The organism is Amycolatopsis sp. NPDC051371, assembly GCF_040682155.1.
Taxonomy (GTDB): domain Bacteria; phylum Actinomycetota; class Actinomycetes; order Mycobacteriales; family Pseudonocardiaceae; genus Amycolatopsis.
The window spans coordinates 1-55,048 of sequence record NZ_JBFBAG010000045.1; the positions used below are offsets into that span (position 1 = coordinate 1).

General features: G+C 72.0%; 55 protein-coding genes and 1 pseudogene (1 of these 56 cut by a window edge). 28 read left to right on the plus strand and 28 right to left on the minus strand.

The annotated features are described in order from the left end of the window. Nucleotides 1–319 (minus strand): annotated as a pseudogene (locus tag AB0M59_RS40600) (carbohydrate-binding protein); the annotation flags it as partial. Between the two features lie 173 nt (nt 320–492). Here AB0M59_RS40600 and AB0M59_RS40605 point away from each other — a divergent pair. The 4 genes from AB0M59_RS40605 (at nt 493) to AB0M59_RS40620 (ending at nt 4,183) form a co-directional block, all read left to right on the plus strand. Next, on the plus strand, nt 493–1,215 hold the full coding sequence (locus AB0M59_RS40605) for an SDR family oxidoreductase (protein ID WP_364626474.1): 723 nt from the start codon (nt 493–495) through the stop codon (nt 1,213–1,215). Between the two features lie 97 nt (nt 1,216–1,312). After that, nucleotides 1,313–2,518, plus strand: a complete 1,206-nt coding sequence (locus AB0M59_RS40610) for a cytochrome P450 (RefSeq protein WP_364626477.1) — start codon at nt 1,313–1,315, stop codon at nt 2,516–2,518. A gap of 10 nt (nt 2,519–2,528) precedes the next feature. After that, the gene (locus AB0M59_RS40615; protein WP_364626480.1) at nt 2,529–3,371 is read left to right on the plus strand and encodes a hypothetical protein; all 843 of its coding nucleotides are present in this window, start codon (nt 2,529–2,531) and stop codon (nt 3,369–3,371) included. Between the two features lie 65 nt (nt 3,372–3,436). After that, nucleotides 3,437–4,183 carry an SDR family oxidoreductase gene (locus AB0M59_RS40620; protein WP_364626482.1) on the plus strand — a complete coding sequence of 249 codons (747 nt, stop codon included), beginning with the start codon at nt 3,437–3,439 and terminating at the stop codon, nt 4,181–4,183. A gap of 186 nt (nt 4,184–4,369) precedes the next feature. On the opposite strand, the gene AB0M59_RS40625 is transcribed toward AB0M59_RS40620, so the two are convergent. Then, nucleotides 4,370–4,777 (minus strand): VOC family protein, encoded by a 408-nt coding sequence (locus AB0M59_RS40625; RefSeq protein ID WP_364626485.1) that lies wholly within the window; start codon nt 4,775–4,777, stop codon nt 4,370–4,372. A 60-nt stretch (nt 4,778–4,837) separates the two neighbouring features. Then, complete coding sequence (locus tag AB0M59_RS40630; RefSeq protein WP_364626488.1) at nt 4,838–5,398, minus strand: TetR family transcriptional regulator; 561 nt, start codon at nt 5,396–5,398, stop codon at nt 4,838–4,840. Nucleotides 5,399–5,509: 111 nt separating this feature from the next. Between AB0M59_RS40630 and AB0M59_RS40635 the strand changes: the two genes are divergently transcribed. Continuing rightward, a complete protein-coding gene (locus tag AB0M59_RS40635; protein ID WP_364626490.1) occupies nt 5,510–6,346 on the plus strand; it encodes an oxidoreductase in 837 nt (278 codons plus the stop codon). 652 nt (nt 6,347–6,998) lie between these two features. Here AB0M59_RS40635 and AB0M59_RS40640 read toward each other — a convergent pair. After that, on the minus strand, nt 6,999–7,565 hold the full coding sequence (locus tag AB0M59_RS40640; RefSeq protein WP_364626492.1) for a CGNR zinc finger domain-containing protein: 567 nt from the start codon (nt 7,563–7,565) through the stop codon (nt 6,999–7,001). Nucleotides 7,566–7,667: 102 nt separating this feature from the next. Here AB0M59_RS40640 and AB0M59_RS40645 point away from each other — a divergent pair, with 102 nt between their 5' ends. Continuing rightward, nucleotides 7,668–8,519, plus strand: coding sequence for an alpha/beta fold hydrolase (locus AB0M59_RS40645; RefSeq protein WP_364626495.1), 852 nt, complete (start codon nt 7,668–7,670; stop codon nt 8,517–8,519). A gap of 251 nt (nt 8,520–8,770) precedes the next feature. Continuing rightward, nucleotides 8,771–10,837: a PQQ-dependent sugar dehydrogenase gene (locus AB0M59_RS40650; protein ID WP_364626498.1), complete on the plus strand. Its 2,067-nt coding sequence runs from the start codon at nt 8,771–8,773 to the stop codon at nt 10,835–10,837. Here AB0M59_RS40650 and AB0M59_RS40655 read toward each other — a convergent pair. From AB0M59_RS40655 to AB0M59_RS40675, 5 genes are all read right to left on the minus strand, one after another. After that, nucleotides 10,834–11,235, minus strand: coding sequence for a hypothetical protein (locus AB0M59_RS40655; RefSeq protein WP_364626501.1), 402 nt, complete (start codon nt 11,233–11,235; stop codon nt 10,834–10,836). The two genes, AB0M59_RS40650 and AB0M59_RS40655, sit on opposite strands and share 4 nt — an antisense overlap. Continuing rightward, on the minus strand, nt 11,235–12,053 hold the full coding sequence (locus AB0M59_RS40660; RefSeq protein ID WP_364626504.1) for a heavy metal-binding domain-containing protein: 819 nt from the start codon (nt 12,051–12,053) through the stop codon (nt 11,235–11,237). The genes AB0M59_RS40655 and AB0M59_RS40660 overlap by 1 nt, the downstream gene beginning before the upstream one ends. A 9-nt stretch (nt 12,054–12,062) precedes the next feature. Next, nucleotides 12,063–12,860, minus strand: coding sequence for a heavy metal-binding domain-containing protein (locus tag AB0M59_RS40665; RefSeq protein WP_364626506.1), 798 nt, complete (start codon nt 12,858–12,860; stop codon nt 12,063–12,065). A gap of 139 nt (nt 12,861–12,999) precedes the next feature. After that, a complete protein-coding gene (locus tag AB0M59_RS40670; RefSeq protein WP_364626508.1) occupies nt 13,000–13,722 on the minus strand; it encodes a heavy metal-binding domain-containing protein in 723 nt (240 codons plus the stop codon). After that, complete coding sequence (locus AB0M59_RS40675; protein WP_364626711.1) at nt 13,722–14,750, minus strand: carbohydrate kinase family protein; 1,029 nt, start codon at nt 14,748–14,750, stop codon at nt 13,722–13,724. Before AB0M59_RS40675 ends, AB0M59_RS40670 begins: the two co-directional genes overlap by 1 nt. Nucleotides 14,751–14,863: 113 nt before the next feature. On the opposite strand from AB0M59_RS40675, the gene AB0M59_RS40680 reads away from it, so the two are divergent. Next, nucleotides 14,864–15,607 (plus strand): DeoR/GlpR family DNA-binding transcription regulator, encoded by a 744-nt coding sequence (locus tag AB0M59_RS40680; RefSeq protein ID WP_364626511.1) that lies wholly within the window; start codon nt 14,864–14,866, stop codon nt 15,605–15,607. Further along, a complete protein-coding gene (locus tag AB0M59_RS40685; RefSeq protein WP_364626514.1) occupies nt 15,604–16,884 on the plus strand; it encodes a 6-phospho-beta-glucosidase in 1,281 nt (426 codons plus the stop codon). The genes AB0M59_RS40680 and AB0M59_RS40685 overlap by 4 nt, the downstream gene beginning before the upstream one ends. On the opposite strand, the gene AB0M59_RS40690 is transcribed toward AB0M59_RS40685, so the two are convergent. Continuing rightward, complete coding sequence (locus tag AB0M59_RS40690) at nt 16,881–17,606, minus strand: nucleotidyltransferase domain-containing protein (RefSeq protein WP_364626517.1); 726 nt, start codon at nt 17,604–17,606, stop codon at nt 16,881–16,883. The two genes, AB0M59_RS40685 and AB0M59_RS40690, sit on opposite strands and share 4 nt — an antisense overlap. Before the next feature lie 10 nt (nt 17,607–17,616). Continuing rightward, nucleotides 17,617–18,327: an SDR family NAD(P)-dependent oxidoreductase gene (locus AB0M59_RS40695; protein WP_364626520.1), complete on the minus strand. Its 711-nt coding sequence runs from the start codon at nt 18,325–18,327 to the stop codon at nt 17,617–17,619. A gap of 205 nt (nt 18,328–18,532) precedes the next feature. On the opposite strand from AB0M59_RS40695, the gene kstD reads away from it, so the two are divergent. Continuing rightward, nucleotides 18,533–20,266, plus strand: coding sequence for a 3-oxosteroid 1-dehydrogenase (kstD, locus tag AB0M59_RS40700; protein ID WP_364626522.1), 1,734 nt, complete (start codon nt 18,533–18,535; stop codon nt 20,264–20,266). Here the strand turns inward: kstD and AB0M59_RS40705 are convergent. From AB0M59_RS40705 to AB0M59_RS40725, 5 genes are all read right to left on the minus strand, one after another. Next, nucleotides 20,263–21,291, minus strand: a complete 1,029-nt coding sequence (locus tag AB0M59_RS40705; RefSeq protein WP_364626525.1) for an LLM class flavin-dependent oxidoreductase — start codon at nt 21,289–21,291, stop codon at nt 20,263–20,265. The two genes, kstD and AB0M59_RS40705, sit on opposite strands and share 4 nt — an antisense overlap. A 39-nt stretch (nt 21,292–21,330) precedes the next feature. After that, a complete protein-coding gene (locus AB0M59_RS40710; protein ID WP_364626527.1) occupies nt 21,331–22,500 on the minus strand; it encodes a Glu/Leu/Phe/Val dehydrogenase dimerization domain-containing protein in 1,170 nt (389 codons plus the stop codon). Next, on the minus strand, nt 22,497–23,111 hold the full coding sequence (locus tag AB0M59_RS40715) for a TetR/AcrR family transcriptional regulator (protein WP_364626530.1): 615 nt from the start codon (nt 23,109–23,111) through the stop codon (nt 22,497–22,499). The genes AB0M59_RS40710 and AB0M59_RS40715 overlap by 4 nt, the downstream gene beginning before the upstream one ends. Nucleotides 23,112–23,161: 50 nt before the next feature. After that, complete coding sequence (locus AB0M59_RS40720; protein WP_364626533.1) at nt 23,162–24,001, minus strand: hypothetical protein; 840 nt, start codon at nt 23,999–24,001, stop codon at nt 23,162–23,164. A 469-nt stretch (nt 24,002–24,470) separates the two neighbouring features. Continuing rightward, nucleotides 24,471–26,168: a TIGR03086 family metal-binding protein gene (locus AB0M59_RS40725; protein ID WP_364626535.1), complete on the minus strand. Its 1,698-nt coding sequence runs from the start codon at nt 26,166–26,168 to the stop codon at nt 24,471–24,473. Between the two features lie 83 nt (nt 26,169–26,251). Between AB0M59_RS40725 and AB0M59_RS40730 the strand changes: the two genes are divergently transcribed. After that, nucleotides 26,252–26,881, plus strand: coding sequence for a helix-turn-helix domain-containing protein (locus tag AB0M59_RS40730; RefSeq protein WP_364626538.1), 630 nt, complete (start codon nt 26,252–26,254; stop codon nt 26,879–26,881). Nucleotides 26,882–27,056: 175 nt separating this feature from the next. Then, nucleotides 27,057–27,884: a DUF11 domain-containing protein gene (locus AB0M59_RS40735; RefSeq protein WP_364626541.1), complete on the plus strand. Its 828-nt coding sequence runs from the start codon at nt 27,057–27,059 to the stop codon at nt 27,882–27,884. A 63-nt stretch (nt 27,885–27,947) separates the two neighbouring features. Here the strand turns inward: AB0M59_RS40735 and AB0M59_RS40740 are convergent, their stop codons facing one another. After that, a complete protein-coding gene (locus tag AB0M59_RS40740) occupies nt 27,948–28,688 on the minus strand; it encodes a trypsin-like serine protease (protein WP_364626543.1) in 741 nt (246 codons plus the stop codon). Between the two features lie 95 nt (nt 28,689–28,783). Between AB0M59_RS40740 and AB0M59_RS40745 the strand changes: the two genes are divergently transcribed. Then, the gene (locus AB0M59_RS40745; protein ID WP_364626546.1) at nt 28,784–29,563 is read left to right on the plus strand and encodes an alpha/beta hydrolase; all 780 of its coding nucleotides are present in this window, start codon (nt 28,784–28,786) and stop codon (nt 29,561–29,563) included. On the opposite strand, the gene AB0M59_RS40750 is transcribed toward AB0M59_RS40745, so the two are convergent. Further along, a complete protein-coding gene (locus AB0M59_RS40750; RefSeq protein WP_364626549.1) occupies nt 29,560–30,216 on the minus strand; it encodes a rhomboid family intramembrane serine protease in 657 nt (218 codons plus the stop codon). The genes AB0M59_RS40745 and AB0M59_RS40750 overlap by 4 nt on opposite strands. Before the next feature lie 93 nt (nt 30,217–30,309). Between AB0M59_RS40750 and folP the strand changes: the two genes are divergently transcribed. Genes folP through AB0M59_RS40770 form a run of 4 tightly spaced genes read left to right on the plus strand, consistent with a single transcriptional unit; the run spans nt 30,310 to nt 34,113 of the window. Next, nucleotides 30,310–31,197, plus strand: a complete 888-nt coding sequence (folP, locus tag AB0M59_RS40755; RefSeq protein WP_364626551.1) for a dihydropteroate synthase — start codon at nt 30,310–30,312, stop codon at nt 31,195–31,197. Nucleotides 31,198–31,238: 41 nt separating this feature from the next. Then, nucleotides 31,239–32,366: a hypothetical protein gene (locus AB0M59_RS40760; RefSeq protein WP_364626554.1), complete on the plus strand. Its 1,128-nt coding sequence runs from the start codon at nt 31,239–31,241 to the stop codon at nt 32,364–32,366. After that, complete coding sequence (locus AB0M59_RS40765; protein WP_364626557.1) at nt 32,363–33,274, plus strand: ABC transporter ATP-binding protein; 912 nt, start codon at nt 32,363–32,365, stop codon at nt 33,272–33,274. The genes AB0M59_RS40760 and AB0M59_RS40765 overlap by 4 nt, the downstream gene beginning before the upstream one ends. After that, nucleotides 33,271–34,113, plus strand: coding sequence for an ABC transporter permease (locus AB0M59_RS40770; RefSeq protein WP_364626560.1), 843 nt, complete (start codon nt 33,271–33,273; stop codon nt 34,111–34,113). The genes AB0M59_RS40765 and AB0M59_RS40770 overlap by 4 nt, the downstream gene beginning before the upstream one ends. Here the strand turns inward: AB0M59_RS40770 and AB0M59_RS40775 are convergent. Then, nucleotides 34,103–34,909 (minus strand): lipase, encoded by an 807-nt coding sequence (locus AB0M59_RS40775; RefSeq protein WP_364626562.1) that lies wholly within the window; start codon nt 34,907–34,909, stop codon nt 34,103–34,105. The genes AB0M59_RS40770 and AB0M59_RS40775 overlap by 11 nt on opposite strands. A 249-nt stretch (nt 34,910–35,158) precedes the next feature. On the opposite strand from AB0M59_RS40775, the gene AB0M59_RS40780 reads away from it, so the two are divergent. After that, nucleotides 35,159–35,341, plus strand: a complete 183-nt coding sequence (locus tag AB0M59_RS40780) for a hypothetical protein (protein ID WP_364626564.1) — start codon at nt 35,159–35,161, stop codon at nt 35,339–35,341. On the opposite strand, the gene AB0M59_RS40785 is transcribed toward AB0M59_RS40780, so the two are convergent. From AB0M59_RS40785 to AB0M59_RS40795, 3 genes are all read right to left on the minus strand, one after another. Further along, nucleotides 35,338–36,531, minus strand: a complete 1,194-nt coding sequence (locus tag AB0M59_RS40785; RefSeq protein ID WP_364626567.1) for a glycoside hydrolase family 64 protein — start codon at nt 36,529–36,531, stop codon at nt 35,338–35,340. The genes AB0M59_RS40780 and AB0M59_RS40785 overlap by 4 nt on opposite strands. Before the next feature lie 110 nt (nt 36,532–36,641). Continuing rightward, nucleotides 36,642–37,586, minus strand: coding sequence for an MBL fold metallo-hydrolase (locus tag AB0M59_RS40790; RefSeq protein WP_364626569.1), 945 nt, complete (start codon nt 37,584–37,586; stop codon nt 36,642–36,644). 61 nt (nt 37,587–37,647) lie between these two features. After that, nucleotides 37,648–38,907 (minus strand): ricin-type beta-trefoil lectin domain protein, encoded by a 1,260-nt coding sequence (locus AB0M59_RS40795; protein ID WP_364626571.1) that lies wholly within the window; start codon nt 38,905–38,907, stop codon nt 37,648–37,650. A gap of 567 nt (nt 38,908–39,474) precedes the next feature. Here AB0M59_RS40795 and AB0M59_RS40800 point away from each other — a divergent pair. From AB0M59_RS40800 to AB0M59_RS40815, 4 genes are all read left to right on the plus strand, one after another. Beyond that, the gene (locus AB0M59_RS40800) at nt 39,475–39,951 is read left to right on the plus strand and encodes a PTS sugar transporter subunit IIB (RefSeq protein ID WP_364626574.1); all 477 of its coding nucleotides are present in this window, start codon (nt 39,475–39,477) and stop codon (nt 39,949–39,951) included. Nucleotides 39,952–39,969: 18 nt separating this feature from the next. Beyond that, the gene (locus AB0M59_RS40805; protein WP_364626577.1) at nt 39,970–41,586 is read left to right on the plus strand and encodes a PTS system mannose/fructose/sorbose family transporter subunit IID; all 1,617 of its coding nucleotides are present in this window, start codon (nt 39,970–39,972) and stop codon (nt 41,584–41,586) included. A 112-nt stretch (nt 41,587–41,698) separates the two neighbouring features. Next, entirely contained in the window at nt 41,699–42,088 is a 390-nt protein-coding gene (locus AB0M59_RS40810) for a PTS mannose transporter subunit IIAB (RefSeq protein ID WP_364626579.1), read from the plus strand. Further along, the gene (locus AB0M59_RS40815; protein ID WP_364626582.1) at nt 42,085–43,392 is read left to right on the plus strand and encodes a hypothetical protein; all 1,308 of its coding nucleotides are present in this window, start codon (nt 42,085–42,087) and stop codon (nt 43,390–43,392) included. The genes AB0M59_RS40810 and AB0M59_RS40815 overlap by 4 nt, the downstream gene beginning before the upstream one ends. Here AB0M59_RS40815 and AB0M59_RS40820 read toward each other — a convergent pair. The 3 genes from AB0M59_RS40820 to AB0M59_RS40830 form a co-directional block, all read right to left on the minus strand. Then, entirely contained in the window at nt 43,355–44,104 is a 750-nt protein-coding gene (locus tag AB0M59_RS40820; protein ID WP_364626585.1) for a hypothetical protein, read from the minus strand. The two genes, AB0M59_RS40815 and AB0M59_RS40820, sit on opposite strands and share 38 nt — an antisense overlap. Before the next feature lie 59 nt (nt 44,105–44,163). Further along, nucleotides 44,164–44,931, minus strand: a complete 768-nt coding sequence (locus tag AB0M59_RS40825) for a GntR family transcriptional regulator (RefSeq protein WP_364626588.1) — start codon at nt 44,929–44,931, stop codon at nt 44,164–44,166. Nucleotides 44,932–45,042: 111 nt separating this feature from the next. Further along, nucleotides 45,043–48,126, minus strand: coding sequence for a BTAD domain-containing putative transcriptional regulator (locus tag AB0M59_RS40830; RefSeq protein ID WP_364626591.1), 3,084 nt, complete (start codon nt 48,124–48,126; stop codon nt 45,043–45,045). 85 nt (nt 48,127–48,211) lie between these two features. Between AB0M59_RS40830 and AB0M59_RS40835 the strand changes: the two genes are divergently transcribed. Continuing rightward, nucleotides 48,212–48,826 carry a thioesterase domain-containing protein gene (locus tag AB0M59_RS40835; RefSeq protein ID WP_364626593.1) on the plus strand — a complete coding sequence of 205 codons (615 nt, stop codon included), beginning with the start codon at nt 48,212–48,214 and terminating at the stop codon, nt 48,824–48,826. Here the strand turns inward: AB0M59_RS40835 and AB0M59_RS40840 are convergent. Continuing rightward, nucleotides 48,775–48,948 carry a hypothetical protein gene (locus AB0M59_RS40840; protein WP_364626596.1) on the minus strand — a complete coding sequence of 58 codons (174 nt, stop codon included), beginning with the start codon at nt 48,946–48,948 and terminating at the stop codon, nt 48,775–48,777. The genes AB0M59_RS40835 and AB0M59_RS40840 overlap by 52 nt on opposite strands. Nucleotides 48,949–49,085: 137 nt before the next feature. Between AB0M59_RS40840 and AB0M59_RS40845 the strand changes: the two genes are divergently transcribed. Beyond that, nucleotides 49,086–50,066: a methyltransferase gene (locus tag AB0M59_RS40845; RefSeq protein ID WP_364626599.1), complete on the plus strand. Its 981-nt coding sequence runs from the start codon at nt 49,086–49,088 to the stop codon at nt 50,064–50,066. A gap of 210 nt (nt 50,067–50,276) precedes the next feature. Next, complete coding sequence (locus AB0M59_RS40850; RefSeq protein WP_364626602.1) at nt 50,277–51,329, plus strand: MFS transporter; 1,053 nt, start codon at nt 50,277–50,279, stop codon at nt 51,327–51,329. 367 nt (nt 51,330–51,696) lie between these two features. Here AB0M59_RS40850 and AB0M59_RS40855 read toward each other — a convergent pair whose 3' ends face one another. Further along, the gene (locus tag AB0M59_RS40855; protein WP_364626605.1) at nt 51,697–52,416 is read right to left on the minus strand and encodes a TetR/AcrR family transcriptional regulator; all 720 of its coding nucleotides are present in this window, start codon (nt 52,414–52,416) and stop codon (nt 51,697–51,699) included. A 118-nt stretch (nt 52,417–52,534) separates the two neighbouring features. Here AB0M59_RS40855 and AB0M59_RS40860 point away from each other — a divergent pair, with 118 nt between their 5' ends. The 3 genes from AB0M59_RS40860 (at nt 52,535) to AB0M59_RS40870 (ending at nt 54,639) form a co-directional block, all read left to right on the plus strand. Next, a complete protein-coding gene (locus tag AB0M59_RS40860; RefSeq protein ID WP_364626608.1) occupies nt 52,535–53,911 on the plus strand; it encodes a serine hydrolase domain-containing protein in 1,377 nt (458 codons plus the stop codon). Between the two features lie 123 nt (nt 53,912–54,034). Continuing rightward, nucleotides 54,035–54,364, plus strand: a complete 330-nt coding sequence (locus AB0M59_RS40865) for a hypothetical protein (RefSeq protein WP_364626610.1) — start codon at nt 54,035–54,037, stop codon at nt 54,362–54,364. Between the two features lie 11 nt (nt 54,365–54,375). Continuing rightward, nucleotides 54,376–54,639 (plus strand): hypothetical protein, encoded by a 264-nt coding sequence (locus tag AB0M59_RS40870; protein WP_364626613.1) that lies wholly within the window; start codon nt 54,376–54,378, stop codon nt 54,637–54,639. A gap of 4 nt (nt 54,640–54,643) precedes the next feature. On the opposite strand, the gene AB0M59_RS40875 is transcribed toward AB0M59_RS40870, so the two are convergent. Next, a protein-coding gene (locus AB0M59_RS40875; RefSeq protein WP_364626615.1) for a kelch repeat-containing protein crosses the window boundary here: on the minus strand, nt 54,644–55,048 show its final stretch. 507 nt of this gene lie beyond the right edge of the window; 405 of the gene's 912 nt are visible here — the last part of the coding sequence; its start codon lies off the right edge, out of view; it ends in the stop codon at nt 54,644–54,646.

Here is a 55,048-nt window from a genome sequence, read left to right on the forward strand (position 1 = left end):
AGTCGTCGGAACACTCGTCGCAGCCGTCCTCCATGACGAAGTACTTCTTCACCCGCGGCACCCAGACCTTGGTGCCGGGCTTCAGCTCGTCGCTGCTGGTGGCGAAGGTGATCGGGTCGGCGTAGGTGCCCTTGCCGCTCGCGGTGTCGTGGATCTGCGGGTAGGAGATGTCGCCGCCGGGCGGGGTGTTGTCCCACCAGCCGTAGAAGGTGAGGAAGGTCGGCTGCGTGGTGGCCGCGCTCGCCGTGCTCGCGCCGAGGAGCGCCGAGGTCAGAGCGAGGAACAGGGTCACGACGAGCACGAGAGCGCGCCGGGTCATGCTGCCTCCGGAAGGGGGTGGGGCGGACGATGACGTGCGGCGTGCGTTCAGGTTCGCCGGACGGCGGCTCGCCGTCAAGACCTGTTCGTAAAGTTTCCTAACGAATCGGGTTTCGTGTCCCGGTCGGCGGGAAATCCGCCCGGGCCGGTGGTTCCGTCGGCGAAGATGGCGACATGAGCGAACAGCGGGAAGTCGTGGTCACCGGGGGCGGCACGGGCATCGGGCTGGCGATCGCCGCCCGGTTCGCGGCGGCGGGCGAGCGGGTCACCGTCACCGGGCGCCGCAAGGACGTGCTGGAGGCGGCCGCGGAGAAGATCGGCGCGCGGGCGGTGGCGTTCGACGCGAGCGACCCGGCGGCGGTGCAGGCCGCGCTGGCGGAGCTGCCTCCACGGGTCGACGTGCTGGTCAACAACGCAGGGGGCAACACCGACCGCGTCCGGGAAGCACCGGTCGGCCTGGCCGGTTTGGCGGACGCGTGGCGCGCGAACTTCGACGCGAACGTCATTTCCGCCGTGCTGGTCACAACTGCGTTGAAGCCGCGCTTCGCGGACAACGTGCGGGTTGTGACTCTCGGCTCTGTAGCGGCGAAGCAGGGCTCCGGCTCGTACGGCGCGGCGAAGGCGGCGATCGAGGCGTGGAACACCGACCTCGCGCGGCACCTCGGCGCCGCCGGCTCGGCCAACGTCGTCGCGCCGGGCGTCATCCTCGACACGGAGTTCTTCCACGGCACGCTCACCGAAGAATGGCTCAGCTCGCGGATCTCCGTGGCGCTCAACAAACGGGCGGGCGCACCGGAAGAGGTCGCGGAGACCGTGCAGTTCTTGGCTTCGCCGGGAGCCGGGCACGTCACGGGACAGGTCGTGCACGTGAACGGCGGCGCTTACGGCGCCCGCTAGGCCATTCCGGTCGGAAGTGGGTCGAACGTCCCACGACGGCGCCGGTTCTCTCCATGGTGGAAGTGACCTGACCACCGGAAGAGAGGTGTGATCCGCCGTGACGGCAGCATCCGAAACCCCGGCCCTCCCCACGGCACGACCGGCCGGATGCCCGTTCGACCCGCCCGGGAACTACGCCACGCTGCGGGAAACCGCGCCGACGTCGCAGGTGCGCTGCCCGGCGGGCATGGACGCCTGGCTGGTGACGCGCTACCGCGACGTCCGCGCGGTGCTCGCCGACCGCACGATGAGCTCGCGCGGCGCGTCTTCGGTGCACGTCAACCCGAACGCCGACCTCGACGAGGAGGTCAGCCCCGGGTCCATCATCCAGCTCGACGGCGCCGACCATTCGCGCATCCGGAAGATGGTGATCGCGGAGTTCACCGTGCGGCGCGTGGAGGCGATGCGCGGCTACGTCCAGGAATTGGTGGAGAGCCACCTCGACGCGATGCTCGCCCGGCCCGGGGAAGCCGATCTGGTGCGGGACTTCGCGTTGCCGATCCCGTCGCTGGTGATCTGCGAGCTGCTCGGCGTCCCGTACGCCGACCGCGGGCGGTTCCAGTCACAGAGTTCCACGATGGTCAGCACGGACGCCACCCGCGAAGAGGGACAGCAGGCCTACCACGAACTTTCCGACTACCTGGCGGCGTTGTTCGCCGACAAGCAGCGGAATCCGCGGGACGACCTGTTCAGCAGGCTGATTTCCCGCGGTGTCGCCGCCGGTGACCCGCTGACGATGGAAGAGCTGGTCGTGCTCGGGCTGAGCCTCCTGGTGGCCGGCCACGAGACGACGGCCAACATGATCGCGCTCAGCACGCTGGTGCTGCTGGAACACCCGGCCCAGCGCGACGTCGTGCTCGCCGCGCCGGAGCGCGCGGTCGAGGAGCTGCTGCGGTACCTGTCGGTCGTCCAGTTCGGCGTGCTGCGGTACGCGACCGCGGACGTGCAGGTCGGGGCCCGGTCGGTGAAGGCGGGGGAGTGGCTGGTGGCGGCCCTGAACTCGGCCAACCGCGACGAAGAGCTGTTCCCCGGCGGCGACAAGCTCGACTTCCACCGCGAGTCGCCGCGCACGCACGTCGCGTTCGGTTTCGGCGCGCACCAGTGCGTCGGCCAGCAGCTGGCCCGCGTCGAGCTGCAGGAGGCGTTGACGCGGCTGTTCCGCCGGGTGCCGGACCTGCGACTGGCGGTGCCGCGGGAGTCGTTGGCGTACAAGCACAACACGCTGGTGTACGGCGTGCGGGAGCTGCCGGTCGCCTGGGGGTGAGAATGGCGGCATGAGCACATCACCGGCCCGGCGGTTGTGGGCGGCCGTGGAGCCATTGCACGCCGTCGTCTATTTCGCGCCGGAGACGGCGTCCGCGGCGAAGGAGGCCGGCCTGCGGGGGTACTGGATGGGGTACTTCGCGGGCCGCCTCGCGCCGCTGGGCCCGATCGGCCCGGCGGCGGCGACGTCGATGTTGTTCGGCTTCGCCCCGGCGATGGTGGCGCGCGCTCTGCCGGACGCGTGGTCGTTCGCCTCGCCCCTCGAGGTGCTCCGCGCTCGGCTTTCGGCTGTCGAAGCCGCTCTTTCGCGCGTCTTGGACTCCGCCGACCACTCCGAACTGACGTCGTTGCTGGAACGGGCCGCTTCCGCGTGCCGCTTCGACGGGCGCCCGCTGGCGGCGGCGTGGTCCGCGGTGCCGCGGCCTCCGGGGGTGCTCGGCCGCCTGTGGCTGGCGGCGACGGTGCTGCGCGAGCACCGCGGCGACGGTCACGTCCTGGCGGCGGTCCACGCGGGGCTGACGGGCCTGGAGACGACGTTGACCCACATCGGCGACGGCGTGATCGCTCGCGAGGACGTCCAACCCCACCGTGGCTGGTCCGACGCGGAGTGGACTCGTGCTGTCGAGGGTTTGCGGACTCGCGGTCTGCTGGATACCGCCGGCTTGACCTCTTCCGGAGCGGCGATGCGACGCCGGATCGAAGAGGACACGGACCGTCTGGCGGCGGAGCCGGTGGAAGCGCTGGGCTCGGCGGGTGTGGCACGGCTGCTGGAGCTGGCGGTCCCGTTGAGCCGGGCCGTGGTCGACGCGGGAGTGGTCCCGGTCCCGAACCCGATGGGTGTGTCCCGCCCCTGAACCCGGTCGATTCCGGACGGTCCCGTTCGACGCACGGGTGGAAGCACCCGGAATCGGAGGGACTCATGACGTTGCTGACCGGCAAGAACGCGATCGTCTACGGCGGCGGAGGCCGCATCGGCGCGGCCGTGGCCACGGCTTTCGCGGAAGAAGGCGCCCGTGTCTTCCTCGCGGGCCGCACCCGCGCCCGGCTGGACGCGGTCGCCAAGCACATCCGTGGCTCGGTCGAGGTGGCCGAGGTCGACGCCCTCGACGAGCACGCGGTCGACGACCACGCCGCCGCGGTCGCCGCCGAGGGCAGCCTGGACATCTCGTTCAACCTCATCGCCCACGGCGACGTCCAGGGCACGCCGCTGATCGACATGACCTTGGCGGACTACGAGCGCCCGGTCCTGACGGCGGTCCGCACCCAGTTCCTGACCGCCCGCGCGGCGGCCCGCCACATGGTGAAGCAACGGTCCGGCGTGATTTTGTTCTTCGGCGGCGCGGGCGAACCGGTGCGCGAGTTCGCGGTGGGCGGGCTGCAGGTGGCGTTCCACGCGCTCGAGGCGATGCGCCGCCAGCTGGCCGCCGAGCTGGGGCCGCACGGCGTCCGGACGGTGACGCTCCGCACGGGCGGCATCCCCGAGACCCTCCCGGCCGGCTTCCAGGGTCGTGAGGAGCTGGAGGAGAACATCGCGGGCAAGACGATGCTCGGCCGAGCGGCGACCCTCGCGGACGTCGGCGCGGTGGCGGCGTTCGTGGCCTCGGACCGAGCCAGGTCGATGACGGCCTCGACGGTCAACGTCAGCTGCGGAGCATTGGTGGACTAGCGAGGGCTGTGGCGGTGAGCCGGGGAGTGCGTTCGTCGCGCCCCGGCTCGCCCCGCCTCACTGCGCCCTGCTTGCCGCCTTGCCCGGGCTCCATGCGTGGGTTCACCACGCGCAGCCGTGCCGCGCCCAGCCGACCGCGGCCGTCACCCACCTGCGCAACCGCCGTCTGTCAGCGGCTGCGCCGGCTCATCGGCGGGATGAGATCTGCTGCACCGCCCAGCTGTTGCCGTCCGGATCGGCGAAGCGCACGAACCCCACGTTGTCCAGGTCCGCTTCGCCGTCCCAGTCGCCCATGCCGTGGACCTGGATCTCGCTGACCTCGACGCCGCGCTCGGTGAGCATCGTGTGGGCCTTCGGCAGGTCGTTGACCACCAGCTGCAGCCCCTTGAGCGACCCCGGTGGCATGTCCGGCACCGCGCCGCGGCCGAACACCACCGAGCAGCCCGATCCCGGCGGGGTCAGCTGCACGATCCGGACGCCTTCGGCGGGCGTCACGTCGTGGTCGAGCGTGAACCCCAGCCGGTCGGCGTAGAAGGCCTTCGCGCGGTCCACATCGGACACCGGTACCACGATCACTTCGAGCGTCCACTCCATCGGGCGTCCTTCCGTCGGCTGAGCACACGCTACCCGCCCGGGGTGTGCGCGTAGCGCTCGTCAATCCTCCGCGATCAGCCGCCGCACCGCGTCCACCACAAGTCCCCGCCGTTGCTCGCGGGGGAGGGTGGTGCGCACGCCGAGTTCCGAATTGGTCGTCGCCCACGCCGTCGAGATCGACTGGATCAGCACCAGCAGCTCCAGGGGTGTGTAGTGCTTGGACAGGCTCCCTTCGTCCTGCGCTCGCTGCAGGTAGTTCAGCCGGACTTCGTTGGCCAGCACGATTTCGGTGACCCACTTGCCGTCGGGTCGCTCCAGCCGGTGCCAGATCGCCAGCCGCAGCGTCTCCGGCTGCTCTTCGTACCGGTCGAAGAGCTTGCCGGCGTAGCCCGGCAGGTCGTCGGCGTCGACCGGGACGTCGAGGACGAACCTGCCGACCGACTCGCCGAAGACCGTGTCGAACAGGCTGTCCTTGTTGCCGAAGTACTTGTAGAGCATCGCCTTGTTGCAGCCGGCGGCATCCGCGATCCGGTCCACGCGGGCGCCTGCGATGCCCCGTTCCGCGAACTCCTCCGTGGCGGCGGCGAGCAGTCGCCGCCTGGTCTCCTCCGCGTCTCTCATGTCGGCCACATTAGCAACTAACTGGTTGGTTGACAAACTCGCCGCGCAGGTGTTTCCTAGAGGTAACCAACCGGTTGGTTAGCCGGTTCGGATGAGCGAGGAGAGAGCATCATGAGCAGGACTTGGCTGATCACCGGCAGTTCGCGCGGGTTCGGGCGGGAGCTGGCCCGGGTCGCGCTCGAGGACGGCGACCGGGTGGTCGCCACCGCGCGCCGGCCGGAGCAGCTGAAGGATTTGGTGGCCGAGCACGGTGACAACGTCCGGGCTTTCGCGCTGGACGTGACAGACCCCGCGGCCGCGCGGGAGGCGGTGGCCTTCGCCGTGCGCGAGTTCGGCGGGCTCGACGTCGTGGCCAACAACGCCGGTTACGCGAACAGTTCGCCGATCGAGGACATGTTGGAGGACGACTTCCGGGCGCAGGTGGAGGCCAACTTCTTCGGCGTCGTCAACGTCACGCGCGCGGCCCTGCCGGTGTTCCGTGAGCGGGGTTCGGGGCACTTCCTGCAGTTTTCGTCGGTTGGCGGCCGGGTCGGCGGGTCGCCGGGGCTGGGTGCCTACCAGGCGGCGAAGTTCGCGGTGGAGGGATTCTCCGAGGTGCTCAACGCGGAGGTGAAGCCGTTCGGCGTGAAGGTGACGATCGTCGAGCCGGGCGCGTTCCGCACGGACTGGCAGGGAGCCTCGATGGAGCGCGCACCGGTCCGCCCGGAGTACGACGCCTCGGTGGGCGAGATGCACCGCCTCCGCGACGCGACCGACGGCAAACAGGCGGGCGACCCGGCCCGAGGAGCCCGCATCCTCGCCGACGTGGTCCGGCTCGACGCGCCCCCGCTGCGCCTGCTGCTCGGCGCGGACGCGGTCGAAGCGGTGCAACGGTCGGACCGTGCGCGTGGAGCCGAGGTAGCGGAATGGGCCGAGGTGAGCCGATCGGCGGTGTTCACCGCGGAGTGAGGCGGCGAGGTGTTGGTGAGGGGCGAACGAGGGGGGAGGCGGCGGCAGGTTTGGAGCGAGCGGGGCGTGAGCTGCGGCCGTAGTGGCTGCTTCCAGCGGCAGTAGGTGCCGGGTGGACGGGACGCGGCAGTGCCAGTAGTAGCTGCGGTGGGGTTACCAGCAGCGGTAGGTGCCGGGTGGACGGGGCGCGGCAGCGCCAGCGGTAGCTGCGGTGCGGTTACCGGCAGCGGTAGGTGCCGGGTGGACGGGGCGCGGCAGCGCCAGCGGTAGCTGTGGTGGGGTTACCGGCGGTGTGGGTCGGCCGGAGGCGGCGGCGCCAGTAGTGGCTGCGGTGGGGGGTGCCGACAGCGGTCGGTGCCGGGCGCGGCAGCGCCAGTGTCGCGCGTGGCAAGTTTGTTGACGTTCGGGCCGCTGGAGCCAGGCGTTCGCCGAACCCGAGCCCGAGCCAGCTCGGTAGCCCGGACCAAAGGTCTTGAATGAGTCATTCAAGACCTCCGAAGACCTGAATGACTCATTCAAGACGTCCGTACTCGCCGCCGCGCTGTCAACGACCTCGGCCGCAGGACGCAAGCGGCGCGCAGCGAGCCACCGGCTACAGCTCCCGCATCGAGCGAACGCGACCAAACCCAGGCCCATACCGGCCGACCCGACCTCAGGCCCGCCCCCGAGGCGACTCCCGTTGCTCGACCACCAACCGCTGGTGCCGGGCCGCGCGGACACGGTCGCCGCAGGTTGTCGAGCACCAGCGGCGGCGGGCGTGCTCGCGGAAGAAGAACCGCACGCACCCGTGGGCCTCGCACGGGCGCACCAGGGGACCGAGGTCGCCGGCGACCACCTCGATCGCGTCGCGGGCCAGTGCGGCCAGGGCCTCCGAAAGGCTGCCCGGGCTGGTGCTGTGCCACTCGCGGTGTGGTCCGGACGGCCAGGTGAGCTGGGGTGCGGCGGCGTCGGCGCGGGCGGCCGCGTTCACCGTCTCCACCGCGGCCGCGGCCGGTGCGCGGTCCTCCGCCAGCGCGGCCAGCAGTTCGCGGACGGCCGCGCGGAGGTCCGTGACGCGGCTCAGGTCGTCCGCGGCCAGTGAGGCGGCCGGGAGACGCAACCACTCGGCCGCGGCGCGTGGCTCGGCCAGGTCGTCGACCTCGCCGCCGGCGCCGAGCCGGCGCGTGTTGACCAGCGCCAGCGCGGGGGAGCGCTCCTCGCCGGGTGCCGCAGTGACCACGTTCGCCTCCCTAAGTTCGTCCGTCATTGTCCCGGGCCGTTGACAGTCTACGTCATCTCATGGATAAATAGAAAAGTATCCATGAGACGTGAGGAGAAACCCATGGTCGCCGTGTATCACCGCTTCGCCACCGTTGCCGGGCGCCGGCTGTTCTACCGGGAGGCCGGCCCCGCCGACGCGCCCACGATCGTGCTGCTCCACGGGTTCCCGACGAGCTCGCACATGTACCGGCACCTCATCCCGGCGCTGGCCGACCGCTACCACGTCGTCGCGCCCGACTACCTGGGCGCGGGCGCGTCCGACGCGCCGACCGTGGACGAGTTCACCTACACCTTCGACGCCCTCGCCGAGCTCACCCTCGGCCTGCTCGACGAGATCGGCCTGGACCGCTTCGCGCTCTACATCCAGGACTTCGGCGCCCCGGTCGGCCTGCGCATCGCGGCCGGGAACCCGGAGCGGGTCACCGCGATCGTCACGCAGAACGGCAACGCCTACGTCGACGGCCTGGGTGCCGGGCTGCCGCAGCGGCTCGCCGCCGGCACGCTGACCGAAGAGGACCTGCACGGCATGGTCGGCCTCGAAGCCACCAAGGCGCAGTACCTCGACGGCGTGCCCGACCCGGCGCTCGTCAGCCCGGACGTCTGGATCCACGACCAGGCCCTGCTCGACCGCCCCGGTGGCGCCGAAATCCAGATGGCGCTGCTCGCCGACTACCACCACAACATCGGCCTGTACCCGAAGTTCCACGAGTACTTCCGGACCACCCAGGTCCCGCTGCTGGCCGTCTGGGGAGGCAACGACGGGATCTTCATCGCCGACGGCGCCCGCGCCTACGCCCGCGACCTGCCCGACGCCGAGATCCACCTGCTCGACGCCGGTCATTTCGCCCTCGAGACGCACCTGGACGCCATCGCCGGGTACATCCGCGGGTTCCTCGGGCGGGTGGTGGGCTGAAATCGTTGTCCCGAACGGTCTCCGCTGAGCGGGAGAGTGGCGTTGACCGGCCGGACGGTCCCTCGTAGGGTTCCCCGAGATCGCCCTGACCCCAGGTCGGTCCCGGTCCCCGAGAACCCCGCCGTCGTCGTCAGGCATCCGCCTCTGCCTGCGCCGACGGGTCGTTCGCCGACGGGCCCGGGCGCGCGTGAGCAGACCGGGGCCACCGTGGAGGCGGGTTCGCCTCCGCGTCGACTGCGCAGGAGGACGGGATGACCAGACGGATCCGGGTGGGGGCGATCGTGATCGCGCTCGTCGCCGGGACACTGACCGCGGCGGGGCCGGTGCAGGCCGCGGATGCCTTGCTCTCCCAAGGAAAACCGGTGACGGCGTCGTCGGCGGGCGGGTGCTGTCCGGCGCCGGCCGCCGTCGACGGCGACTCGGCCACCCGCTGGGCCAGCGCGGCCGGCGTCGATCCGCAGTGGATCTACGTCGACCTCGGGGCGGCGGCACACGTCAGCCGCGTGCGGCTGCAGTGGGACGCCTCGTGCGCCACGGCTTACGAGATCGACACCTCCGCCGACCACGTCACGTGGACGCGGATCTATGCCACCACCACGGGAAAGGGCGGCGTCGAAGACCTGACCTCCCTCGACGGCACCGGCCGCTACGTGCGGATGTACGGCACCAAACGCTGCCGCACCGACGCGTCGAAGGGCTACTCGCTGCAGGAGTTCGGCGTCTACGGCTCGACCGGCGACGTCGTCCCGCCGTCGCCGCCCGGCACGCCCACGCTCGTCGGCGTCACCCCCATCAGCGCGACCATCGCGTGGACCGCGGCCACGGACGACGAGGGCGTCACGGGCTACGACGTCTACCGCGACGGTCAACTCTGCGCCAGCACCACCGGCGCCCTGACCGCGACCTGCGGAAATCTCGGCCCCGACGGCAACTACGGCTTCTACGTCAACGCGCGCGACGCGGCCGGGAACGTCTCACAGGCCAGCGGAACGCTCGCCGTGAAGACGCCGCCGTCCGACGACCACACGCCGCCGTCGGTACCCGGCAACGTGCACACCACCGCGGTCGGCGGCACGTCGATCGGCCTGGCGTGGACCGCGTCGACCGACGAGGTCGGCGTCACCGGCTACCGGATCTTCGACGGCGGCACGCAGATCGGCACGTCCGACACGGCGAGCACCACCCTCGGCGGCCTGACCCCGGACACCGCCTACCACCTGCAGGTGCGCGCGATCGACGGGAACGGCAACCTGAGCGACCCGAGCACGCCGGTCCTGGACGTCACCACCACCGGCGGGTCGACCTGCACGCCGTCGCAGGGCGTCTGCGGTGCCACGCAGGTCGGGACCGACGACGACGTCGTGTGGGGCCTGGTCACCCTGCCGGACGGCACGATCCTCTACAACCAGCGCGACGCGCACTCGATCGTCCACCTGAACCCCAAGACCGGGGCGAAGAAGACGATCGGCACCGTCCCGAACGTCCAGAGCACCGACGGGGAAGGCGGCCTGACCGGGCTGGAGATCAACCCGGCTTCGTTCGGCGCCGACCACTGGCTCTACATCATGCACACGTCGCCGAGCGACAACCGGATCGTGCGGATCAAGTACGACCCGGCCGCCGACTCGCTGACCACGAGCACCGCGCAGATCCTGCTGACCGGCATCGCGCGCAACAAGTTCCACAACGGCGGCCGGCTGCGGTTCGGCCCGGACGGCCGGTACCTGTTCGCCGGCACGGGGGACGCGCAGAACGGCGACAACGCGTCGAACACCAGCAGCCCCAACGGAAAGGTGCTGCGGATCAACCCGGACGGCTCGATCCCGGCCGACAACCCGTTCCACAACGCGGTGTGGAGCTACGGGCACCGCAACGTCCAGGGCCTGGCGTTCGACTCACAGGGCCGGTTGTGGGAGCAGGAGTTCGGCAACAGCGTCATGGACGAGACGAACCTGATCGTCAAGGGCGGCAACTACGGCTGGCCGTCGTGCGAGGGAACGTCGGGCACCTGCGGCACCGCCGGGTTCATCGCGCCGAAGAAGACGTACCCGGTGGCGCAGGGTTCGTGCAGTGGCATCACGATCATCCGCGACGCGCTGTACGTGGCGTGCCAGCGGGGCACGCGGCTGTACCGCGCGGTGATCAGCGGCAGCTCGCTGACGAACTTCCAGACGTTCTTCAACGGGACCTACGGCAGGCTCCGCACGGTCGAGCCGGCCCCGGACGGCCGGATGTGGCTGGCGACCAGCGTGGACGGTGACAAGGACAGCACGCCGCACAACAGCCACAACAAGATCCTGCGGGTGACGGTCGGTTAGCCGCCGAGGAGACGCGAGAGCGCATCCCGCGCTCTCGCGTCCTTCGACGCCAACGCCGTCAGCTCCTGCGCCAGCGCCGCGAGCCAGTCGTCGACCGCGGCTTCCTTGCGGCTGATCACCACGCCGCGGACCACCTGGTGGATCTCCGCCGCGACGCCGCCGTGCTTGCCCGTGCTCAGCACCAGAACCCGGTCCGGTGTCCGGACCCGCACCGCGACCGCCTGGCCGTCGCGGCCCGCGACGCGGTCGGCGAACGTGCGTCGCCGGTCGACCTCGACCATGCCCGCCGGCAACGCGCTGCCCAGCGTGTCGGACAGGACCCGGTGGTAGGACTCGACGTCCGCGCGGTCCGTGCGCAGCGCCGCCACCAGCAGGTGGAAGTCCAGTTCGCTGCCCATCAGTCCGTCAGGGGCAGCACGAGCTGCGGCTTGGCGATGTGGTGGTCGGCGCGCAACGGCTTCACCGCCGTGCCGATCGCGAAGAACTCCGTCGTGTGACCGCCCCAGCGGTGCGGCAGCGACAGCAGCTGCACCCCGACGATGCCCTCCGCCTCCAGCTGCTCGGCTTCCGCCTGCATCCGGGACATCGCGAGCTCGCGCGCGTCGTACAACGCTTCCGTGTACTGCGGGATCTCGACGTTCTGGCCGATGTTGCCCATCATCTGCCGGAACCGCTGGTGCGCGATGTGGTAGACGCACGTGCCCATCACCATGCCCAGCGGCGCGTAGCCCGCCTGCACCAGCGTCCAGAAGTCCTGTCCGGACAGGTCCGACGTGAACGGCTTTCCGGTGTTGTTGCGCCATTCGCCGGGTTCGTCGGCCTTCACCGCGGTGCCGACGGCGATGAACTCGGCGAGGTCGTTGCCGAACTCCTTGAACTCGATTTCGAGCCGGACCGCGACGATGCCGTCCGCGCCGAGGACGTCCGCCTCCGCCTCCATCCGGGACATCGCCAGCTCGCGGGCGTGGTACATCGCCTGCGAAAGCCGGTCCATCTCCTGGTTCTGGCTCCAGCGGCCCATCTGGAAGCCGACGTGGTAGATGCTCGAGCCGAGCACCAGCCCCAGCGGGCGGAACCCGGCTTCGCGCACGAGGAGGAACTCGTTGACGCTCAGGTCCGAGGTGAACAGGCTGGTCTTCTGACCGGGTTTCATCTCGGCGAGCCGGCGCATCGCATCCTCGGGGATGCGCTGCTCGGCGGGGTCCGCGGTGGTCACGAAGCCTCCTCAGGAACGGTTCAACGGCAGGATCTTGAGCGCGCTGGTCGGGGCGGCGCGGCCTTCGTGGAAGCGGGCGATCGCGGTGCCCGTGACGCTGGCGATGCCGACGACCGCGAGTTCCTGCACCGGCCACGTCCGCAGCCGCAGGTCGGAGACGATGCCGCCGTCCGCGCCGCAGTCGCGGATCGCGCGGGCGAACTCCGCCCGGGCCGCGGCCCGGACCTCGTTGACGACCTTCGTCGGCGCGTCGACTTCGGTGTTCCCCGCCCAGCTGTTGGTCTGGTAGCGCATGTTGTAGTCGAACTCACCGCGCGCGGCGACGCCGACCGCGACGCGCACCGGCACCCAGCCGGCCTGCATCAGCTTGCCGACGTCCTGGCCCGGCAGGTCGGTGGTGAACAGCCGCCGCGGCCGCTGCGTGGTTTCGGCGCGGACGGCAGTGCCGAGCGCGACGAGCTCCTGCGCCACGCCGTCGAGGGAGGTGATCGTGAACCGGATGCCGAGCACGCCGTCGGCGCCGAGCGCGTTCGCTTCCTGGGTGAGCCGGTCGAGCGCGGTCGCATAACCCTGGCGCAGCATGTCCGCCATCTGCCGGACCTGGTCGGCGGCCCACTGGCTCAGGGAGGTCCAGCCGACCTGCTGCACGACGCAGCCCATGACCTCGCCGACGGGCGTGAAGCCGACGGCTTCGGCACCCACCGCGCCGGGCACGCTGAGCAGTGAGGTCTTGAGCCCGGACGCGGCGAAGCGGTCGACGCGCGCCTGCGCGACGGGCGGCAGACCACGACCGTCCCACTCGGGCACTGGCTGACCTCCTTCGACCGGGCTTCGCTCCCATCGTGGCACGGATTCGCGCGGCCAGGCGGCGGGCGCGGGGTGATCAACGGGGTATGTCCGGAAGGTCCGGTCGCGGAAGGCGCACCGGCCGAAAGCGCACGGGGGCCTAGCGACCCGCGCCCGGCCGTTCGTCGTCCAGCGCCAGCATCGGGAGCGACACGGTCGGCGCGGGACCCGCACCGAACCGGGCCACCGCCGTGCCGAACACGCTCGCCACCGCCGCCGCTCCCGTGTGGCCCAGGGCCCACGCCCGCAACGTCGTCGACGACACCAACCCGCCGTCCGCTCCCGATTCGCGCACCGCCGCCAGGAACTCCGCCCGAGCCGCCGCCCTGACCGTCGTCACCAGCGACGTCGGCACCGCCGCCTCGGCGCCCGGCCGGTCCGTCATCGCGATGTCGTACGCCGTTCCGCCGTCGATGCCGATCGCCAGCGTCACCGGGACCCAGCCCGCCAGCATCAGCTTCGCCACGTCCGGACCGGACAACCCGGTCGTGAACGGCCGCGGCGGACGGACCCCGCGAAGAGCGCGCACCGCCGTGCCCAGCACGACGAACTCGTGGACCGCCGCGCTCACGCGGGTCACCGTGCAGCCGATCGCCAAGACGCCGTCCGCGCCGAGCGAAACGGCCTCCGCGCGCAGGCGGTCCAGCGCCGTCGCGTAGCCGCGGCGCATGCTCGAGGTCACGTCGTCGTACCGCGAGACGACGCAGCCCATGACCTCGCCGATCGGCCGCAGTCCCACCGCTTCGGCGCCGACCGCGCCCGGTACCGACAGCAGCGACGTCCGCAGTCCCGACGCCGTGTAGCGGCCGGCGCGCGGGTGCACTAGCGCCAGCTGTCGTCGCCGAAGCCGAGCGTCACCGGGCCCCGGCGGGACGTGTCGGCGATCGTTTCGGCGGGCAGGACGTCGTCGAGGAACGCGTAGTCCGGGCGCCGGTTCCGCGCGTGCCACTCCGCGATCTCGTGCCAGCCCGGTGCGGCCAGCGCGCCGCCGAAGTGCTGGACCGACAGCCCGGCCGTGAGGCCCGCGAACCGCAGACGGTCGGCCAGCGGCCAGCCGGTCAAGGTCGCGGCGACGAACCCCGCGCCGAAGACGTCGCCCGCGCCGGTCGCGTCGAGGACGTTCACCGGCAGCGCCGGGATGTCCGCGGTCTCGCCGGTGGTGCCGTCGACCGCGAGGACGCCCGCCGCGCCGCGGGTGATGACCGCGACCGGCACGAGGTCGGCGAGCGCCGCCAGCGCCGTTTCCGGGGTGTCCGTGCGGGTGTAGCGCATCGCTTCGACGTCGTTGGGCAAGAACGCGTGGCAGCACGCCAGTTGCTCGAGCAGCGCGGCCGACCACGCTTCCGACGGGTCCCAGCCGACGTCGGCGAAGACGAGGCTGCCGGCCTGGTGCGCGGTGTGGACCCAGTCGGCCGTGTCGAGGCCGATGTGCGCGACGGTCGCGCGGCTCGGCGGCGGGGACCCGGCCAGCTCGGCGACCGGGACGGGCGGCGGGTGGCCGTGCGTGACCATCGCCCGGTCGCCGGCGTAGGCGAGCGAGACGGTGACGGGGGAGTGCCACTCCGGGAAGCTCCGCGACCGCGACAGGTCGATGTGCTCCTGTCGCGAAAGCACGTCCCAGCAGTAGCGCCCGTAGACGTCGGTGCCGAACGCCGCCGCCAGCGATGTCCGCAGGCCGAGGCGGCTCAGCGCCACCGCGAAGTTCGCGATGCCGCCCGGCCCCGAGCCCATGCCACCCGTCCACACCTCCGTGCCCGGCTCCGGCGGGCCTTCGAGCCCGGTGAAGACCAGGTCGAAGAACAGCAGGCCGGACAGGAAGACATCGGTGTCGGGTGCGGGCTCGGCCGGCACGGGCGCCTCCACGAATCGAGGGTGCGCACGAGCGTGCTTGAGGTGCGCGGAATGCGCAAGGGCCGCGCAAACTCGATCGTCTGGTGAGCGAGTTTGACTGCTATCGTCCCGGCATGCTGCCCCAGCGTCGCCACGAGCTGATCCTGCGGGCTCTCCGCTCGGAGGGCCCCGCGCCGGTCGGTGTGCTGGCCGAACGGCTCGGCGTCAGTCAAGCGACCATGCGCCGCGACCTGGTGCAACTCGATCGCGAGGGGCGGTTGACCCGCGTCTACGGCGGCGCGATGGCAGCTGACGGCGAGCCGTTCGCGCACGTGGCCGCGGAGCGCGCAGGCGAGAAGGACGCCGTCGCCCGGCGCGCGGCCGGCCTGGTCGCCGACGGCGACACCGTCCTCATCGACATCGGCACCACCGCGCACCGGCTGGCGCGGCACCTGCGCGACCGCGCGCTGACCGTGATCACCAGCAGCCTCGCGGTCTACGACGAGCTGAAGGACGCCGACGACGTCCAGCTCGTCCTCCTCGGCGGCGTGGTCCGGCGCAGCTATCACTCGATGGTGGGATTCCTGACCGAGGACGCGTTGCGCCAAGTCCACGCCGACACCGTCTTCCTCGGCACCAGCGGCGTCCGCGGCGACGGCCACGTCATGGACTCGACGGTCGTCGAAGTGCCCGTCAAGCGCGCGATGGTCGCCGCCGGCGATCGCGTGGTGCTGCTCGCCGACGCCGGCAAGTTCCCCGGCTCCGGGCTGGCCCGGGTCTGCGGGCCGGACGCGCTCGACGTCGTCGTCACGAGTCCCGGAGCCGACGAGCCGACGTGCGCGGCCTTGCGCGAGGCGGGCGTCGAGGTGCTGCGATGAGGCTGGCGATCCTCGGCGGCGGCGGGTTTCGCGTGCCGCTCGTCCACGGCGCTCTGCTGACCGGCGGCGGGGTCACCGAGCTGGTCCTGCACGACGTCGAGCCCGGGCGGCTCGCGGCGATCGAGCGGGTGCTCGCCGAGCAGGCCGCCGGGGTCCCGGACGCGCCGCGGGTGCGGACCACCACCGATCTCGCCGACGCACTGTCCGATGTGGACTTCGTGTTCTCCGCCATCCGCGTCGGCGGGCTGCGCGGCCGGCGGCTCGACGAGCAGATCGCGCACGCGGAAGGCGTGCTGGGCCAGGAAACCGTCGGCGCCGGTGGCATCGCCTACGGGCTGCGGACGGTGCCGGTCGCTGTCGATCTCGCGCGAAAGATCGCCGAACTGGCGCCGCGGGCGTGGGTCATCAACTTCACCAACCCCGCCGGGATGGTCACCGAGGCGATGGCCGCGCACCTCGGCGAGCGGGTGATCGGCATCTGCGACTCGCCGGTGGGGCTGTGCCGCCGCGTCGCGCGGGCCCTCGGGATCGACCCGGCGACGGCGTGGTTCGACTACGCCGGCCTCAACCACCTGGGCTGGCTCCGCGCGGTCCGCGTCGGTGGCGAGGATGTCCTGCCGCGGCTGCTCGCCGACGTCGACGCGCTGGAGTCGTTCGAGGAGGGCGCGCTCTTCGGCGCGGACTGGCTGCGTGCCCTCGGCGCGCTGCCGAATGAATACCTGCACTATTACTACTTCGCGCGTGAGGCCATGAGTCCCCAGTCGCGCGGCGCCCAGTTGCTGGAGCAGCAACGCGGTTTCTACGCGGAGCCTTCGCTGGCGTCGTGGGAGCGCACGCGCCTGGAGCGCGAAGCGACGTACATGGCCGAGACGCGCGAAGGAGAGCGTGACGATCTCGAAGGCGGCGGCTACGAGAAGGTCGCCTTGGCGTTGATGCGAGCCATCGCGTACGGCGAGCGCACGACGCTGATCCTCAACACCCGCAACGGATCCGCGCTCCCGGGCGTGCCGGCCGACGCGGTCGTCGAGGTGCCGTGCGTCGTCGACGCGAACGGCGCCCGGCCGCTCGCCACCGGGCCGCTCGCCGACCACGCGCTGGGGTTGGTGACGGCGGTCAAGGCCGTCGAGCGGGCGACGATCGAGGCGGCGACGACGGGTTCGCGCGAGGCCGCGGTGCGGGCGTTCGCGCTGCACCCGCTGGTCGACTCGGTCTCCGTGGCGCGGCGGCTGCTCGACGCCTACGCCGCCGCGCACCCGGAACTCGCTTACCTGGCTTAGGAAAGTTCGCGCAGCAGCGGGGCGAGGCGGCTGGCCAGGCCGGCGTCTACCAGCTCGATTTCGCCGATGAGAAGTTCCGTGACGGCGTGGAACGGCTCTTCGAGGTCGTCGAGCCCGCCGACGAGAGTCGCTTCGAAAGGCGCGGTGACGTCGGCGGGCAGCTGGTCCAGGCCGCGGCCTTCGACCGCCGGAACGTCGTGGCGCAGGCAGGCCAGACCCAGGGCGTACTCCCGGACGCGGCCGATCATGTACTCGGCCTGCCAGCCGCGGCCGCGTTCGATGCTCGACCGCGCGTGCAGGGCGTGCAGCCAGGCCAGGTCGATCAGCCGTCGCGCGTCCGGCGGTGCCGACTGCGGGCGGTCCCGCGGCGTCCCGAACAGCAGCCGGAACTTCGGCGTGGTCGCGCCGAAGTCCGCTTCCGGCCAGAACGCCAGGTCGACCTGCAAGGTGTTCGCCAGCAGGAAAACGCGGAACACGGTCCGCTCGACCACGACGTCCATGTGGTGGGCCGCGGCGTGCTCGCGGTACATCCGCGCGGTGAAGTCCGCGAGCACCGGCCCGGGGTCGCCGGCGATCGCGAAGGCGAGGTCGATGTCCGACCACGCGTCTTCGGCGTCGAGCGCGGCCGAGCCGGTGAGCGCGGCGCCGGTGACGCGCTCGTCCGACCGGGCCGCCTCGACCAGGGCTTCGCGGAGCTGGTTCCGATCCACCGGGGTGAACATGATCCCCAGGCTAGACCGCCGCCATGGCGTTGAACTCCGCTTCCGCCTCTTCGCGCCCGGCGTACAGCGACCACGCCTTGTCGGCGATGTCGTCCGGGTCGAGGGTGCCCGCCGCGAAACCGTGGTCCTGCTTGGTGAACTCGCGGTGGATGTCGCCGCGCTCGATGAGGCCGCCGATCGTCAGCGCTCCCGCGTAGACACCGGTTTCGCGCAGGGCCGCGTTGAGCGTCAGGACGTACATGCGCAACGCCGCCGACGCCGGTGCCAGGCTGCCGAGCATCGGCATCGGGTACTTGCCGCTCAGGCCGCCGGCGAAGAGCAGCGAACCCGAGCCGCGCTCCAGCATGCCCGGCAGCACCGCCTCGACGAGCCGGACCGCCGGGGAGACGATCGCGTCGAACGCCGCGCGCACGGTGTCCGCGCCGGCCGACGTGAGCGGCGTGATGCCCGGACCCGAAGCGTCCGCCGGGCCGAAGTACACCGTGTCGATCTCGCCGGCTTCGGCCGTGATGCGCGCTAGAACCGCTTCCAGCCGGGCGGGGTGGGTCACGTCGGCCGCGTAGGTGTGCGTGGGGGTCCCGCTCAGGGTCTCCCGGTAGCTCGCGTGCCGGGTGTCGGTGCGCGAGACCAGCGCCGTCGTGAAGCCTTCGCGGCCGAATCGGCGGGCGATCGACAACCCGAGACCGGGGCCGACTCCCAGGACGGCGATGACTTTCGGCAAAGGATCCTCCTCGAGGTAAGTTGAGACTGTTCTCAAGTTATCCAGAAGATGAGGGTGCGGTCAACTTAATCCCGATGTGCGGCGAATGTCGTCATGGGTTGGGACCACTGGCCTACCAGGCTGCTCCAAGCGTGTAGAACATGTTTCAGTTTCTGATGTGGACCGACACCATGACCTTCGCCGTTCCGCGAGCGAGGAGTGCGCCATGGATGCCGACCTGACCCGCCGCCAGATCCTGCGCGGCACCGCGGCGGGCGTGGGCCTCGCCGTGACGTCCGGGCTCGCGACGGCACCGGCCGCCGGCGCCGCGCCCCTCGTGGGGGAGTACGACGTCGTCGTGGTCGGCTCCGGCGCGGCCGGGATGACGGCGGCGCTGACGGCGGCGAAGCGGGGGCTGAGTGTCGTCGTCCTCGAGAAGGCGCCCACGTTCGGCGGCTCCGCGGCGCGGTCCGGCGCGGGCATCTGGATCCCGAACAACCCAGTGCTGCTCGCCGCCGGCGTGCCGGACACGCCGGCGAAGGCCGCGCAGTACCTCGCGGCCGTCGTCGGGCCCGACGTCCCGGCCGCGCGGCAGCAGGCGTTCCTGCGCAACGGCCCCGAGATGATCGCGTTCGTCCTGGCGAACAGCCCGCTGCGGTTCCGGTGGATGGAGGGCTACAGCGACTACTACCCGGAGCTGCCCGGCGGGCTGCCGAACGGCCGCTCGATCGAGCCGGACCAGTTCGACGGCAACCTGCTCGGCGCCGAGCTCGCGAACCTGAACCCGGCGTACCTCGCGACGCCGCCCGGGCTGGTCGTCTTCAGCGCCGACTACAAGTGGCTGAACCTGGCCGCGGTCAACCCGAAGGGCGCGGCCGTCGCCGCCACCTGCCTCGCCCGCGGCACGGCCGCCGCGCTGGCCGGGCAGAAGCCGCTCACCATGGGACAGTCGCTCGCCGCCGGCCTGCGGGCGGGCCTCCTCGGAGCGAACGTCCCGGTGCTGCTGAACACGCCGTTGCTCGACCTGAACGTCGAAAACGGTGCGGTCACCGGAGTTCTCGTGCCGGGCGGGCTGGTGCGCGCCCGGCGTGGCGTGATCGTCGGCTCCGGCGGGTTCGAGCACAACGCCGCGATGCGCGCGCAGTACCAGCGCCAGCCGATCGGTACCGAGTGGACGGTCGGCGCCAAGGAGAACACCGGCGACGGCCACCGCGCCGGGCAGCGCGCGGGCGCCGCTCTCGACCTGATGGAGGACGCGTGGTGGGGCCCGGCCATCCCGATCCCCGGTGATCCGTACTTCTGCCTGGCCGAGCGGACGCTGCCCGGCGGGCTGATCGTCAACCAGGCCGGGAAGCGGTTCGTCAACGAGGCCGCGCCCTACAGCGATGTCGTGCACACGATGTACGACAAGAACCCGACCGCGCCGGACATCCCCGCGTGGCTCGTCGTCGACCAGAACTACCGCAACAAGTACCTGTTCCGCGACACCCTGCCGCTGCTGCCGCTGCCGGACTCCTGGTACGCCGCGGGCGCGGTCTTCAAGGCGTCGAGCATCCAGGCCCTCGGCTCGGCGATCGGCGTCCCGTCCGCCGCGTTGAAGTCCACAGTGGACCGGTTCAACGGCTTCGCGTGGTCCGGAGTGGACGGTGACTTCCGGCGTGGCGCCAGCGCCTACGACCACTACTACACGGACCCGTTCGTGCTGCCCAACTCCTGTCTCGCGCCGCTGTGGGCACCGCCGTTCTACGCGTTCAAGATCGTGCCCGGTGACCTCGGCACGAAAGGCGGCATGCGCACGGACGCCCGGGCGCGCGTGCTCCGCGCGGACGGCTCGGTGATCCCGGGGCTGTACGCCGCCGGCAACGCGAGCGCGGCGGTGATGGGGCACAGCTACGCCGGCGCCGGCTCGACCATCGGCCCGGCGATGACGTTCGGGTTCATCGCCGGCAACGACGTCTAGAACTCCTTCTGCACCAACGGAAGGACTTCGGTGCCGAGCAGCTCGATCGCGCGCATGACGTTCTTGTGCGGCACGCCGGACCAGTCCATCTGCAGCGCGTAGCGGTCGGCGCCGGTGAGCTTCCCGACGGTGATCAGCCGTTCGGCGATCTCCTGCGGGCTGCCGACGAACAGAGCTTGCGCGTTGTGGGTGTACTGGTCGTACTCGGTGCGGGTCGGGACCGCCCAGCCGCGGGCTTTCGCGCCGTACTTCATCGTCTCGAGCCAGTACGGGTAGAACGTCTCCTTGGCTTCTTGGGAGGTATCGGCGATGAAGCCGATGGCGCTCATGGTGACGTGAAGGTCTTCCTTCCGGTGCTCGCCCGCCTCGCCGGCTTGGCGGTAGAGGTCGACGAGCGGGGCGAAGCGTTCCGGGCGGCCGCCGATCACGGCGTACACGACGGGCAGGCCCAGCAGCCCGGCCCGGATCGACGACTCGGGGTTGCCACCGGTGCCGATCGAGATGCGCAGGCGGTCGCCGTAGGGGCGGGGCAGGATCCGCGCGTTGTCGAGGGGCGGGCGGAACTTGCCGGACCAGGTCAGCGGGTCTTCGCGGTCGATGCGGAGGAGCAGGGCGAGCTTTTCTTCGAAGAGTTCGTCGTAGTCGCCGAGGTCGTTGCCGAACAGCGGGAAGGACTCGGTGAACGACCCGCGCCCGGCGAGCAGCTCGGCGCGGCCGTGGCTGAGCTGGTCGAGGGTGGTGAACTGCTGGTAGACGCGGACCGGGTCTTCGGTGCTCAGGACGGTCACGGCGGAGCTCAGGGTGATCTGGCTGGTGACGCTCGCCGCCGCGGCCAGGACCGTGCCCGGGTTGGAGATGGCGTACTGGTCGAGGTGGTGCTCGCCGAGGCCGTAGAAGCCGAGGCCCAGCTCGTCGGCGAGCTTGATGCGCTCGAGGGTGTTGGCCAGCGTCTGCGCGACGGACGGCTGGTCGCCGGTGCTCGGGTCCGGTGCGCGGTCGCCGAAGCTGTAGATGCCGAGTTTCATAGAGCGTTCAACTACCTTGACGTCGGATTCGTTCCCGCGTCAGCCGAAGCGGGTTTGGATGGCCTCGAGGTTCTTCTCCGACAGCTGAAGGGCGGCGGTGCGGAGACTGAGCCCGTCGAGGGTGGCTCGCTCGAACATGCCCGTCACCAGGTCGCGCATGCGCGTCCGCACCTTGCCGAAGGCCTCTTCGGCGTCTGCGCCGACGTCGCCGAAGAGCGTCCACCACCACCAGGAGTTGGTCGCCGAGTTCGCCACGAAGTCCGGCAGTACCCGGATGCCCCGGGCGGCGAGCAGCTCCTCGGCGTCGGCCGTCACCGGCATGTTCGCGGCCTCGACGATGAGCTTCGCGCCGATCTTGGCCTGGTTGTCGCTGTCGACGCAGTACGAGATCGCGGCCGGCACCAGAACCTCTGCCGGCACCTCGAGCCAGGCTTCGGGCGGAAGGAGCTCGTCGCCCGGTTTGAGGTTGTCGCGGTCGATGCCGCCGAAGCGGTCGCGGTGACGCAGGAGGTTCTCGACGTCGAGACCGTCCGGGTTGGTGACGACTCCGCGCACGTCCGAGACGCCGACCACCTGGAGGCCGGCTTCGGCGAGGAACCGCGCGGTCGCGCCGCCCATCGAGCCGAACCCCTGGACGACCGCGCGGTTCGGGCCGCCGAGCCCGAGTATTTCGAGCCCGGTGAGCGTGGCCTGGGCGACGCCGAGGCCGCCGACCAGCTCGTCGAGCCCGAGGCCGCCGACCTCGATGCGGAAGGCGTCCGCGAGCCGTTCGGTCGCCGCGTCGCGGTCTTCGAGCAGTGGGTAGACCGCTTGGACCGAGCTGAGCAGGCCGATCTCCGCGATGATGCCGTCGATGACGTCCTGGCGCAGGCCGAGGTCCTCGCCCATGGTCCAGTAGCGCTCGATCAGCGGGCGCATGGCGTGCAGGTAGCGGGCGACGACGTCGCGGGCGCGCTCGTCGTACGGGTCGAAGTCGATGCCGCCCTTGGCGCCGCCGAGCGGGATGTACCGGTCGTCGGGGTCGTAGTTGAGGCCCTCTTTGAGCGTCATGCCGCGCGCCAGGCCGCGGACCTCGAAGAGCGTGCAGCCGCGGCGCATCCGCAAGCCGCCGCTGGCCACGCCGCGGACCAGCCGGTCGATCACCAGGTAGCCCCGGCACCCGGTGACCGGGTCGGTCCACGCCACTTCGAGCAACGCCGGCTCGGTCATCGCCCCTCCGCGGCCGGCGCCGGTTCGGTCACGCCGAGCTCGTGGGCCAGCGCCTGGCCGACCCACCGGGCGCAGTCGTCGGCGGTGACGGTGCCCTCGCGCGCGACGAACTGCACGGCGAGCCCGTCGAGCAGGGCGGTCAGCCGCCACGCCGCACCGTGCGGGTCGGAGCACCGGAACTCGCGGGCGGCGACGCCCTCGGTGATGAGCGAGATGACGGCGTCCCGCCACCGCAGGTCGAGGCGCTGGAGGACGTCCCGCAGTTCGGCGTCGCGCATCGCGGCGGCGCCGGCTTCGATCCACAGGGGCCAGCCGGCGGCGGGCTCGGTCGGCCCGTAGAGAGCCAGCACGGCGCGGAGCCGGGCGCCGGCCGGGCCGCCGCGGGTCAGCTCCCCGCGCAGGACGGCGAGGTTGCGCTCGGCCGCCTGGCGGAAGGCCTCGATGATGAGGGCTTCGAGGGTGCCGAAGTGGTAGAAGATCAAGGCGGTGCTGACGTCGAGGGCCTTCGCGACATCGGCGGCCCGCACACCGGCGATGCCGCGGACCCGGACCTGATCGAGCGCGGCGAGCACGATCTCCTCCCGCCGGACTGCCACCGCCTTGCGCGTCATGCGGTCACCGTACCCAGCGGGTTGCTCCCGGGGGAGGACCCGAACGTCGGTCAGCAGCGCAGCTCGGTGACGAGCCCTCGTAGCCACGGCCCGGCGATCGCGGGCTCGGCGGAGATCGTCCGGACGAGCCTGTCGCGTACCTCCGTGGAGCGGCCGGCGTCGACGAGCGCGAAGGCTTCGGCCAGCGCACGGCGCGTCGCCTTGCCGTGGTCGGGGCTCCGGACGGTCTCGTCGGTCCAGCGCTGCCGCGGGAACGACGGGGTCAGCTTCGGCTGGTCGTTCCCGAAGTAGAACCAGACGTCTCGCGCGAGCGAGACGTTGCGCACCGCGGCGGCGGGCAGTTCGCGCGTCCAGGCGACGTCCTCCTGCCAGCGCCAGGCGTCCGGGCGGATCGGCTGGCGGAGGGTGACGCCGAGGAACCGCAGCTTGCGCCGGATGACGTGCCACGCTTCGCGATCTTCGTCGATCCAATCGCGCAGCTGGACGTACAGCTCGGTGAAGGTGTCGCCTTCGAAGACGAGGTCGACGAAGACGGTCGGCCGCGTCCCGCGGGCGAGCGCGTGCGGCGTGATCCCGGTGGCGGCGAGGTTTTCGCGCAGCAGCCGCACGTCCCGCCGGCCGAATCCGTCTCGTGGCTTGAGGGAGAGGGGCAGCTGGTGCACGCGCTCCTGCCACGACGTCTGTTCGAGGGCGCCGCCGAGGAGGTCGTGCATGCTGTCCAGCGAGCGGCCGACGAAGTGGAGTTCGCCGTCGCCGCAGCGGGCGAGAACCTTGGCGGTGCAGGTAGCGAGGTCGTCGAGGAACCAGAGGTGCGGCTTTTTGGCGTGGTCGAGGAGCGTCCCGACCTGGTCGGGACGCACCAGGTCCCACCGGAACGGTCGGTTCGTCATGCGGTCAGGGTAGGTCCGGGAATCGTTGGGCCGCAACGGGTTTTCGCGGGCCTCGCGGAGTCCGGTGTGGTCGATGGGGCGGGGATCGGCTTGGGCTGGGGGAGTGATGGAGCGACCGCGGCGGGATTGCGTGGTCGGGTGTGCGGTGGTTCGAGTCGCGTGGTGGAGCGGCGCCGGCGATAGGCCGGGAGTCATGACGGTGGGGAGGAATCGGCTGAGGTGGCAACGGGTCGATCGCCGTTGAGTAGCCCACGAACTGCGTGTGGCCGCGGGGAAGATTGGTGGCGCGGTGCCTCCTGAAAAGAGTTGAGGTGCGTCGGACGGGCCTGTGGCTCCGTGATCCGATCGGCGATCGGTCGCTCGAATCGCGGGGTCGGGTGCGGCCTGCGCGGGCTGGAGCGGAGTCTGGAAACGACTGGGCCGAGGAACCGCCGCTGCGGTTTCTCGGCCCAGCACGATAAACAACCCCTCAAGCCGTCCACTTCGGATCGCGGCCCAGGTAGCGCAGCAGCTCCGAGGCCGCGTCGTCGTCGGCGGGGCCGGCCAGGGCCGGTGCGTACGCGAATCCGCGCAGTGGCTCCGCCAGTTCCTTCGCCACCGGGAGCAGCGCCGCCGCCATCTCCTGCGTCAGCGGGGATTCCTGGCCCGTCGCGATCGCGATGTCCCACGCGTGCACCGCCGCGTCCAACGCGGCCGCTCCTACCGCCACCGCGGCAGGGAGGGCACCCTGCGGCAGGGGCGTCGGCACGGCTGAAGCGTCCGGGGACACCGTGGCGAACGCCGCTGCTGCCGCGGCCAGCTTGGGCTCCAGGAACCCCGGCACGTCCTCCAGTGAGCCCGACGGGGCGAACGGGTTGAAGTCCGGGCCCGGCTCGCCCGTGATGGACGCCGCGTAGCCCTGCTGGTCGCCGCCCGCGTGCTGGAGCACCTGCGTCACGTTCCATTCCGAGCACGGCGTCGGGGCGGACCAGTCCGTCACTCCCGCCACCGCCGAGCGCAGCGCCTCGTGAGCCGAAGCCAGCAGCGGCCAGGGCGAAGACAGGCCCGCGAAGAACGTGCGGATGTCCGCGACCAGGGTCTCCGGGGCCTCGTGCGCCGAGTAGTGACCGGCCGCGTCGCGGGGGCCGCCGCTGCCCGAGCGCGCGTCGTAAGCGTTCCAGCTGACGATGTTCGCGTGGTCGCGCTCGGCGAAGCGGCGGATCGACTGGAAGTCGCCCGCGAACATCGCCAGCCCAGTGGGGACTGTGGTCGGTGCCGAAGGGTGCGAAGGCGTGTGCGCGTCCTCGTAGTAGAAGCGGATCGACGAGCCGCCCGTGCCGGTCAGCCAGTACAGCGCCACGTTCGCGATGACGAAGTCCGCGTCGAGGTGCTCGCCGAACAGCTGGGCGTTCCACGCCAGCAGCGCCAGCGGGGAGTCGGCCAGCGCGAAGGCGAGGGTGTGCGGCTGCTGGCTGTGCAGCGTGTTGAAGGAGAACATGTTCTCGTAGAACCACTGCAGGTGCGCGAGCCCGGCCTGGTCGGCCTCGCTCAGGTCCGCCATCTCCGCCGGATCGCCGGACGGGAACGAGAACAGCTGCGTGACGTGCACGCCGACGACCTTTTCCGGCGCGAGCCGCCCGATCTCCGGCGAGATCATCGACCCCGCGTCGTTGCCCGCCGCGCCGTACGACTCGTAGCCCAGCCGGCTCATCAGCTCCGCCCACGCCGCCGCCGTGCGGTGCGTGCCCCAGCCCGCCGACCGCGTCGGGCCCGAGAACCCGAAGCCCGGCAGCGACGGGATCACCAGGTGGAAAGCCGGCGCCTCGGCCGGCTCCGGCTCGGTCAGCGGGCCGATGACGTCGAGGTACTCGACGATCGAGCCCGGCCAGCCGTGCGTCAGCACCAGCGGCGTCGCGTCCGCGCGGGACGACCGGACGTGCAGGAAGTGGATCCGCTCGCCGTCGATCTCCGTGACGAACTGCGGGTACGCGTTGAGCCGCGCCTCGAACGCCCGCCAGTCGAACTTCTCCAGCCAGTGCTCGGTCAGCGCGCGGACCCGCTCGTTCGTGACGCCGTACTCGGCGGGCAGGTCGTCCGGCCAGAGCGCCCGGCGCAGACGGGCCTGCAGGTCCTCCAGCGCGGACTGGGCGATCTCGGCGCGGAACGGGCGAAGGGCGGGGACCGTCATGACTACTCCTCGGACTGGAACGGAATGCTTCGTTCCGAACTGTACCAGAGCGGAATGATCCGTTCCAGTGTTAATCTCGGGGCATGCCCGAGACAGCCCTGCCCGGCCGCGGCGGCCAGGCCGCTCGCAACAACCTCGTCATCCTCGATGCCGCCCGCCACGTCTTCCTCGCGGACCCGAAGGCGCCGATCTCCCAGGTCGCCGAGCGCGCCGGCGTCGGCATCAGTGCCCTCTACCGGCGCTACGCCAGCAAGGAGCTGCTGCTCTGCCGGCTCTGCCACGACGGCCTCCGCACCTACATCGCCGAGGCCGAGGCCGCCGACGAGGAGCCGGACGGCTGGACGGCGCTCACCGGCTTCCTCGGCCGGGTGGTCGACGCCGACGTCCACTCGTTGACCGTCCACCTCGCGGGCACGTTCACCCCGACCGAGGAGATGGGTGCCGACGCGCGCCGGGCGAACGAGCTGTCGGCGGGGCTCTTCGCGCGGGCGCGCGGCACCGGACGGCTCCGCGAAGACGCCGTCACCGAGGACCTCGGCATGATCCTCGAGTGCTGTTCGGCGATCCGCGTGGACGACCCGGATCGCACGGCCGAGCTCCGCCGTCGGTACCTGGCGATGCTCATCAAGGGGCTCGAAGCGGGAAATGGGCCGGCTCTGCCCGGTCCGCCGCCGCGCCCGGGTGAGATGAACGGCCGCTGGCGTCCGTCCTGACGGCCGTGCCGCGGCGCGTCCGGATGGCGGTAACGAATTCCGGGAGTGCGACGACTGATCAGCGTCGGGTGTCCACGAATACCACGCAGTATCTGTCAGAGCGGCATTCCCCGGACCGAACAGCGAGACCACGACTATGCAAAGAAGCTGGCGACGGACCACGATCCTGTCCTCGGTGGCCGCACTGGCCACGGCTTTCATCGCGATGGCACCCGCCGCACAGGCGGAGCTGCCCAGTAGTTCTGTCGAAGTCAGCACCACCACGGTGCTCCCGGGACAGACGTTCACCATCTCGGAAACCGTTCACAACGACCGCGATTTCACGGTTACTTTCGCCAAGGCGGCCATTTACGGCACGCCCACGCCGATCACCGACATCGCCGACATCGTTTCCTGCACCAACACGACGGAGGTCGGCTGCTTCCAGCTCGGCAGCAGCTACCGCGCCGCGTTCGGCGACCTAGAGGCGGGCGGCACGAAGACCACGGTGTGGACCTTGCGCGTCAAGGACACCGCGGCGCCCGGCCAGTTCACGCTGCAGCACCAGTTCGTCGGCGACAACTACGCCTTCGACACGTACGACGGCCCGGTGATCACGATCGGCAACCCGAACACCGTCGCCGACGTCAAGGTCGCGCTCGCCGCGTCCGGCCACGGCGGGTTGAACGCACGCATCGACTACACGCTGACCGTGACGAACACCGGCCCGTCGGCCGCGACGGGGATCCGTGTCGTGGCAACCTATGCGTCCGGCTTGTCGTTCGGCAGCGCCACCGGCTGCACCCGCGTGGGCAGCACCCGGGCGTTGAACTGTGACGTCGCTTCGCTGGCGTCCGGTGCTTCGGCGACGGCGAAGTTCTCGGTCAACGGCGGCCTGCTGGCGCTCGGCTCGTACACCACCACGGCGGTGCGCACGGCCAGCTCGCCGGCGGACCCCAATGGTGCCAACAACAGCGCGTCGAAGACGTGCTCGGCGCTCACCGGGCTCGTCGTGACCTGCTGAGGGTTCGCGAGGGGTGAACCGGGCTCGTGTCCTCCGCCAGGGACGCGGGCCCGGTTCGCGTTTTCAGCCGGCGACCGAGGCGTACAGCTTCGCGATGTCGTCGTCGAAGTACGCGCTGTAGGAGACGTCCGGGGTGTCGCCGCCGAGCTCGTAGCCGCCGATGACCCCGATCACCGCGCCGCCGGTGACCCACGGGCCGCCGCTGGTGCCGTCCGGGAAACCGGGGCACGCGACACGCTGTTGGTAGGTGTCGGACCGCGTCGTGGTTCCGGTGCACACAACCGGGGAATCGGTGGTGGCGGGGTAACCCGTCAGGGTGATCGTGTGGTCGAACCCGCGGTCGGTGCCGAGCACATTCGCGCCGGTCAGGCTTTCCAGGGAAGCGGTGTTCCCCGGTTGCTGAACGGTCAGGAACGCGAAATCCAGATCCGGGTCGGCGGATGACGTCCAGCCGTCCGCGACGGCGACTCCGGTGACCGTCCACATTCCCACGGGGGCGACGCCGTCGTGATAGCCGGGGGCGAAGGACATTCCGGTTCGGACACAGTGCGCGGCGGTCAGCACCAGGTCCCCGGCGGCGGAATGCACGACGCTCGCCGTGCAGAAATGGCTCCCGTTCGCGAACAACGCGCCGACCGGGGAAATGGTTTTCGCCGAAACCGAAGAAGTGGGCGGAGAAGTGACCGGGGCGCCCGCGGCGTAGGCGTCGTCGGCGGTCGTGTCCGTGCCGGCGACCAGGCCGGCGCCGAGCACCAGCACGGCCGCCGCGGCCGCGAGCGCGGACCTCAGGAACTTGATCGCCACCGTCCCAGATCACCACACCGGAGCCGGATCGGCAGTGCCACGGACCGGATGCACAGCGACTTCACAGCGGCTGCGACGTCGCTGAAGTCGAGGCCATGTCGAGTTCGGTCAGGTCGCCCGACGGCACGGTAGTCGGGTTCGAGACGCTGGGCGACGGCCCGCCGATGGTCCTCGTCCACGACACCGGCGCGGACCACACGCGCTGGACGGCGGTGCGTGAGCGGCTGGCCGAACGCTTCCGCCTGCACCTCGTCGACCGTCGCGGCCGGGGCTTGAGCCGCGACGAGGCCACCGAGTACGACATCCGGCGCGAGGGCGAGGACATCGCCGCCGTGGCGGAGGCCGCCGGAGGCGGCGTCTACCTGCTCGCGCACTCCTACGGCGCCTTGTGCGCCCTGGAAGCCGTCCGGAAGACCGACGCCGTCACGCGGCTCGTGGCCTACGAGCCGCCCCGGCCGAAACCGGGCGGACACGTCGTCGGGCCGGAGGCGCGCAAACGTATGCGAGCAGCGGAAAAGCCCGAGGAAATCCTGGAGATCTTCCTGCGCGAGGCGCTCCGGCTGCCCCCGGCGGACGTCGAGGCGATGCGGCGGACGCCCGTCTGGCCCGCCCGGGTGGCCGCCGCCCACACCATCCCGCGGGAGCTGGAGGTCGTCCAGCGGATGGTGTTCGACGAACGCCTGGGCGAGATCGCGATCCCGGTCCGGTTGTTCGCCGGCACGGAGAGCCCGGAGTACCTGCGGCTCGCCGCCGACGCCGTGGCCGAGCGCATTCCGGGCGCCGATGTCGTGCCGATGCGCGGCCAGGCCCACCAGGCGATGGACTTCGACCCGGACCAGTTCGTGGGAGCGGTGTTCGACTTCAGCGGGGCCTAGGTGAGGTTCTTGGGCAGCAGGGTGGTCGTCGCGTCGGGGGCGGCGACCGCCTTGGGGCGCTTGTCGCGGAACAGCCAGCCGCCGACGATGCCGCCGACGAACCCGAACATGTGACCCTGCCAGCTGACGCCCTCTTCGGTCGGCAGCAGGGACGCGAACTGGTAGGCGAAGCACAGCGCCATCACCAGCCCGAGCACGATGTCGATCAGGTGCCGGTCGAACAGCCCGCGCACGATGATGTAGCCGAAGTAGCCGAAGACCAGGCCGCTGGCGCCGACCGTCACCGAGTGCGACGCCGAGATGAACCAGACGCCGAGCCCGCTGGCGACGATGATCAGCACGCTCACGCCGAGCCACTTCTTCACCCCGCGGTAGGCGGCGAGGAAGCCGAACACGAACAGCGGCCCCGAGTTGCCCTCGATGTGGCCCCAGCTGCCGTGCAGGAACGGTGCCGTGAAGATCTCCGGCAGCGACGCGGGATCACGCGCTTCGATGCCGAACTCCTGGCTCAGGTCGTAGCCGGTGGGGGCGTTCACGAGCTGGACCACCCACAGCAGGGCCAGCAGCCCGACCATCACCCACAGGGCCTTCTTGGCCTCGGCGATCATCATCTCGGCGTCGCTGCGCGCCCCGCCCTCGCTGGTCGTGCTCATGCTCTCCCCCTGCTCGGTTGCGCCGAGGATAACCGGACGACGGGGGCGGACGCGGCGTTCCGGACCGAGCCGTGACCTGGCAGAGTCGAGGCCATGACGTCACCCCGGCCGGAGACGGTCTTCCGCGGCCGTCGCATGCCCGCCGACCGCGCGCTGGTCATGGCCATCGTCAACCGCACGCCCGACTCCTTCTACGACAAGGGCGCGACGTTCGCCGGGAACGCGGCGCGGGACGCCGTCGACCGCGCGGTCGACGCGGGCGCTGACATCGTGGACATCGGCGGGGTCAAGGCGGGCGAGGGGCCCGAAGTCGGCGTCGACGAGGAGATCGCCCGGGTCGTGCCGTTCGTCGCCGAGGTGCGGGAGCGCCACCCCGGGCTGGTGATCAGCGTCGACACCTGGCGCCACGAGGTCGGGCGCCGGGTCTGCGAAGCGGGCGCCGACCTGCTCAACGACACCTGGGCCGGCGCCGACCCGAAGCTGGTCGAGGTCGCCGCCGAGTTCGGCACGGGCTACGTCTGCTCCCACGTCGGGGGCATGCCGCTGCGCACCGACCCGTACCCGGCGCCGACCCCGGACCGGCCGTTCTGGCCGCGCTACGACGACGTCGTCGCGGACGTGGTCGACGAGCTGACCGCGGCGGCCGAGCGGACGGTCGCCGCCGGAGTGCCGCGCGGCGGCGTGCTCGTGGACCCGACGTTCGACTTCGGCAAGAGCACCCGGCACGGGCTTTCGCTGCTCCGGCACTTCGACCGCCTGGTGGCGACGGGCTGGCCGGTGCTCGTCGCGCTGTCGAACAAGGACCTGATCGGCGAGACCCTGGACGTCGAAGCCCACGACCGCCTCGCGGGCACCCTGGCCGCGACGGCGATCGCGGCGCACGCCGGTGCGGCGGTCTTCCGGGCGCACAACGTCCGGGAGACGCGGGAGGCCGTGGAGGCGGTCGCGGGCGTCGCACCCTTCGTCACCTCACACGAGTAGCGCCCCCCGGCGGCGTACAAAGGACGAAGAGGTGATGCCGGATGACGCCCTCGGTGGTGCGGCCCGCGAAGCGGCGCCGGTGGGCGGTCGTCGCCGCCGTGGCCGCGGTGCTCGTGTCCGTGCCGTCGGTCGTCGCCGCGCTCGCCCCGGCGGGGGAGCGGGCCGACCCCGGCCGGCTGCGTGAGCTCGTGCTGGGATCCGCCGGGCGGCCGTACCAGGGGTACGCCGAAAGCGCCGGCTCGCTCGCGTTGCCGGAGCTGCCGAACCTCGCCCCCGTCACCGCGCTCTTCTCGATGCGGACGCCGATGCGCGCGTGGTACGCCGGGCCCGACCGCTACCGCGTCGACATCCTCGGCACCGCCGGCGAGCACGACGTCTACCGGCTGCCCGACGGCGAATACACCTGGGACTACGGCGACAACACGCTCACCGAGCTGATCGGCGAACCGGCCGTCCGGCTCCCGCGGGCCGGGGACCTGCTGCCGCCCGAGCTCGCGCGGCGGATCCTCCAGGCGGCGAAGGGCGACCCGGTGAGCGCGCTGCCGGGCCGCAACGTCGCCGGCGTCGCCGCGTCCGGGCTGCGGCTCGTGCCCGCCGATCCGGCCACGACGATCGGGCGCGTCGACGTCTGGGCGGACCCGGTGACCGGCGTGGCCGTGCGCGTCGAGGTCACCGCCCGCGGGCAGCAGGCCCCGATCCTGGTCACCGAGTTCCAGCAGCTCGAGCAGACGACGCCGGTCGTCGAAGCGCCGCGGCCGGTGCCCGGGTCGGGGTTCACCGTGGCGAGTGCCCCGGACGTCTCGAACGCGCTCGGCGCGCTGGGCCAGGTGCCGCTGCCGTCGACGCTCGCCGGGCGTCCGGTGGCGTCGTCGAAGTTCGGTGGCGTGGAAGGCGCCGCGCTCTACGGCACCGGGCTGGCGGCCTTCGCGGTCATCGCCGTGCCGCGCGCCGTCGGGAACGCGGCGAGCGACGCCGCCGGGAAGGCCGGTGCCGTGCAGACCAAGCTGGCGGCGGGCACCGTGGTGCAGCTGTCGATCACGCCGTTGTCGCTCGCGATCGTCCGCGCCTCCTCGTTCCGCCGGTCCTACCTACTGGCCGGCACGGTGACGCCGGACGTGCTGAAGACCGTCGCGGAAGAGCTGTCCACGCTGCGCCGGGGCGGCCGATGATCGTCACGCGCGCGCTGACCAAGCGGTACGGCAGCACCCTGGCCGTCGACGCCGTCGACCTGCGGGTTCGTGAGGGCGACCGGTACGGCTTCCTCGGCCCGAACGGTTCGGGCAAGACCACCCTGGTCCGGATGCTGCTCGGCCTGGTCTACGCCACCAGCGGGGAGATCGAGGTGCTCGGCGAGCCCGTCCCGAAGCGCGTCGCCGACGTGCTGCCGCAGGTCGGCGCGCTCGTCGAGGGCCCGGCCGCGTACCCGCACCTCTCCGGGCGCCGCAACCTCTCGCTGCTCGACGCCGCCGGGCGCGGCGGCGGGCGGCGCACGCGGCGGCGCCGGATCGACGACGCGCTGGAGCAGGTCGGGATCGGCGCGGTGGACCAGCGGCCGGTGAAGGCGTACTCGCTCGGCATGCGGCAACGCCTCGGGCTCGCCGGCGCGCTACTGCGCAAGCCCCGGCTGCTGATCCTCGACGAGCCGACCAACGGCCTCGACCCGCAGGGCATCAAGGAGATCCGGGAGCTGCTCGTCGAGCTGAACGCGGGCGGCACCACGGTGTTCCTGTCCAGCCACCTGCTGGCCGAGGTCGAACAGCTCTGCACGCGCGTCGGCGTCGTCGACCGGGGCCGGCTCGTGCTGGAAGACGACTTGGCGACGCTGCGGGCGGCCACCGGCCGGATTCTCGTCGGCACGCCGGACGCCGCCGCCGCGGTCGCGGTCCTCGACGGGCAGCTCGAATCCCGCGACGGCGACCGCCTGGTCATCCGGCACGCCGACCCGGCGGCGCTGAACGCGATGCTCGTCGAAGCGGGGGTGCGCGTGACGTCGATCCACGCCGAGCAGCGGACCCTCGAACAGGTCGTCCTCGACGTGACGGGTCCCGGGTCGGACCGGTTCGGAGTCGCCGGATGATCGGCGTCGAGCTGCGGAAGCTCGCGCTGCGGCCGCGGGTGTGGGTCAGCGTGCTGCTGCTCTGCCTGCTGCCCGCGATCGTCGGCGTCTTCCTGGCGACGGCCGACTTCGCGCCGCCGCCGGGGCAGGGCGGGGCGTTCCTCTCGGCGGTGGTGAGTGACGGCGCGCTGTTCCCGGCGGCCGCGCTCGCGCTCGTGCTGCCGCTGTTCCTGCCGATCGCGGTCGCCGTCACCGCGGGCGACTCGATCGCGGGCGAGGCGTCCACCGGCACCCTGCGGTACCTGCTGGTGCGCCCGGTCGGCCGGACGCGGCTCCTCGGCGCCAAGATGCTCGCGCTCGCGGTGTACGTGACCGCGGCGATCGTGATCGTCGTGCTGACGTCGCTCGTGCTCGGCGTGATCCTGTTCGGCACCGGCGGGACGCCGGGGGTCGCCGGGCCGGGCGGGCAGCCGACCGGCGTGACGTCGTTGTCGGGGCAGTCGCTCAGCTCGTCCGGGCTGGGCCTGCGGCTGCTGGGCGCGGTGTCCTACATCGTCGTGTCGATGCTGGGGTTCGCCGCGATCACGGTGTTCCTGTCGACGGTGAGCGACTCGGCGCTGGGGGCCGCGCTGGGCGGGCTGGCCGTGCTGATCACCAGCTCGGTGCTGGAGACCCTGGACGCGGCCGCGTCCGTGAAGCCGTACCTGCCGACGCACTACTGGCTGTCCTGGATCGACTTCTTCCGGGATCCCGTGCTGTGGCGCAACATCGATCACGGACTGCTGCTGCAGGCGGGCTACATCGTCGTGTTCTTCGGGGCCGCGTGGGCGAACTTCGCGACCAAGGACGTCACGAGCTGAGGCACTCGGTAGGGGCTTCCAGCGGGTTCGTGCCGAGGGCCTGCAGGACGAGCTCGGTGACGACGGGGTCGGTGGGGAGGTCGCCGTGGCCGGCCTGGTTTCCGGGGCAGACCTGCTGGAGGGCGACGTTGACGGCGCCGTCGAGCCGGGCGGAGTCGGGCGGGGTGACCGTCTCGTCGCGTTCGGTCCACACCGAAAGCCACGGCAGGGTCGCCGGGATGGGTTCCTTCGCCAGCTCCTGCATCAGGGTGCTGCCGGGGGCCAGCTGCACGCACGCGGTGGGGCAGCCGCCCGGGACGAGCGCGCCGCCGGCCGCGGCGAGGCCGGTGCCGTGCATCGGCGCGCCGAGCGTGATCACCCGGCGGGCCTGGTGGTCACCGCCGTCGCGGCTGACCCACAGCCGGGCCACGACACCGCCCGCGGAGTAGCCGATGACGTCCACCGAAGGTGCTCCGCGCGCGTAGGCGTTCTCGACGGCTTCGGCCAGGACGCCGGCCTGTTCGACCAGGTCACCGGTGCCGTCGCCGGCCAGGGTGAGGACCTCGGTGCCGCGGCCGGTGGCCTGCCGGATGCGGGTGGCGAGCTCGTTCAGGGCGCCTTGGCCGCCGCCGTAGCCGGGGACGAGCAGGACGGGCCCGGGCTTGCCCTGGTCGGGCGTCCCGGCCTGCGGCGCGGCGCTGGTGCCGGTGGCGGCGAGGACGGCCGCGACGAGCACGGCCACCACCACGACGGCGACGCCGCCCATGAGCAGCCGCCGTCGCGGACTGATTCCGCGCCACCAAGCCGTGATCCGCACGAATCCATCATGCCCCGGCTCCCGCAACGGCGGCGTGATGGAAGCCGTAACTCGCGTGACTGGGGCCGTAACTCGCGTGACTGGGGCCGTAACTCGCGAGTTCCGGCTCTGATCACGCGAGTTCCGGCCCGAATCACGCGAGTTACGGTTCGCGGACCGCCGCGATGTCACCCGTTCGCGCTGAACCGGCGCGCCGCGGCGGCCGTGTGCGGAGTTGGGAGTGTGGAGACAAAACCGGGGTGAGCTGACATGCGGATCCGGAAAATACTGCTCGTCATACCGCTGCTGGTACTGGACCTCGCCGCCTGCGGGCAGCCGGAGGTCTTCGTCAAGGTGGGCAAGGCGGTGCCGGTGCCGGAAAGCACCACCGGCGTACCCGCCTGCACGTGGCTCGGGGATACGCCGGTGGTACCGCAAGTCGTGCGGCTCTAGTTGAACGGGTCGAGCGTCAGGTACGCCGTCGCCGGGTTGCCGTCGTTGACCAGGGACTCGAAGTGGCCCACGTCGTCGAAGGCGAACGCGTACGCCTTGCCGTCCGCCATCTGCGCGTGGATCTTGCGCGCGTAGTGGTTCGTGACGGCGTCCAGGTAGAATCCCGCCGAGCTCGTGTCCGGCTGGTTCGCGTTCGTCAGCAGCGTCGAGCGGTTGAAGCCCGCGCAGAGCGTGCGCGAGATCTGGCCGCGGACGTCGTTCGGTGCGTCGAGGTTCTTGTAGCAGCCGAAAACGCTGTCGGAGTCGGGTTTCTGGAACGCCGTCACGAACCCGCCGGAGGTGTTGGTGAAGTTCATGACGGTGCCGGAAACCCGGCCGTAGTACTTCACGTTCGGCTGGTCCGCGACGGGCGTCACGGTCAGCGTCGACGAGCTGTACTTCGTCCAGACGCGGTTGATGTAGTCCTGCAGCACGTTCGCGGGCAGCGCACCGGCTTCGATACCGTGGCTCGGCGCGAGCGCGCGCAGGACAGTGCCGTCGGAGCGCGTCCGGATCAGGTTGGCCCAGCCGCCCGGCTGGCCGCGCAGCGCGGTGAAGAAACCGTTGTAACCGCCCGCTTTCAGGTGCCCGGTGTTCTTCGTGGTGCCGCCGGCGGGCTGCACGCCGACCGCGTACGGCGCGGAGAACATGTCGACCTGGGTGCTGTTGAGCCAGAGTCCGCCGTCGTTGAGCGTGTACTCCGACCAGTTGAAGAGGATGTTCACGTTCGGGTCCGACGGGTTCTGGACCGCAGGCTGCACCAGCCCGCCGGTGGCGAGCTTGAACACGAGCTTCTGCCCGTAGGAGAAGTAGATCCGGCCGGAGAACTTCGGGATCCGGATGGTGATCGACTGGCCGTTCGCGGGCCCGGCGATCGACGCGTCGGGCGCCGGGATCGGCGGCACCGCGCCGCCGGGCCAGGCGTGGAACGCGCCGTTCGCGTCGGCCCAGCCCTGCTGTCCGGTCGCCAGGTACGTGCCCAGGTCGTAGACGTAGATCCGGTCCGCCCGGCCGGAGTTGTTGGTGATCTTCAACGGGATCGTGGCCGGCACGGCGTCGGCGGCCGGGGCGAGGGCGGTGACGAGCCCGGCGGCGACGGCGGCCGCCGCGGCCAGGGTCGTCAGGCGCCGGAAGAACGGTCTGGTGCGCACGGGCGTCTCCTCGTCGAGGCCGGTGATCGCAAGTTGTCCAGACCATTGCAAGCGTCTCGGTGAACGGTTGTCAAAGGCTGATAGTTATTAGCCACCGTGCGGAGCAGTGCTCAGGAGATCCGGCGGACCGGCTCCCCGCCCAGCAGGCAGTCGAGGTCGATCCGGCCGCCCGCCGCCGCGAGGACGGCGTCGATCGCCAGGTCGACGTCCAGCTTCCGGCCGTGCTGGTCGGCGTACGCGCGCATGAGGTTGCCGATGTGGCGCTCGGGGTTGCGCCACGTCGGCCAGCGCATCGACGCCTGGTTCGCCAGCCTCGTGAAGTCCGTCTGACGCTCCGTCACCTCGAGCAGCCACTCGAGGTAGACGCGCATCGAGTGCAGCGCGCTGTGGCCCGGGGTCGCCACTGGGCCGTGCCCCGGGACGACGGTCCGCGGACGGAACGTGTCCTGCAGCCAGTCGAGCGCCTCGAGCCAGCCCGGGATCGAGCCGTGCACCGCCAGCGGCGTATCGCCGATGAACACGAGGTCGCCGGTGAACAGCGTGCCCGAGCGCGGCTCGTGCACCACCAGGTCGCCCGCGGTGTGCGCGACACCGGGCACCGCCACGACGTCGGCGACCGCGTCGCCGAGGTCGAGGCGCCGCCAGCCGATCACCGGCCGGACGGCGTCCGGCTCCGGCGGCTCGAGCACGCCCCACTGGGTGTAGGTGAAGACGTTGCCGTAGGTCTGCGGCCCGGCCTTGACCAGGTCGACGCTGCCGGGGGCGGCCAGTGCCGTCCCGCCCTCGCGCAGCGCGACCCCGACGCCGTTGTGGTGCTCGCCGTGCGCGTGCGTGACGACGACGGTCAGCTCCTGCTCGCCCGCGTACTTCCGGACGTCGCGCATCAGCTCCAGCGTCGCCTGCTCGGTGCCGCACGTGTCGACCAGCACGACGCCTTCGCTGCCCTGGATCCAGCCGCTGTTCGAGACGAACCACTCCGCCGGGCTCTTCACGTACGCGACCACGCCCGGGCGCGCGTGCCGGAGCGGGACGATGTTCGATGTGACGGCCGGCATGGTTCCTCCCCTGGACTGACGAACCGGTTAACGACGCGGGCGCGAGCAGGTTGCGCCCCTCTCACCCGGCGAGCACCCAGCGCTGGTTCGCCGTCGCCGCGCAGGTCCGGATCTGCAGGCGGGTGCCGTCGGCCGACGAGCTGCCGGTCGCGTCGAGGCACTTGCCCGACTGCGGGTTCAGCAGCGTGCCGTCGGAGCGCGCCTGCCACGTCTGCGCGCCGGTGGCGTTGCAGTCCCACAGCTGGACGAGCGTGCCGTCCGCGGTGCCGCTGTTGGCGACGTCCAGGCACTTGCCGAGGGCGCGGATCGTGCCGTTTTGCCTGGTCCAGCGCTGGGCGGGGGTGGTGTTGCAGGTCCAGAGCTGCACGGCGGTGCCGTTGCCGGTGTTCGACGCGCTGACGTCGACGCACTTGCCGCCGAGCCCGGTGATGGTGCCCGCCGGGTAGGGCGTGCCGCTCGCGATGAGGTACGCGCTGGTCGCGACGTTCCAGTGGGTCGCCAGGTAGCTGCCGGGCGCCGGGTTGGTGGTGAAGTAGTCGTCGCCGAGGCAGTCGAACTGGTTCTCCGGCGCGCCCGGGCAGACCTTCACGAGGGTGCCCGGCGGGTTCGGGAGGCCGCCGTCGTCGTAGCACATGATGTCCTCGTCGTCCCAGCAGTGACCGAACGCGCTCGAGTGCGGCGCGCTGCCCTGGACGGCGCCGAGGGTGTGGAGGAGCTCGTGCCCGGTGGCCTGCCAGGACCAGCAGCCGGTGCCGACCGTGGCGTAGTGCGGGCCGGCGTTGTAGGGGTTGCCCGAGCCGGGGCTGTCGTTGCCGCCGTTGCCGAACGCGAGGCCGCAGCCGTCCTTGTCGTACCAGACGATGTACTTGCGGTCGGCGCGGTTGAAGCCCTGGGCCTTGATGGCGTTGGTGATCGTGTCGACGGTCGCCATGTCGCCTTGGGCGATCGTCACGTTGTTCACGGTGGCCCGGCAACTGGAGTCGGTGACGTACCGGACGTGGCGCACGCCGCCGCCGAGCCGGCTCGCGGCCTCGACGAAGCCGTCGTCGATCTGGCTCGCGAAGGTCTGGAACTGGCCGACGAACTGCGAGTACCGGTCGGCTTGGGTGCTGCCGCGGACGTAGAGGGCTTGGACGCGCTTGCCGCTGGTGCCGTCGCCGTCGCAGACGGTGGACATCGGCTGGGCGGCGACGGTCTGCTTCCGCAGGTGGTCGGGCAGCTGTTCGGTGCCATCACCCGCGGCGGCGGCCGAAGGCAGCAGCGCGGTGGCGAAGACGAGGGCGGTGCTGAGCGCGGCGAGGCGCCAGGTTCTCTTGGTCATGGGGGAGTTCCGCCTTTCCCGGTGCGACAGGGGTGCGGTCTAGACCACTGAGGATGATAGGCAGCGGGTGAGCGGGCTGTCACTGACAAGAACGGACAGCCTGGGGTGAATCGCTCACGGGAGACAGCCGAGGCCGGCCGGAGGTGGGGAGCTTGCCGGCGGGTCCGGGTTCGTCCGGCTGCCGGTGACGGCAAACGACATGAACGACTCTTTGCTGTCGTCGGACGCGGTGAACGAGTCGTTCACGGCTTCGCGACCCGCTCGACCTGGGTTCCACCGCCCCCGGCGCGCCCACCTGGGCATTTCTGTCGGCCGACCGGTAAATGATCTTTCCGGCCCGCTGAGCGGTACGGGTCTTGACAGTCGATCTCGGACGTCCATACTGGTATATACCTTTATGGGAGGGTCCGGGAAAACCAGGGGGCTTCGCGCTCGCGGGCCGACGGAAGGTCTGAGGGGTCCTTCCGTCGGCCGCGCGAAGCCGTCGTCAGGACCGCCGGTCACGGACAGCGTTGACACAACTACTGGTACGAACCAGGATGGGTGCTGCCGGCCGGGAGGAGACACATGGCGGGGGCACACGTCCGGATCGACAACCGGCTGATCCACGGGCAGGTCACCGTCGCGTGGACCCGGCGGCTCGGCGTGCGCCGGCTGGTCGTCTGCAACGACGACGTCGCCGCCGACGACCTGCAGCGGGCGCTGCTCCCGCAGGCCGCCCGGGGGCTGCCCACCGAGGTCCGCACCGTCGCCGGGACGCTCGAAACGAGCACCGGCGCGGACGTCATGATCCTCGCCAAGCACCCCGAGGACGCCTTCCGCCTGGTCGAAGGCGGGCTGCAACCCGACGTCGTCAACGTCGGCAACGTCGCGCCGCGGCCCGGCGCCGCCTACACCATGGTCACGCGCTCGATCGCGGTCACCGCGGACGAGGCCGACGCCTACCGCAAGCTCGCCGCCGCGGGCGTCCCGCTGGTCACGCAGCTGATGCCGCACGACAAGCCCGCCGAATTCGTCCCGTTGCTCGACCGGAAAGGGCTTTAGCCCCGCATGCTCGTCGCGTTGGCCCTGACTCTGTGGGCGATCTACTGCACCTACGACGGGCTCGGCCCGTTCCTCATCTACGCCCAGCGCCCGCTGATCGCCGGCTCGGTCGCCGGGCTGATCGTCGGGCACCCGCTGCTCGGCCTGCTGATCGGCGCGACGCTGGAACTGGCCGCGCTCGGTGTCTACACCTACGGCGGCGCGACCATCCCGGACTACCAGACCGGCGCGATCGTGGGCACCGCGCTGGCCGCGGGGGCCGCCGGCGGGACGTCCGCGCAGGTCGCGATCGGGCTCGGCGTCGGGCTGCCGGCCGCGATCCTGCTGTCGGCGCTCGACCCGGTCGGCAAGATCATCACCACCGCGCTGGTCCACCGGGCCGACGGCTACGCCGCCGACGGCAACGCGCGCGGCCTCGCGGTGATCCACTGGGTCAGCCTGGTGCCGTGGGTGGCGGTGCGCGCGATCCCGACGTTCCTCGCCGCGCTCGCCGTGTCCGGCGGGCTGGTCAAGGACATCACCGCGAGCATCCCGGCCGGGTTCGTGCAGGGCATGACGCTCGCCGGGTCGCTGCTGCCCGCCGTCGGGTTCGCGCTGCTGCTCGGCATGATGGAGCTGTCGCGGTACTGGTACCTGCTGCTGATCGGGTTCGTCGCGTTCGCCTACCTCCACGTGCCGCTGCTCGGCATCGCGCTGATCGGCGTCGCGGTCGCGATGCTGTTCGTGACGCTGAAGCGCGACGAGCCGGCGGTCGTGGTCCCGGAAGGCCCCGCCGGAGAGCCCGAAGAATCCACTGTGGATGGTCGGCTGACGAAACGGGACCTGCGCCGCGTGTTCCGCCGGTACTTCTGGTCGAGCCAGATCTCCTGGAACTACGAGCGGATGCAGGCGCTCGGGTTCGCGTACTCGATGGAACCGGTGCTGCGCCGGCTCTACCCGGAGAAGGCCGACTACGTCGCCGGCCTGCAGCGGCACCTCCAGTTCTTCAACACCTCGGTGCTCATCGGCGGCCCGCTGATCCTCGGCTCGAGCGTCGCGCTGGAAGAGGCGGGCACGCCGAAGTCGGCCGCGAGCACGAAGGTCGCGCTGATGGGGCCGATGGCCGGCATCGGCGACACCGTCGTCTTCACGCTGTACAACAGCATCATCTTCACCATGGGCGCGTCATGGGCGCTGCAGGGCAACTGGCTCGGACCCGCTTTCGCCGCGGTGATGGTGCTCGTGCCGTACGCGCTGGTGCGGCGCTGGCAGTTCGGGTTCGCCTACCGCGAAGGGAAACGGCTGGCCGGGCACCTCGCCGCCGGCGCGCTCGCCCGCGTCGCGCAGGGAGCGACCGTGCTCGGGTTCGTCGTGCTCGGCGGGTTCATCCCGTCGATCGTCAAGGTCGTCACCACGCTGACCTACCGCCAGACCACGACGGTCCAGGGGCAGCCGGTGACGCAGGCCGTGGCGATCCAGGACCGGCTCGACGAGCTGGTCCCGTTCCTGCTGCCGGTGCTCGTCACCGCCGGGGTATACCTGCTGACGGCCAAGGCCCGCCTGCGGCCGGTCTGGGTCATCGCCATCGTCGTCGTCGCCGGAGTAGCCCTGGGGTGGCTCGGCTGGTTCGCGCCGTCGGCCCCGGCGAAGAGTTAGCAATGCGACCAAAAGTAGGCCGGCCGTCGAGCGGTACGGGCCGTTGCCACGAAAGCCATCCGGCCGTGACTGTGGTCGGATTGGTAACGAACAGCACAGTAGGAGTTCCGTTATGACCGTCCCGATCATCCTCGCCGGGCACGGGCGCCTGCCCTCCGGCGTGGGGGAAGCCGCCGAGATGATCCTCGGCCCGCAGGCGCGCCTGAAGGTCTGCGAGCTGAGTTCGCGCGACAGCCCGGAGGAGTTCGGCGCGCGGGTGCTCGCCCTGGCCGGCGCCGCCGACGGCGTGCTCGTGCTGGCCGACCTGCACGGCGGCTCGCCGTTCAACGCCGTCCGCACGCTCACCGCCGCGCACCCGCGCATCCAGCTGGTGTCCGGGCTCAACCTGCCGATGCTGCTCGAGGTGCTGCTGCACACGACCGGCGACGTCACCGAGCTCGCCGGGGTGGCCCGCGCCGCCGGCCGCGACGGTGTCGTCGACGTCCTGGAATCGACCTGGTGACCGCCGCGCTCCTGCTCGCCGCGCAAGACGTCCGGATCACGCCCGGACCCGGGCACCCGCTCGGCGGCTACCTCGCCCGGCACGGCGTCGCGACCGGCACGCACGACGACCTCGAGGCGTCGCTGATCTGGCTGTCCACCGAGGACGATCCCGGGGTGCTGTGGGTGGCGCTCGACGCGCTCGCGGTCGACGCCGGCCTCACCCGCACCCTGGCGGACGCCGTCGCGGCCGCGGTGGGCATCGACCCGGAACGGGTGCTCGTCTGCGCGTCGCACACGCATTCCGGGCCCGAGGGCTGGACCGGCCCGCTGCACCCCGGGCTGCCGGGGCGGCGCGACGCCGGGCTGGTCGGCCGCATGGCGGAGACGGTCACCGGCGCGGCGCTGCGGCTGCGCGCGTGCCGCGGCCGCGTCCGGGCCCGCTGGCACGCGGGGTCGACGGAGGCCGTCGGCGGCAACCGCTACCGGCCGGACGGGCCGCACGACACGTCGTTCGGCGTGCTCGAACTGCGCCGCGACGACGGTTCGCCGGCCGCGCTGCTGTTCGACTACGCCAGCCACCCGACCGTGCTCGGGCCGGACAACCTCCGGTGGTCGGCGGACTGGCCGGGCGCGACGCGGCGCGAGCTGGCGACCCTGATCGGCCAGCCGGTGGCAGCGTTCCTGCAGGGCGCGGCGGGCGACGCGAGCTCCCGGTTCGTCCGGCGCGGCCGCGACCACGACGAGGTCCGCACCCTCGGCGGCCACCTCGCGACGTCGATCGCGCGGACGTTGGCGGCCACCTCCGCGACGGCGGAAACCGGCCCGGTCCGGTTGTCGAGATCGGCGCTGCACCTGCCCTACCGCGAAGTTCCGACCCTCGAGCACAGCCTGGAGCTGCGACAGTCGGCCGAGCGCGAGTGGCAGCGCGAGCTGGCCTGCCACGGCGAAGACCACCCGGCGGTCCGGATCGCGCAGACGCGGTACGAGGGCTGCGCGATGCTCGCGGCGATGGCGGCCACCGACCGGCCGACGGGCTGCGCCGAGGTTCCGGTCAGCGTGGTGACGCTGGGGGAGATCGCGTGGCTGCACACGCCGTTCGAGCTGTTCGCTTCACTGGGGCTGCGGATCCGGCGGGGAAGCCCGTTCCGGCACACGCGGGTGATCGGCTACACCGACGGGTATCTGGGGTACCTCCCGGACGCGGACGGGCACCGCGGCGGGGTTTACGAGTCGTACGTGACGCTGTTCGGGCCCGACGCCGGGGACAAGCTGGTCGAGCACTGCCTCAAGCTTCTCCGGGCTCATCAGGCGGGCCCCATCTAGGCCACTCGAGGGGGAACCCGAAGCCGAGCACGGTGACGCCCAGAACGGCGACGCCCGCCAGCACGAACAGCGTGCTGAGCGAAGGGTCCACGTCTTCGGGCAGCATCGGGCGGACGAACCCGCCGCGGTCGTACAGCACGGTGAACCGTTCGCCCTCGACGGTTTCGGCCGTGCTGCGCAGATCACCGCGCAGCGGCGTCGATCCGCCCGGCAGGACGAGCGGAGCGGCGTGGCCGGGGCGCGCCGGCGCCACCTCGATCAGGACCTGCGCGCCGCGATGGGTCAGCACCAGCCCGGTCACCAGGCCCGGGCCGGAGAAGGCCAGGACGAGCAAGCCCAGCATCGTGAACGTGAGCTGGCCGAAGTCCCTGTACGGCAGCCAGGCGCCACGCCACCAGGCGACCGCCCACAGGATTCCGCCGAGCACGCCGAACCCGGCCACGAGGACGATCGTCTCCCCGAGCCGGTCTTCCTGGTACGCGGCCAGAACCGAGACCGCCGCCGAAGCCGCGAGGACGCCGGCGAACACCAGCCGGCGGTACGCCTTCTCCACGCGCCACCCCGGGTCGTCCTCCGGCACCGGCTTCGGCTTCGGCCGTGGCTTGGGTTTCGGTTTCGGCTTCGTGCGGGGCCGGCGGGTGGACCACGCCGCGAGCGCGGCCGTCGACCCGAGAAGGGCGGCGAGTGCGAATAACTTGGTCCGGCGTGCCATGCGGTCCTCCCCGGCGTCCGTGCCGGGAACACGCGGAAGGGACGCCGGGGGTTGCCCGGTCAGGCCGGGCTGCGCCGAGCCTGGGTGAAGACCGTGTAGCGGTCGGCGCGGTAGAGCGAGCGGCCCGCTTCGATGACGCCGCCGCTCTGGTCGTGGAGCGTGCCTTCGATGATCAGGCACGGCTGGGTCGGCTCGATGCCGAGCAGGGCGGCGTCCCCGCTGTCCGGCAGGACCGCGGAGATCGCCGTGTCGTTCCACTCCGCGTGCACGCCCCAGCGCTCCTCGAGCGTGCGGTGCAGGGACTGCGTCTCCCAGTCGAACAGCTCGATGTCGGGGAACCGGTCGACGGACAGGTTCGTGCGCTCGACGGCGAACGGCTCGTCGTCGACGTAACGCAGGCGCTCCAGCCGGAACACCCGCGCGCCCGGGGGCACGTTGAGCCGGCCGGCCAGGCGCGGCATCGCGCGCTCGACCTCGGCGTGCAGCACCTTCGTCTTCGGGAGCACACCGCGGGCCTTCATGTCCTCGGTGAACGACGTGAGCATGTCGATGTGCGCGGCCTGGCGTTCGGCGGTGAACGTCGCGGTGCCGTGCTGGCGGTAGAGGACGCCGTCGGAGACCAGGCGGTTGATCTCCTGGCGCACGGTGCCGCGCGCGACGCCGAAGTGCTCGGCGAGGAACCGTTCGGACGGCATCAGCCGCCCGGCGCCGGCCTCGGTCGCGACCCTTTCGAGGATCTCGCGGAGCTGTTCGCCCTTGGGCCGCCCCGGCTGCAGCGCGTCCGGGAGCCGGAGATCGCTCGCGGGGACGTGTTTCGGACGGGGCATGGCTTCAGTATGTCGCGTGGGCGGGCCGGAGGTAACACCGCGCGCCGGGTCGGGTCGGCGAAAACCCCGCGTGGTCAGGGCTTTTCCGCGACCGGACGGGGTTCGGCCGCGTCATCCGGTGGCGCGGCGGGCGAAGTCCGCGAGAAACCGCTCCGCCAGGGCTTCTCCGGTCACGTGCCCCACCGACCGGTACAGCCCCCGGGCCTCGCGCGCCGTCCCGTCGGCCAGCATCGAACGGCCGGCCGCGCCCTCGACCGCCGCCAAACCGAGCAGTGCCTGTGCCTCCAAAAGCCGGTAACCGCCCGCTCGCGCCGCGTCCAACGCCGTTCGCGCGTGCTCGCCCGCTTCCGGCACCCGGCCGGCCGCCGCGAGGACCCACGCCAGCGTCGCCGAAGCCTCCGCCAGCTGGCCCCGCAAACCCGACTCGACGGCCAGCTCCCGGGCCTCGCTCAGCACACGCTCCGCCGAGGCCAGGTCGCCGCCGGCCTCCGACGCCCGGCCCAGTGCGATCAACGCCGCCGCTTCGACCTGGCGATCGCCGTCGCGGCGGACGCGGTCCAGGGCCACTTCCGCCGTTCGCGCCGCCGCGCCGTGGTCGCCGCGGGCGCCCTGCAACGCGCTCAACGCGGTGAGCGCCGTCGCCTCGCCGAAGCTCGAACCGAGGCCGCGGAAGGCGCTCAGGGAGCCCTCCACCGCTTCGGCCGCGTCCTCGAAGCGGCCCGTCTCCAGCAGCACCCAGCCGAGGTCGGCGAGGTTCGCGGCCTCCCAGAACCGCAGGTCCTCCCGGCGGCACAGCGCGACCGCCTCGCACAGGCAGTCCTCGGCCTGCTCCAGCCGGCCCAGCTGCCGGTAGTGGCAGCTCAGCGAATTCAACGCGAGCGCCTCGCCCGAGGAGTTGGCCAGCTCGCGGAACAGCTGGATCGCGCGCCGGCTGTGTTCGACGGCCTCCGACAGCCGGCCGGTCCACTCCAGCATCGACCCCAGGTTGGCGACCGCCGTCGCCTCGCACTCGCGCCAGCCGCACGCCCGGCTGGCCAGCACCGCCTTCTCCGAGTGCCGGATGCCCGCCTCGTGCTGGCCTTCGCGGAAGTACGCGCCGCCGATCGACAGGTGCACCAGCGCCTCGGCCGGCCGGGCGCCGTGGTCGTGCGCCGCGTGCAGCACGATCGGCGCGAGCTCCAGCCATTCCGCGCGGCGCCCGTGGTCGTGGAAGAACCGCCGCAGCGCGTCGGCGAGGTACCACGCGGCGGGGTACGGCCCCCGCGTCGCCGCCAGCCGCAGCGCCGCCGCCAGGTTCGGCACCTCGACGTCCAGCCAGGCCACGGCTTCGGCGGCGTCGGCGAACGCGATCGGGCTCGGCGCCGCCGGGGCGTCTTCGCGGGGGAGCGTCACGATCCGCGCGCCGAACAGCGCGACGGCGGCGTCCGCGGCCGCGCAGTACCCGGTGAACAGCCGCTCCCACGCCTTTTCGCGCGCGGCTTCGTCTTCGTCGGCACGGACGCACCGCTCGGCGTAGCGCCGGGCGAGGTCGTGGAACCGGTAGCGGCGGGGCGCGTGCGCCTCCAGGAGGTTCGCCGCGGCCAGCCCGCGCAGCCGCCGGTTCGCCTCCTCGGCCGGCACGTCCAGCAGCGCCGCCGCGGCGATCGCCGTGAAGTCGGCGCCGGGCACCAGCGCCAGCAGCCGGAACGCGTGCCGCAGCCCGGGCGGCAACGCCTGGTAGGACACCGAAAACGCCTTCGCGACGGCGCTTTCCTCGGCGCCGTCGAAACCGAGCTGGGCCAACGGGTCGCCGCGCAGCTCTTCGACGAGCTCGCCGAGGCTCGCGACCCCGGTGTTCGCCGCCGCGATCCGCAGGGCGAGGGGGTGGTGCCCGCAGAGGCGGGCCAGCTCGGCCGCCGCCTCGGGTTCGGCGGCGACCCGCTCGCCCAGCAGAGCCGTCAGCAGCGCGCGCGAGTCGTCCTCCCGCAGCTGCGTCAGGCCGAGCGACCGCGCACCCGCGCGCGCGACCAGCTCGTCGAGCCGGTGGCGGCTGGTGACCAGCACCCGGCCCGACGACGGCAGCAGCGGCAGCACCTGGGCGGCGTCACGGGCGTTGTCCAGCACCACCAGCGCGTGCCGGTCGGCCAGCAGCGAGCGGTAGAGCTTGCTCTGGTCGTCGATGCCCGGCGGCACGTCCCGCAGGTCGACGCCGAGGGTGCGCAGCAGCTGGGCCAGCGCGGCGGCGGGGGTCAGCGGTTCGTCGTCGGCGTCGAAGCCGCGCAGGTTCACGTACAGCTGGCCGTCGGGGAAGGCCGCCCGCGCGGTGTGGGCCCAGTGCACGGCCAGCGCGGTCTTGCCGACGCCGGCGGTGCCGGTGATCACCCAGACGTCGCCGGGCTCGTCGAGCGCGGCCAGCTCCGGGGTTCGGCCGGTGAACCCGCGGACGTCCAGCGGCAGCTCGGCCGGCCGCGGCACGACCGGGGCGGTGGCCGGCGCCGGTTCGCCTTCGCCGCGCAGGATCCGCATCCGCAGGTCCTGCAGGGCCTGGCCGGGTTCGATGCCGAGCTCGTCGACCAGCAGCTGGTGCGCCCGCGCGTAGGCCTCGAGGGCTTCCGGCGTGCGGCCGCAGCGGTGCAGCGCGAGCATCAGCGCGGCCCGCGGCCGTTCCCGGAACGGGTGCTCCTCGACGAGCCGGCGCAGCTCCCCGACGAGCTCGCTGTGGCGCCCCGAAGCCAGTTCCTGCTCGTACAGTTCCTCTAGCACGACGAGGCGGCGTTCGGCCAGCGCCGGGCCCTCGTGCTCGGCCAGTGCCTCGCTGACGCCGCCGAGCGGGGTGCCGTCCCACAGCGCCAGCGCCGCCCGCAGGTGCCGGACGGCGTCGGCGCCGGACGTGCCCCTGGCCTGCGCGACCTCGTCGTCGAACACGTCGAGGTCCCGCTCACCGGGAGCGACCTCGATCACGTAGCCGGGCGCGCGCCGGAGGATGGCGTCGCGGCCGAGGAGCTTGCGCAGCTCGGAGATGTGCACCTGCAGCCGTCCGCGCACGCTCGGCGGCGCGTTCTCGCCCCAGGTCAGGTCGATGAGCCGGTCTTCGCTGACCACCCGGTTCGGGTTCAGCAAGAGCGCGGCCAGCACGGACGTCTGCTTCTGGCCACCGGGCCGGACGGCGCCCGCGTCGCCGAGGACCGTGACCGGCCCGAGCAGGCGGTAGCGCACGTGGAGCCCCCAGAAGGCCGACCGAAGCGGAACGGAAGTGCCGTGATCGACCCTATCCCCGGCCGAGGAGAAAAGGGGGCCGCGGGTGGACACCGACGAACCCGAGCGACTGCTGTTCGTCTGCTTCCCGGACGCGGGGGAGGCAGCCGGCCGGTATCGGGCGTGGCGCGATCCGCGGATCTCGGTGCAGGTGGTGGAGCTGCCCGGGCGGGGCGAGCGCCGGGACGAGCACCCGTACCGGGACATGTGGCTGCTCGTCGAGTCCCTCGCGGCGGAGCTGGCCGGGGTGCTGGCCCGCCCGCACGTGCTCTTCGGTGCGGGGCTGGGCGCGCTGGTCGCCTACCGGCTGGCGCAGCGGCGGGTGGCCGCGGGACTGGGGGTCCCGCGGGCACTCGTCGTGGCGCACCAGGCGCCACCGGACCGGGCCGCGCGGGCGGTGCCGGAGCAGGCGGCCCGCGCGGACGTCAGCCTGCTGGTCAGCGACGCGCACGTGTCCGTGGCACCGCCGCTGCCGTGCCCGATCCGCGGGATCGGCGAGCCGCACGTGATGACGGGCTGGGGCGAGCACACCAACGCGGGGTTCGTGCTCGCCCCGGCCCGGGAGCGCGACAGCGGCGCGCTGCTGCGCGACGCCGTCCTGCGCGCGGGCTACTTGGTTTCGGCGCTGGCCGTGCCGGGCCGGGGCGAGTCACCGATGTAGGGACCGACGCCGATGGACGGGCCGGTCTGGGGTGGCTTCTCGGCCGCCTGGGCGGCGGGTGCGAAGACCAGGACGGCCGAGAAGGCCGTGCCGATGACGGCCTGGAGCAAACGGGCTCTCATGGTTCGACTCCTCAGTTCGAGATGCCGCCGATCTTGCCCGAACCGGCTTCCAAACCGCTTCCCTTCGCCCGCAGTGGTCATCCGGTCACCGACCGTCCCTTGTGGAGGGAATTCGGCGGCTGACACCATGTCCGGTCATGGGGAGTGACGACGCGAACACGATTCTGCGCATGGCGAGCCTGGCGACACCGATGGCGTTGCGGGTGGCGGTGACCCTCGGCTTGCCGGACCGGCTCCGCGGCGACGGCGCCGGCGTCGAGGAAATCGCCGCGGATGCCGGTGTCGCGCCGGTTCCGCTCGGCCTGTTGCTGGGCCACCTCGCGACACTGGGGTTCTTCGAGCGCACGGCCGGCGGCTACCGGACCACCGAGTACGGCGAACATCTCTGCGGCGACAGCCTGACCACCGTCCTGCTGAACCTGGACACCGCGGGCGGGCGCGCCGAGCTGGCGTTCGCCGAGCTGCTGCACAGCGTCACCACCGGCCGGGCCGGGTACGACCGCCGGTACGGCCGGGACTTCTGGGCCGACCTCGCCGAGCACCCGCCCCTGCGCGAGTCGTTCGACCGGCAGATGACGCACCGGTTGCGCGCCGAGGTCCCGCAGCTCGCGGCCGGCTACGACTGGGGTCGCTTCGCCACGGTCGTCGACGTCGGCGGGGGCCCGGGCACGCTGCTCGCCGCGATCCTGGCGGCCCACCCCGGGACGCGGGGCCGGCTGGTCGACCTCGACGTCGCCGCGGCCACCCGGACGTTCGCTTCGCAGGGGCTCGAGAACCGGGCTTCGGTGGTCGCGCGCAGCTTCTTCGACCCGCTTCCGGCGGGCGCGGACGCCTACCTGCTGTGCGACATCCTGCACGACTGGGACGACGAGCAGGCCGGTCGCATCCTGGCCCGCTGCGTCGAGGCAGCTCGTCCGGGCGGCCGGGTGCTGGTCGTCGAGGCGGTCGGCGGACGGCGGGGCCGCACCGACATGGACCTGGCCATGCTCGTCATCTTCGGCGGCCGGGAACGCCGGGTGCCCGAGTTCGAAGCCCTCGCGGCGGCCCACGGACTGGTGCTCGACGCGGTGAGCGACGTCAGCGACGGACGTTTACTGCTGGAGTTCAAAATCGTATAAGCGCTGTTATAGTTTTGCGGTGTCGTTGACCAGCGCCTTCGTCGACCTGACCCCGCTTCGCGTTTCGCCGGCCTTCAGGAGGCTCTGGCTGGGCCGCGTCTTCTCCGGTTTCGGGGCGCAGATGACGCTCGTCGCCGTGATGTTCCAGGTCTGGGAGCAGACCCGGAGCACGATCTGGCCGGGGCTGTCGGGCTCGCCCAGGCCCTGCCGGTGGTCGTGTTCGGGCTGTTCGCCGGGTCGCTGGTGGACCGCGTCGACCGGCGGAAGTTCGCGCTGCTGACCACCGCGGGACAGGCCGCCTGCTCGGTTTTCCTGGCGGTGCAAGGGTTTCTCGACGACGTGCCGGTGCTCGCGGTGTTGGGACTGGTGGCGGGGCAATCCTGTTTCGTCGCGGGTGGCGGACCGGCGGCGCGCACGTTCGTCCCGCGGCTGCTGGCGCCGGAGCAGCTCCCGGCCGGGCTGGCGCTGAACCGGATCGCGTTCCAGGGCGCGATGCTGCTCGGCCCGGCGCTGGCCGGACTGCTGCTGGGCCGGTTCGGGGTGGGCGGCTGCTACCTGGTCGACGCGCTGACGTTCGCGATGGCGTTCTACGGCGTCCTCGGCCTCCCGCCGATGCGCCCCGACGGCGAGCCGTCGCGGCCGGGGCTGCGCGGGGTGCTGGACGGGCTGGCGTTCCTGGTGCGCACGCCGGTGGTCCGCGGAGCGCTGCTGACGGACCTGGCGGCGACGGTCCTGTCGATGCCGATCAGCCTGTTCCCGCTGGTGAACGCGGAGAAGTTCGCCGGCGACCCCCGGACGCTGGGGTTGTTCCTGTCGGCGATCGCGGTGGGCGGAGTGGTGGCATCGGTGTTTTCGGGGACGTTCACCCGGCTGCCGCGGCCGGGTCTGGTGATGCTGATCGGATCGGCGACGTGGGGTGGGGCGCTGGTGGTGTTCGGGGTGGTGCCGGACCCGTGGGTGGGGCTCGGGTGCCTGGTCCTGGCGGGCGCGGCGGACACGGTTTCGGTCGTGTCGCGCGGGGCGCTGGTGCAGCTCAACACCCCGGACGCGTTGCTCGGCCGGGTCGCGGCGGCGGAGCAGATCGTCGGTCAGGCCGGTCCGGATCTCGGGAACATGCGGGCCGGGCTGGTCGCGGGAGTGGCGTCGGGGACGGCGGCGCTGGTGAGTGGCGGGGTGCTGTGCGTGGTGGCGGTGGCGCTGGTGGGAGCGGGGACGCCGGGCCTGCGCCGCTTCGCTACGCCGGCGAAGGCTGCGACGGGGTAGGGGCGGGTCTCGCCGGTTGCAGGGTTCGCTCGGATGGGCCGTGCGGGGTGGGGGCTCGCTGAGATGGGCGTCGCGAGGTGCGGGCTCGCTTGGATGGGTCCCGCGAGGTGCGGGCTCGCTCAGATGAGCGTCGTGAGGTGCGGGCTCGGTCGGATGGGCCCTGCGAGGTGGGCCTCGCGAGGTGGGGGCTCGCTGGGATGGGCTTCGTGAGGTGGGGGGCTCGGTGGGATGGGCCTCGCTAGGTGGGGGGCTCGCTGGGATGGGCCTCGCGGGGTGGGGGCTCGCCCGGGTGGGCGCCGCGAGGTTCTCGGTTTCACCACTGGGGGCCGGGTCTGGGAAGCCGTGGCCCCGCGCCCGCACGTGAGCGTCAGCCGAGGCGGGTCTCCAGGCCGTCGAGGACCCTTTCGAGTCCGTAGCGGAACCCGTCGCCGCGGGATTTCCCCGGCTCTTCCCCGTCCGCCGTCGCCAACGCGTGCAAACGCGGGTACGGCTTCGTCGCCTCGATCAGGGCCGGACGCAGTCCGTCCACCCACTCCTGCTCGCTCCGGCCGCTCCGGGACAGCGTCGTCAGCCACGCCGCCTCCGTTGTCGCCGTGCCGATCACGTACGCCATCACCGTGGTGAGCGCCCGGTCCGCTTCGGCGGGGGAGAACTTCCCCGCCTCGAACAGGGTCAGCATCCGCTCGTTCAGCCGCATCACGTTCGGCCCCAGGTACGCGAGGCCCACCTGGCCCAGCACCGAAGCGATCCACGGGTGCCGCAGCAGCACCGCCCTCGCGCTCTCCGCGCAGGCCGTCACCGCCTGGCGCCACGTCCGCCCCCACGTGTCCGGGACCTCGATCTGGCCGTAGACCTCGTCGACGACCAGCTCCAGCAGCTCGTCCTTGTTCGCCACGTGCCGGTACAGCGACGTCGCCCCCGCGTCCAGCCGCGCGCCGAGCTTGCGCATGCTCAGCGCCTCGATGCCGTCGGTGTCCAGCAGCCGCAGCGCCTCGGCCACGATCTGCGCGCGGCTCAGCGCGGGTTGCTCCCGGCGCCTCTGCGGGCGCGTCCACACCGACAGCGCGGGCTGCTCTTCGGCCGGCATCCGGCCTCCTTCCGTCCCGTCCACCTTAGCGCACGTCGTACGCCCATTGCGTACGTCGCACGGCTGTGCGTACAGTGTGCGCAACAAGGGAACACTGTACGCAGGAGGCGAACTATCCATGACTTTCGACCAGAACCGCTGGCAGCGCCGGTTCGACGAGCTCCGCGCCGCCCACCACGTCCCGGGCGCGGCCCTCGCCGTGCTCACCGGTGGCGAGATCCACGAACTCGCCACCGGCGTGCTGCACCGCGGCACCGGCGTCGAAGTGACGACCGACTCGGTCTTCCAGGTCGGCTCGATCACCAAGGTCCACACCGCGACCCTCGTCCTGCAGCTCGCGGAGGAGGGCCGGCTCGACCTCGACGCGCCGGTCCGGGACGTGCTGCCCGGCTTCACCGTCGCCGACCCGAAGGCGTCGGAGACCATCACCGCCCGCCAGCTGTTGTCCCACACGAGCGGCCTCACCTGCGACTTCACCCACGACACCGGACGCGGCGACGACTGCCTCGCCGCCTACGTCGACGCCGCCGAGGCCGTCCCGCTCGACTGCCCACCCGGGACGGCCATCTCCTACAGCAGCGTCGGCTACAACGTCCTCGGCCGGATCGTCGAAGTCCTCACCGGCCAGACCTGGGACGCCGCCCTCCAAGACCGGCTTTGCGCACCCCTGGGCCTCACGCACACCGTGACGCTCCCCGAAGACGTCCTGCGGTTCCGCGCCGCGATGGGACACCTCGGCGAAGCGGGCGAAGATCCCGACCCCGCGCCGGTCTGGAATCCGCTGCCGCGCTCGGCCGGCCCGTACGGCGGCGTCCTGTGCGCCACCGCCGCCGACGTCCTGCGGCTGGCCCGGATGCACCTCGACGGCGGCACCGCGCCGGACGGAACCCGGTTGCTGCGCCGGGAAACCGTCGAAGCGATGCAACACCGCGAGACCGACTGCCCCGACAAGTGGACCGTCGACTCCGACGGCTGGGGACTCGGCTGGACGCTCTACGACTGGAACGGCACCCCGGGCTTCGGCCACGACGGCGCGACCATCGGCCAGTACGGCTTCCTGCGCGTGGCCCCGGACGCCGGCGTGGCCGTCGTGCTGCTGACCAACGGCGGCGGCGCCCGCCGGCTCTACTCCGACCTCCTGCGCGAACTGCTCGGCGAGCTGGCCGGCATCCGCATGCCGGAGCCGTTCGGCCCGCCCGCGGAGCCGCTTCCGGTCGTGGCCGGCGACCGGGCGGGCACCTACCGGCGGGAGGGCGTCGAGATCACCGTCTCGGACCGCGACGGCGTCCCGCACCTGCGGTACGCGTTCGTGGACGGCATGGCCGGCCTCGCGCCGCCGATCGAGTCGGACCTCGTCGCCGTGTCGGACACGGTGTTCGCCGGCCGCGCCGACGGCCCGTTCAGCGACGACTGGATGCCGGTCGTGTTCTCGACGCTCGCGGACGGCACGGGCTGCGTCTACGTCGGCATGCGCGCGGCGCCGAAGATCGCCTGACCGGCGCCGCTGCTCAGCCGGACCCGAAGTGTGCACGCCCGGTCACGGCGTGGACTTCCGCCCTGCCGCACCGCGCGGTAGTTCTTTCCCGACGACGACTTCGTCCGTCCGGAAAGGACCGAAATGATCAAGCGAACCTGTGCGGCCGCGCTCCTCGCCGCCGCCGCGGCCGGGCTGGCGGTCGCCCCCGCCGAGGCGACCGTCCAAAGTGGAAGCGGCACCATCGGCGACCCGTGGGTGCCGACCCATGCGGCGCACATCACCTGCCAGACGGCCACCCTCTTCGGCAACTACACCGCCGGGCAAGGCCACTCCGACCCGATCGCGACGCTCGTCCAGGGCAACTACATCGGCGTCCGCTACATCACCTCGGACCACAACTCGGCCGACGTCTTCTGGCACGGCACCAGCAAGTGGGGCTTCCTGCTCCGCGACTGCTTCGCCCTGAACTGAAAGGGAAACCGATGAAACGCGCCATCCTGACCGCGGCCCTCGCCACCGCCGCCGTCATCACCTTCGCACCCGCCGCTTCGGCCGGCACCGTGCACGAGATCTGCGCCCAGGACCTCTACGTCCGGACGCAGCCGGCCGGCGTCATCGTCGGCACCCTCTACCGCGGCGACCACTTCGAGCTGTCGCGGTACTCGCCCAGCGGCGACTGGGCCGAGGGGTACGCGATGGGCCACGTGAACCAGCGCGGCTGGATCCAGGCCGGCTGGTTCTGCTGACCGCTCACGGGAGCTTGAGCGAAAGCACGTCCGGCACCGTGATCAGGCTGCCGTAGAGGTTGGCGTTCCCGCCGATGGCGAGGACCCGGTGCGCCGGGGTGGCCGCGCAGACCAGCGACGCCCGGCCGTGCGGGAGCAGCGTGCCCAGCAGCACCCATTCCCCCGTGCGGACGTCGAGGACCTCGGTCGTGCGGTCCCGGGCGGTCGGGTCCTCGACCGGCGCGGGACCGCCGCCGGCCACCACGATCCGGTCACCCACCCGCGCCGCGCCGGGTGCGCCGCGCCGCTTGCGCATCGGCGCGACCGCCTCCCAGCGGTCGGTGTCCGGGCAGTACCGCTCCACCGAGTCGAGCGCGTTCTGTTGCCGGCTGGGCAATCCGCCGAGCGCGTACAGGTGCGTGCCGGTCGC

Coding starts and splice junctions, on each gene's coding strand:
- AB0M59_RS40825 (WP_364626588.1), bottom strand. CDS start 44,931: ATGCCCCGTCCGAAACACGTCCCCGCGAGCGATCTCCGGCTCCCGGAC.
- AB0M59_RS40790 (WP_364626569.1), bottom strand. CDS start 37,586: ATGCCGGCCGTCACATCGAACATCGTCCCGCTCCGGCACGCGCGCCCG.
- AB0M59_RS40865 (WP_364626610.1), top strand. CDS start 54,035: ATGATCAAGCGAACCTGTGCGGCCGCGCTCCTCGCCGCCGCCGCGGCC.
- AB0M59_RS40645 (WP_364626495.1), top strand. CDS start 7,668: ATGGTCGCCGTGTATCACCGCTTCGCCACCGTTGCCGGGCGCCGGCTG.
- AB0M59_RS40765 (WP_364626557.1), top strand. CDS start 32,363: ATGATCGTCACGCGCGCGCTGACCAAGCGGTACGGCAGCACCCTGGCC.
- AB0M59_RS40780 (WP_364626564.1), top strand. CDS start 35,159: ATGCGGATCCGGAAAATACTGCTCGTCATACCGCTGCTGGTACTGGAC.
- AB0M59_RS40810 (WP_364626579.1), top strand. CDS start 41,699: ATGACCGTCCCGATCATCCTCGCCGGGCACGGGCGCCTGCCCTCCGGC.
- AB0M59_RS40605 (WP_364626474.1), top strand. CDS start 493: ATGAGCGAACAGCGGGAAGTCGTGGTCACCGGGGGCGGCACGGGCATC.
- AB0M59_RS40680 (WP_364626511.1), top strand. CDS start 14,864: ATGCTGCCCCAGCGTCGCCACGAGCTGATCCTGCGGGCTCTCCGCTCG.
- AB0M59_RS40760 (WP_364626554.1), top strand. CDS start 31,239: ATGACGCCCTCGGTGGTGCGGCCCGCGAAGCGGCGCCGGTGGGCGGTC.
- AB0M59_RS40800 (WP_364626574.1), top strand. CDS start 39,475: ATGGCGGGGGCACACGTCCGGATCGACAACCGGCTGATCCACGGGCAG.
- AB0M59_RS40750 (WP_364626549.1), bottom strand. CDS start 30,216: ATGAGCACGACCAGCGAGGGCGGGGCGCGCAGCGACGCCGAGATGATG.
- kstD (WP_364626522.1), top strand. CDS start 18,533: ATGGATGCCGACCTGACCCGCCGCCAGATCCTGCGCGGCACCGCGGCG.
- AB0M59_RS40730 (WP_364626538.1), top strand. CDS start 26,252: ATGCCCGAGACAGCCCTGCCCGGCCGCGGCGGCCAGGCCGCTCGCAAC.
- AB0M59_RS40635 (WP_364626490.1), top strand. CDS start 5,510: ATGAGCAGGACTTGGCTGATCACCGGCAGTTCGCGCGGGTTCGGGCGG.
- AB0M59_RS40690 (WP_364626517.1), bottom strand. CDS start 17,606: ATGTTCACCCCGGTGGATCGGAACCAGCTCCGCGAAGCCCTGGTCGAG.
- AB0M59_RS40860 (WP_364626608.1), top strand. CDS start 52,535: ATGACTTTCGACCAGAACCGCTGGCAGCGCCGGTTCGACGAGCTCCGC.
- AB0M59_RS40745 (WP_364626546.1), top strand. CDS start 28,784: ATGTCGAGTTCGGTCAGGTCGCCCGACGGCACGGTAGTCGGGTTCGAG.
- folP (WP_364626551.1), top strand. CDS start 30,310: ATGACGTCACCCCGGCCGGAGACGGTCTTCCGCGGCCGTCGCATGCCC.
- AB0M59_RS40655 (WP_364626501.1), bottom strand. CDS start 11,235: ATGGGCAGCGAACTGGACTTCCACCTGCTGGTGGCGGCGCTGCGCACG.
- AB0M59_RS40840 (WP_364626596.1), bottom strand. CDS start 48,948: ATGAGAGCCCGTTTGCTCCAGGCCGTCATCGGCACGGCCTTCTCGGCC.
- AB0M59_RS40685 (WP_364626514.1), top strand. CDS start 15,604: ATGAGGCTGGCGATCCTCGGCGGCGGCGGGTTTCGCGTGCCGCTCGTC.
- AB0M59_RS40770 (WP_364626560.1), top strand. CDS start 33,271: ATGATCGGCGTCGAGCTGCGGAAGCTCGCGCTGCGGCCGCGGGTGTGG.
- AB0M59_RS40795 (WP_364626571.1), bottom strand. CDS start 38,907: ATGACCAAGAGAACCTGGCGCCTCGCCGCGCTCAGCACCGCCCTCGTC.
- AB0M59_RS40870 (WP_364626613.1), top strand. CDS start 54,376: ATGAAACGCGCCATCCTGACCGCGGCCCTCGCCACCGCCGCCGTCATC.
- AB0M59_RS40845 (WP_364626599.1), top strand. CDS start 49,086: ATGGGGAGTGACGACGCGAACACGATTCTGCGCATGGCGAGCCTGGCG.
- AB0M59_RS40855 (WP_364626605.1), bottom strand. CDS start 52,416: ATGCCGGCCGAAGAGCAGCCCGCGCTGTCGGTGTGGACGCGCCCGCAG.
- AB0M59_RS40620 (WP_364626482.1), top strand. CDS start 3,437: ATGACGTTGCTGACCGGCAAGAACGCGATCGTCTACGGCGGCGGAGGC.
- AB0M59_RS40615 (WP_364626480.1), top strand. CDS start 2,529: ATGAGCACATCACCGGCCCGGCGGTTGTGGGCGGCCGTGGAGCCATTG.
- AB0M59_RS40625 (WP_364626485.1), bottom strand. CDS start 4,777: ATGGAGTGGACGCTCGAAGTGATCGTGGTACCGGTGTCCGATGTGGAC.
- AB0M59_RS40720 (WP_364626533.1), bottom strand. CDS start 24,001: ATGACGAACCGACCGTTCCGGTGGGACCTGGTGCGTCCCGACCAGGTC.
- AB0M59_RS40650 (WP_364626498.1), top strand. CDS start 8,771: ATGACCAGACGGATCCGGGTGGGGGCGATCGTGATCGCGCTCGTCGCC.
- AB0M59_RS40820 (WP_364626585.1), bottom strand. CDS start 44,104: ATGGCACGCCGGACCAAGTTATTCGCACTCGCCGCCCTTCTCGGGTCG.
- AB0M59_RS40630 (WP_364626488.1), bottom strand. CDS start 5,398: ATGAGAGACGCGGAGGAGACCAGGCGGCGACTGCTCGCCGCCGCCACG.
- AB0M59_RS40715 (WP_364626530.1), bottom strand. CDS start 23,111: ATGACGCGCAAGGCGGTGGCAGTCCGGCGGGAGGAGATCGTGCTCGCC.
- AB0M59_RS40710 (WP_364626527.1), bottom strand. CDS start 22,500: ATGACCGAGCCGGCGTTGCTCGAAGTGGCGTGGACCGACCCGGTCACC.
- AB0M59_RS40705 (WP_364626525.1), bottom strand. CDS start 21,291: ATGAAACTCGGCATCTACAGCTTCGGCGACCGCGCACCGGACCCGAGC.
- AB0M59_RS40725 (WP_364626535.1), bottom strand. CDS start 26,168: ATGACGGTCCCCGCCCTTCGCCCGTTCCGCGCCGAGATCGCCCAGTCC.